Raw genomic sequence first — 57671 nt, 5'->3', positions numbered from 1 at the left:
GCTCACGCGCTCACCCGGTTCTCCACCTGGTCGTTCACCGGGTCTGCGTGACCTTGCGCAGGCCGCGGGGGGCGTCGGGGTCCAGGCCGCGGGCCAGCGCCATCTCCAGCGCCAGGCGCTGCAGGGGCACGACCTGCACGATCGGGGCGAGGTCCTCGCGGATCCCGGTGGGCACGGCCAGGCGCACGGTGGCGTCGGGTGCGAGGCCGTCGGGGGCGACGGCGCACACGTCGGCGCCGCGTTCGCGCAGCGCGTCCAGCACGGGGGTCATCGCCCGCCCGCCGGGGCCGTCGGGGACGACGGCGATGACGGGCCGGTCGGCGTCGACCATGGCCAGCGGCCCGTGCATGAGGTCGGCGGCGGAGAACGCCTGCGCGGACAGGTAGGAGGTCTCCATGAGCTTCAGCGCCGCCTCGCGGGCGGTGGGGTACGAGTAGCCGCGCGCGGTGAGGACGAGGCGGTCGACGAACCGGTAGCGGGTGGCGACCGCGGGGACGTCGTCGGCGCCGACGGCGTGCTCCAGGAACCCGGGCACGTCGTGCGCGGGGGCGGTGTCGGCACCGCGCCAGGTGGTGACCAGCAGCCACAGGGTCAGCAGCTGGGCGGTGTAGCTCTTGGTGGCGGCCACGGCCAGCTCGGGTCCGGCGTGCACGTCGAGGTGCAGCTCGGCGGCGCCGGCCAGGGGCGAGGCGGGGTCGTTGGTGACGGCGAGGGTGGTGGCGCCGGCGCGGCGGGCGGCGGCGGTGGACTCCACGAGGTCCGGGGAGCCGCCGGACTGGCTGACGGCGATCCACAGCACGCCGGTGAGGTCGGGCCTGGCGCCGTAGACGGTGAGGGTGGAGGTGGAGGTCAGTCCGGCGGGCAGGCCGAGGCCGACCTCGATCAGGTACTTGGCGTAGAGGGCGGCGTGGTCGCTGGTGCCGCGGGCGGTGAGCAGGACGGTGCGGGGGGCGGCCTCGCGCAGGCGGGCGGCGACGCGGGCGAGCTCGCCGCCGGCGGTGGTGGCGGCGGAGAGGACGCGCTCGGCGACGGCGGGCTGCTCGGCGATCTCGGAGCGGACCAGGTGGCCGCGGGTCGGGGTGCTCACGGCGCCTCCACGGGATCGGCGGGTGAAAGAAGTTGACACGACGGTACACGCGGGTGAAAGTCCGTGCCAGAGCCTCGCCACCCCGTCCCGGAGACCGCCCGTGCCACCACCCGACGCCCCGCCCGACGCGCCCCCCGCCCCCGGGGCCCTGCGCGCCCACCTGCTGGCCGCGGTGCCCGCTGCCACCGCCTCCGCCGCCCGGGTGCTGCGGGTGCTGCTGGACGACCCGGGTGCCGCGCACCTGACCGTCACCGACGTCGCCGGCCGGGCCGGCACGAGCGAGGCCAGCGTGGTGCGCACCGCGCGGTCCCTGGGGTTCGCCGGCTACCCGCAGCTGCGGCTGGCGCTGGCGGCCGCCGGCGGCGCGGACGCCGCGGGGGCCGGCGAACCGGTCGCCCTGCTGACCGGCGACCTCACCGAGGGCGGTGACCTGGCGGCGGTGGTGGCCACCCTCGCCGCGCTGGAGCGCGAGGCCGTCACCGCCACCGCCGCCGCGCTGGACGTGCAGGTGCTCGCCGCCGCCGCGGAGGCGGTCGCCGGCGCGCGGGTCGTGGACTGCTACGGCGTGGGGGTCTCGGCCCTCGCGGCCCGGCACGCCGACCTGGGGGCGGCGCGCCTGGGCCTGGTCAGCCGGCTGCGCACCGAACCGCACGCCGCCCTCGTCAGCAGCGCCCTGCTGCGCCCGGGCGACGTGGCGCTGGTGGTCAGCCACTCCGGCCGCACCCGCGAGGTGCTGGCCGCGGCGCGGCGGGCCGGCGAGCGCGGGGCGGTCGTGGTGGCGATCACCGGGTCCGCCGCGAACCCGCTGGCCCGCTGCGCCGACCACGTCCTGGTGGCGGCCGGGCGGGAGACCGCGTACCGGGCCGGGGCGACGGCGGCCCGGGCCAGCGCGCTGCTCCTCGTCGACTGCCTGCACGCCGCCGTCGCGCAACGGCTGGGCGGCGAGGCCGTGGCGGCGCTGCGCGAGACCCACCGGGCGGTCGGCGGGCAGGAGCGGGTCCGGTGAGCGGGGAGGGGCTGGACGCCCTGGTCACCGAGGCGGTCGACGGGCCGGGCCCGGACCTGGACGCGATGAGCACCCTCGACCTCGTGCGGCTGGTCAACGACGCCGACGCGCAGGTCGCCGCCGCGGTGCGCGCCGAGCTGCCGCGCATCGCCGCCGTCGTGGACGCCGCCGCGGAGCGGATGGCCCGCGGGGGCCGCCTCGTCCACGTCGGCGCCGGCACCTCCGGGCGGCTGGGGGTCCTGGACGCCTCCGAGGTGCCGCCCACGTTCGGCACGGGACCGGACGTGGTGGTGGGCCTCATCGCCGGCGGCCCGGCCGCGCTCACCGGCGCCGTCGAGGCGGCGGAGGACGACGCCGGGGCCGGCGCGCGCGACGTGGAGGAGCTGGGCGTCGGCCCGCTGGACACCGTGGTGGGCATCGCCGCCAGCGGCCGCACCCCCTACGTGCTGGGGGCGGTGCGGCGCGCCCGGGAGCTGGGGGCCCTCACCGCGGGGTTGTCGTGCAACGCCGCGACGCCGCTGTCGGCGGCGTGCGACCTGGCGGTCGAGGTGGTCGTCGGCCCGGAGGTGGTGCGCGGCTCGACCCGGATGCGCGCCGGGACGGCCACGAAGATGGTGCTGAACACCCTCTCGACGCTGGTGATGGTGCGCCTGGGCAAGACCCACGGGAACCTCATGGTGGACGTGCGCGCCACCAACGCCAAGCTGCGCCGGCGCGCGGTGCGGATCGTCGTGGCCGCCACCGGGGCCGGCGAGGCGGCGGCCGAGGAGGCGCTGCGCGCGGCGGACTGGCACGCGAAGACGGCGATCGCCGCGCTCGCGCTGGGCTGCGACGCCGAGGCCGCGCGTCGTGCGCTGCGGGCGGCGGACGGCCGGCTCTCCCGGGCCCTGGAGAGCCGCTGATGCGCGTGCTGGGGATGATCTCGGGAACCTCCCACGACGGCGTCGACACCGCCGTGGTGGAGTTCCGCGCCGACGGCCCGCGCCTGACCGGGCGCGTCGAGCGCACCGGGAGCGTGCCGTACTCGCCGAGCCTGCGCGAGGACCTGGTGGCGGCGCTGCCGCCGAACCCCGCGAGCGCCGGGGCGCTGTGCGCGCTGGACACGCGCATCGGGCAGGAGTTCGCCGCGGCCGCGGTGGCGGCGCTGGCCGCGCTGCCGCCCGGCGCGGTCGTGGACGCGGTGTGCAGCCACGGGCAGACCGTCCACCACGACGTGCGCGGCGGCCGGACGCTGGGGACGCTGCAGCTGGGGCAACCGGCGTGGATCGCGGAGGCCACCGGGCTGCCCGTGGTCTCGGACCTGCGTGCCGCGGACGTCGCCGCGGGCGGGCAGGGCGCGCCGCTCGTGCCGCTGCTGGACCGGCTGCTACTGGCGCCCGCGGTGGCGCGGGGCCGGCGCGCGGGGGCGCTGAACCTCGGCGGCATCGCGAACGTCACCGTCTGCGTGCCCGGTTCCGTGCCGCGCGCGTGGGACACGGGACCGGCGAACGCGCTGATCGACGCGGTCGTGTCCGCCGACCCGGGGAACCCGGACGGTTTCGACCGCGACGGCCGGCTGGCCGCCGCGGGCCGGGTCGACGAGGCGCTGCTGCGGGAGTTCCTGGCGGAGCCGTACTACGCGCTGCCGGCGCCGAAGAGCACCGGCAAGGAGCTGTTCCACGCCGGGTACGTGGCGCGGGTGCTGGACCGTGCGGGCGCGGAACCACCGCTGCCGGACCTGGTGGCCACGCTGACGGCGCTGACCGCGCGGACGGTCGCCGACGCGGTGAGCCCGCACCGGCTGGACGAGCTGCTCGTCTCCGGCGGCGGGGTGCGCAACCCGGTGCTGCTGGCGGCGATCGCGGAGCGGGTGCCCGGCGTGGCGGTGCGGCCCAGCGACGACCTGGGGTGCCCGTCGGACGCGAAGGAGGCGATCGCGTTCGCGCTGCTGGGGTGGGCGGCGCTGCACGGGCTGCCCGGCAGCGAACCGTCCTGCACGGGGGCGCGCGGCCCGCGGGTGCTGGGGCGGGTGAGCCCGGCCCCGGACGGGCGGACGCCCCGCCCGGGGCCGGTGGAACCCCCCGCGCAGCTCGTGCTGGAGCTGCGGGAGGAGTTCACGCCAGGGTGAGGACCACCGGCCCGTCCTCGGTGACCGCCACGGTGTGCTCCTCGTGGGCGCCGGGCCGGCCGTCGGCGCTGCGCAGCGTCCAGCCGTCGGCGTCGACCGCGTGCTCCCCGCGCCCGCCGGCGAAGAACCACGGTTCGATCGCCACGACGAGACCGGGCCGCAGGACGGGTCCGTGCCCGGGCCGGCCGTCGCCGCGCTCGCCGCGGCGCTGGAGGTTCCGCTCGACGAGATCGCCGACGCCTGCCGCGCCGCACCGGACGCCGCACCGGACGCCGCACCGAGCACCGCACCGGCGAGAGCGGCCACCGGCTGCCCCCCTCCCCCTTCCGCGATCCCGCACGGTCGAGCGCTCGCAGGTGCAAGATCACGGAGGGGTGAGGGGAGGGTCGGGGCGTGGCAGGGTGGTGCGGTGCGCCGCCTCGTGGAACTGCTCGTGCCCGCCCGCCTGGGGACGGGGTTCCGGTGGCTGCTGGGATCGAGCTGGTCCAGCAACCTCGGCGACGGCATCGCCCTGGCCGCCGGCCCCCTGCTGGTGGCCTCCACCACCGACGACGCGTTCCTCGTCGCGCTCGCGGCGACGGTGCAGTGGCTGCCGCCGCTGCTGTTCGGCCTGTACGCCGGGGTCCTCTCCGACCGCCTGGACCGCCGCCTGCTCGTCGTCGCGGTCGACGCCGTGCGCGCCGGGGTGCTGGTGCTGCTGGCGCTGGCGGTGCTCACCGGCAGCGCCCCGATCGCGGTGGTGCTGGTGGCGCTGTTCCTCGTCGCCACCGCCGAGGTGTTCGCCGACAACACCACGAGCACGCTGCTGCCGGTCCTCGTGGCCCGCGACGACCTGGCCGCCGCGAACGCGCGCCTGCAGACCGGTTTCATCACCGTGAACCAGCTCGCCGGCCCGCCCCTGGGGGCGGCGCTGTTCACGGCCGGGACGTTCCTGCCGTTCGCCACCCAGGCGGCGCTGGTGGGGCTGGGGGCGGTCCTGGTCAGCCGGCTGCGGCTGGGCTCGCGCGCCCGGGTCCGCGAACGGGCGCGGGTGCGCCACGACGTCGCCGAGGGGGTGCGCTGGACCGTCCACCACGCCGCCGTGCGGACCCTCGTCCTCACCATCTTCGTCTTCAACATCACGTTCGGGGCGGCGTGGTCGGTGCTCGTGCTCTACGCCACCGCACACCTCGGTCTCGGCGAGGTCGGCTACGGGCTGGTGACGACCGTCGGCGCCGTCGGCGGCCTGCTCGGCACCCTGGCGTACGGGGCGATCACCCGGCGCGTCAGCCTGGGCGACCTCATGCGGATCGGCCTGGTCGTGGAGACCCTCACGCACGCCGCGCTGGCCTCCACCACCTCCCCGTGGGTGGCGCTGCCGGTGTTCTTCGTCTTCGGCGCCCACGCGTTCGTCTGGGGGACGACGTCGATCACCGTGCGGCAGCGCGCGGTGCCCGCGGACCTGCAGGGACGGGTGGGGTCGGTCAACGCCGTGGGCACGTTCGGCGGCCTGGTGGCGGGTTCCGGGATCGGCGGGGTGCTGGCCCAGCACCTGGGGGTCACGGCCCCGTTCTGGTTCGCGTTCGCCGGGTCGGCGGTGTTCCTGGTGCTGATCTGGGGGCAGTTGCGGCACGTCGCGCACACCGACGGAACCACCGACCGGTCCACGGGCGGGGTTCCCGCCTGACGGGCCGGCGGGCGGGAAGCCGGGCGCTCAGCGGCGCGGCCCGCAGGAACCGCCCGGCCCCGCACCGCGCCGCAGCGCCCGTCCCGGCAGCGCGTCCGTGCGCGCCCCGTCGGCGATGACGGGGACCCCGGCGACCAGGACGTGCGGGATCCCCACAGGAGTGCGGCGCGGCTCCTCGAACGTCGCCCCTGCGGCCACGGTGGCCGGGTCGAACAGCACCAGGTCGGCCACCGCGCCCGGGCGCAGCACCCCGCGGTCGACCAGGCCCAGGCGCCGGGCGGGGCGCGAGGTCATGCGCGCCACGCACTCCTCCAGGCCGAGGACCCCCTCCTCGCGCACGTAGCGGCCCAGGTAGTGCGGGAACGTCCCCCAGGCGCGCGGGTGCGGGCGCTCCCCCACCAGCAGCCCGTCGCTGCCGACCGCGTGCCGGGAGTGCCGCATGATCTGCCGCACGTTCTCCTCGTGACCGACGTGCTGCAGCACCGTGGTGCCGAGCCGGTCGCGCAGCAGCAGGTCGCGGAACACCTCGAACGCCTCCCGCCCCGACCGCTGCGCCAGAGCGGCGACGGTGGCGCCGACCGCGTCGCCCAGCGCCGGGTCCCGCACGCCCGCGACCTGCAGGGTGTCCCACTCGACGGGCACGCCGTGGCAGCCGTCGGAACCGGTCACCTCCAGCTCGTGCCGCAACCGCGGCAGCACCGCCGGGTCCGCCAGCCGCCGCAGCACCGCCGCCGGGCCGCCCGCGCTCGCCCACCCGGGCAGCACCGCGGCGAGGGTCGTGGAACCCGGCAGGTACGGGTAGGTGTCCAGGGTGACGTCCACGCCGCCGGCGAGCGCGGCGTCCACCAGGGCCAGCAGTTCCGCCGCCCGCCCGGCGTTCACGCCGAAGTTCATCGTGGCGTGCGTCAGGTGCAGCGCCGCGCCGGAGGAGCGCGCCACCTGCACCGCCTCCGCGTACGCCTCCAGCGCGCCGCGGCCGTAGGAGCGGGTGTGCGGCGCCCAGAAACCCCCGAAACCGGCGACGACCCGCGCCAGCTCCACCAGCTCGGCGGTGCCCGCGTACATGCCGGGCGCGTACGTCAGCCCGCTGGACATCCCCACGGCACCCTCGCGCATCCCGGTGCGCACCAGGTCCCGCATCCGGTCCAGCTCCGCGTCCGTGGCGGGGCGGTCCTCGGCGCCGACGGCGAGCAGGCGCACCGTGCCCTGCGGGACGAGGTAGCAGACGTTGACGGCGGCGCCGGCGTCGACGCGGTCCAGGTACTCCCCCACACCGCGCCAGTCCCACACCAGGTCGTGCGGCACGCCGTTCCACCCGGCCAGCTGCTCGCGCAGCACGTCCAGGGCCGCGTCGTCCACGGGCGCGCAGCTGAGCCCGTCCTGGCCGAGGAGTTCCGTGGTCACCCCCTGCGCGGTCTTCGCCAGGTGCTGCGGGTCGGTGAGGACGGCCAGGTCGGAGTGGGCGTGCAGGTCGATGAAACCCGGCGCCAGGACGAGGCCGTCCGCGTCGAGCACGCGCGCCCCGGCGGTGGTTCCGACGTCGCCCAGGGCCGCGATCCGGCCGCCGGCCACGAGGGCGTCGCCGCGCCGGGCGGGGGCGCCGGTGCCGTCGACGAGGAGCGCACCGCGCACCAGCAGGTCGCTCACCGCGAACCCACCGGGAACCCACCGGGACTCCGCCGGAACCTCACCCGAACACCGTGCGCACCCAGTCGACGAGGACCGGCTGGGCGGCACCGGCGTCGTCGAGCACGGGCAGCAGGCCCCACTTGTCGAACGCCGTGCACGGGTGCGACAACCCCAGCCGCAGCACGTCGCCCACCCGCAGCGACTCCGCCGCACCCGTCAGCCGCACGAACGCGTGCTGGTCGTTCAGGGCGGTCACCTGCGCCCCGGTGAGGGTCTCGGTGGCCCCGGAACCGCTGCGCCGCACCGCCTGCACCTGCGGCAGGCCCTCGTCGAACGGCAGGTCCCGCTTGCCCGCGTCGGCCAGCGCCAGACCGGGTTCGGGGCGCGAGACCACGCGGACCCACCCGTGCAGGGCGGCGCGGAGGCCCTCCCCGGCGGCACCGGCGGCACCGCGCCCCAGCGGTGAGATGCCGCGGTAGAAACCGTCGTCGTGGGCGACGTACGCCCCGGCGCGCACCACCGTCCGGGTCGCCGGCCCGCGCTGGCCGGCCGGGTCGTGCAGCGGGGCGAGGGCCTCGGCGACCAGGTCGAAGTAGGCGCTGCCGCCGGCGCTGACGACGACACCGCCGGGCACGTCGCCGTACGCGCCGGAGGCGGCCAGCCGCTCGTGGAGGTCGCGCAGCTCCCCCAGCCAGGACCGCACGCGCTGCAGGCCGGCCGCCCCGGCGTCGTGGGCGAGGGCCCCCTCGTACCCGGCGACGCCCGCCAGCCGCAGCCCGGGGGCGGCGGCCACGGCGCGCGCCACCTCCAGGGCCGCCTCCACCGAGCGGGCGCCGGTGCGCCCGCCCGGTGCCCCCAGCTCCACGAGCACGTCGAGCGGTTGGGCGGGTTCCCCGCCGGCGGTCAGGCCGCGGGAGGTGGCCTCCACCACGTCGGCGCCGTCGGCCCACACCAGCACCCGCGCGCTGCGCGGGCGCGCCAGCAGGGCCAGCACCCCCGGGTCCAGGACGGGGTAGGCGGCCAGCACCCACGGCACCTGCGCGTCCAGGGCCACCGCCAGCTGCCACGGCGTCGCCACGGTGAGGCCGCACGCGCCGGCGTCGAGCTGACGGCGCCAGATCGACGGCGCCATCGTCGTCTTGCCGTGCGGGGCGAGGTCCACCCCGGCCGCGCGCGCCCACGCCGCCATCGTGGCGAGGTTGTGCTCCAGGGCGGCGGCGTCCAGCGTCACCAGCGGGGTCGGCAGCCGCGCCAGGCCGGGGCGCTCCGCGGCGACGGCCGCGGCGTCGCGCCCCCACGCCGCGACGGGCGCGGCCTTGTGCTGCGGGCCCAGCGGCCCCACCCGTCCCGCGTCGTACGCCACCGTGGACCGCCTCTCCCCGTCGTGCGCGTCCCGGCGGTTCTAGCATCGTGGCGGCGCCGGGTCGAGGCCCCGGGCCGTCCCCGACGAGGAGGAGTCCCCGTGTCCCCGCGCACCGCCGTCAGCACCGACCAGGCCCCCGCCCCCGCGCACACGTTCTCCCAGGGGGTGCGCAAGGGGCCGCTGCTGCAGGTCTCCGGGCAGGGCCCGGTGGACCCCGCCACCGGCGAGTACGTGCACGCCGGCGACGTGCGGGCGCAGACCGAGCGCACCCTGCGCAACGTGGAGGCCGTGCTGCGCGCCGGGGGCGCCACGTTCGACGACGTGCTGGCGCTGCGGGTGTACCTGACCACCCGGGACGACTTCGCGGCGATGAACGAGGCGTACGGGCAGTTCGTCGGTGCCCGCACCACCGACGGGGTGCTGCCCGCGCGCACCACCGTGTTCACCGGCCTGCCCCGTGCGGAGATGCTCGTGGAGATCGACGCGTTCGCCGTGGTGGAGTGAGGCCGGCGGCCGCGGGGGTTCAGCCCACCAGCGGCAGCACGCACGTGGGTGAGGCGACCTCGGCGCACGAGCGGTCCACCACGGCCAGGTCCGCGTCCAGGGCCAGGTGGACCACGGCGTCGGAGTCCTGCGCGCTGACGTAGAGGTGCGTGCGGCCGCCGGAGCCGGCGACCACGCGCACGTGGCGGGGGTTGCGCGCGCCGAGCGGCACGTCGAGCACGGGGCGGGCGACGCCGCCGGCGACCTCGTGGACGGTGAGGACGTCGGCGCCGCGGTTGGTGACGACGAGCCGCCCGGGCGCCAGGACGGCCACCTCGCCGGGGTGCACGGGCGGTGCCGCGCTCCCCGACAGGGCCGGGTGCGCCACCGGTGCGCCCAGGCGCGCGCCGGCGGGGCCGTCCAGCAGCGGCAGGGACAGGACCGTCGCGTCCAGCTCGCCGGTCACGTGGACGGCGCGGGAACCGGGGGTGCCGGTGACGGCGGCGTGCCGGGGTCCGCAACCGGGCGGGGTGCGCACCACCTGCACCGGCCGGGTGCCCACCCGGCGGGCCGCCGGGTCGACGCGGTGCACCCGCAGCTCGTCGGTGCCCAGGTCCGCCACGAGCAGCGTGACCGGGTCCGGGAACGTCGCCGAGTGCGGGTGGGAGGACTCCTGCCGGTCGGCGCGCGGGCCGGAACCCGGCGCGGTGAGGACCTGCACCAGCTCCCGGGCGATGCCGCCGGGGGCGGCGACGATCCCCACGGCGCCGCCGTAGTCGGCCACCGCGAGCAGTTCCCCGCCCGGGTGCACCGCGACGTGGCAGGGGGCGGGGCCCCCGCTCGGCGCCCGCCCCAGCACCTCCCGCGCGCCGGGACGCCGGGTGGAGACGGCGCCGTCGTCGACCTCGTGGGCGGCGTGCAGCACCCCCGGCGCGCCGGCCGCGGCGAGGAACGACGGGGAGTCGCACGGGTCCTCCGCCACCTGCTCGCCCAGCCGGCCGGTGACCGGGTCGCGCGCCAGCAGCACCACACCGCTGCCGCGGCCGCCGGTGGCGGCGGTCCAGCACCCGACGGCCAGGAGTTCGCGCACCGGCCCATCCTGCCGCGCAGCGCTGGGGCAGGATGGGCGCCGTGCCGACGGGAACCCCGCACGACCCCGCTCCCGGCCCGCGGCGCGGCCCGGGAGCGCGGCTGCGCCCGTTCGACCCGGCCGCCCCGGCCGACCTGAGCGGGCTGTACGAGGTGTGCCTGCGCACCGGGTTCCACGGGGAGGACGCCACCGGCCGCTACGCCGACCCGCTGCTGCTGGGCGACGTGTACGCCGGGCCGTACGCCGCGCACGACCCCGCGCTGGTGACCGTCGTCGACGACGGCGACGGCGGAAGCGGCGGCAGGGTGGCCGGGTACGTCATCGGCTGCGCCGACACCCTCGCCTTCGAGCAGTGGGCCCGTGAGCACTGGTGGGCCGGGGTGCGGCGGCGCCACCGGGGGTTCGTCGCGGCCGGTCACGAGCCGACGGCGATGGACACCGCCCTGCTGCGCTCCCTGGACACCCCGCCCGGCCCGCGCCCGCACCTGCTCGGGCGCTCGGGGTTCCCCGCGCACCTGCACATCGACCTGCTGCCGCGCGTGCAGGGCCGCGGGCTGGGGCGCCGCCTGGTGGAGCACCTGCTGGTGCAGCTGGCGGGGCGCGGCGTGCCCGGTGTGCACCTGGGGGTCTCCACCCGCAACCCCGGCGCCGTCGCGTTCTACCGCCGGCTGGGGTTCTCCGAGCTGGACGGCGCGGAGCCCGGCAGCGGCGGGCTCACGATGGGGCTGCGCCTGCGCTGACCCGCGGCGGCCGCGTCAGGGGACGACGGTGACCGGTTCGGCGCCGCACACGCGCAGCAGTTCCGCGAAGGTCGTCGGGAACACCGCGTGCGGCGTCCCCGCGGCAGCCCACACCACGTCGAAACCGGCGAGCGCGCTGTCCACGACGGTGCGCAGCGGCGCGGGGTGGCCGACGGGGGCGACGCCGCCGATGGGCTGGCCGGTGGCGGCCCGGACCTCGGCCGCACCGGGCCGGGTGAGCTCCGCGGCACCCAACTGCGCCGCCGTGTGGACGGGGTCGACGCGGTGGGCGCCGCTGGTCAGCACGAGCACCGGCTCACCGTCGGCGAGGAACACCAGGCTGTTGGCGATCGCTCCCACCGGGCAGCCCAGCGCGGCGGCGGCCTCCGCGGCGGTGCGAGCGGGGACGGGCAGCTCGCGGACCTCACCGGCGCACCCGGCGGTGCGCAGGTGCTCGGCCACGGCGGTCGCGTTGCGGTGCACGGAGGCTCCCGGGGCGTGCGGACGGACGGCGGGCACAGCCTGGCACAGGCACCGCCGGCCCCGGCGGGAAGCGCACGCACCACCCCTCGCGGTCACCTTGTGCAGCCGATACTCACTCCACGTGTTTCCGGGTCGGCCGGGCCGGTCGTCTCGACGCGCACCGGCGGGCGGAACGGCGCCGACGGGTCCACCATCGACGGGTGGCCGTCTGGACGTCGTTCATGGACCTCGTGCACCTCGTCGGCGCCGCCGGGTCGGCGGCGCTCGCGGCGGGGTTCACCGCCGGTGGGGAGACCGCCCGCGCGCTCTTCTACGCGGCCGTGACGGTCGCGTTCGCCGTGGCGCTGGTGCGCCGGCGCGCCCAGCGGCGGGCGCCGGCCCCCACCGCACCGGCCGTGGTGGACCTGCGGCCGGCACCGGCGGCGACGCGGCCGACGGCGGCCGGGTTCGGCGGCGGCGCCGCCGAACCCGGCCCCGAGCGACCGGCCGCCTGAGCGGTTCAGACGCCCACGCGCTCCTGGTGCGCGCCCTGGTGCGGCACCGGTGCCGGCTGGGCCGCCGGCTCGGGCGCCGCACCCCACAGGTCCGGGCCGAACACCTCGTAGCGGATCGCCTCGGCGGGCACGCCGCGGGACAGCAGCGTGGCCCGCACCTGCCGCATGAACGGCAGCGGCCCGCAGGTGAACACCTGCACGCCCTCCGGCAGCGGCACCTCGGACAGGTCCATGAACCCGTGGTGCGACGTGGTGTCGTCCGGTTCGGGCTGCTCGTACCAGGCCAGCGCCGTGAAGTCGTCCAGATCGGCGCCCGTGCGCAGCACCGCCTCGCGCAGCGCGTGGTCGGAGGCGGTGCGGTCGGCGTGCGCGACGACCACCGCCCGGTGCGGCTGGGTGCGGGCGACGTGCTCGACGATCGACAGCACCGGGGTGATGCCGGCACCGGCGCTGGCGAGCAGCAGCGGGGCGTCGGTGTCCTCGAGGACGACATCACCGGCGGGGGTGCTGACGTCCAGCAGGTCGCCGACGGCGACGTGGTCGTGGAGGAACGAGGAGACCTGCCCGTCGGGGGCTCCGTCGCGACCGCGCACGCGCCGCACGGTGATCTGCAGGCGGGTGCCGCTGCGCGAGGAGGAGACGGTGTACTGCCGCGGCTGGCGGGAGCCGTCCGGCAGGTCGGCGAACACCGACACGTACTGGCCGGGCAGGACGGCCGGGAGGGGCTCGCCGTCCGCGGGCTCCAGCACGAGGGAGACGACCTCCGCGGTCTCCTGCACGCGGCGCACCACGCGGTACGGACGCACCGGCACGGCCGGGTCCACACCGGCCAGGTGGTACAGGCGGGCCTCCTCGGCGATGAGCTGGGTGGCGAACAGCCAGTACACCTCGTCCCAGGCCGCAGCCACCTCGGGCGTGACGGCGTCGCCGAGGACCTCGCCGACGGCGGCCAGCAGGTGCCGGCCGACGATCGTGTACTGGTCGGGGCGGATGCCGAGGGAGATGTGCTTGTGGGCGATGCGCCGCAGGACGTGGTCGAACGGCGGTGCGTCGGGGTCGATGAGCTGCACGGCGTAGGCCACCACCGAGGCCGCCAGGGCCTTGCTCTGCTCCCCCGTCGCCTGGTTGCCCATGTTGAACACCCGGCGCAGCTCCGGGTGGGCGCCGAGCATGCTCGGGTAGAACACGCCCGTGATCTCCTCGGCGTGCGCGGCGACGACGGCGGCCGTCGCGCGCACCACCGCCTCCGAGCTCTCCGACAGCAGCGGCGTGCGGGACGGCGCGGTGGTGGACACGGGACCTCCAGGGGCGTGCGGGTGCGAGACGCGGCGCCGCACCACGGGGGCACGGCGGTTGCCCCAGCGTAAGAAGCTTCGGCGCCCGGTCCCGGGGACCTTGGTCCCGGGACCGGGGACGGTGGTCCCGGGGCGGTGCTCCCGCCCGGTCAGCCCCGGCCGGCGCCGGCGGTCACCGCGCGCATCGCGAAGGCCGTGTACAGGGCCGCGGCGAGGGCGACGACGGCGAGCAGCGCGAGCCCGGGCTTGTAGTTGCCCACGTAGCCGTAGATCGCGCCCATCACCAGGGGCGGGGCGAAACCGCCCAGCCCGCCCGCGGCACCGACGATCCCGGTGACCGAGCCGACCGTCCCGGGCGGGGCGACGACCGCGAGCAGGGCGAACACGGCACCGGAGGACGCCCCCAGGGCCGCGGCCATGGTGAGGAACGCGATCGTGCCGATCGGCTCCAGCGGGGGTTCCAGCGCGCAGACGGTCGCGAAGACGGCCACCACGGCGAAGCAGGCGACGAGCACGGGCACCGGTCCCACCCGGTCGGAGAGCAGACCGCCCACCGGGCGCATCGCCACGGCCAGCACCACGAAACCCGCCGTGCGGATCGCCGCGTCGCCGGGCTCCAGGCCGAACGCATCGCGCAGGTAGGTGGGCAGGTAGACGCTGAAGGCGACGAACCCACCGAACCCGACGGCGTAGAGGAAGGACAGTTGCAGCGTCACCGGCATCCGGAACGTCGTCCACGCGCGGCGCAGCGCGCTGCCGGTCGGCACCTGCCGGCCGGGCGCGTCGCGCAGCACCACGGCCGCGACGACGGCGTAGACGGCCAGCAGCACGGCGACCAGCGCGAACGGGAACGTCAGCCCCAACCGGTCCTTCAGCGCCACCGTCGTGAACGAGGACACGGCCGTGCCGCCCATGCCGATGCCGAAGATCCCCAGCGCCGCACCGCGACGCGCCGGCGGGAACCACGCGTTGACCAGCGGAACGCCCACGGCGAAGGTCGTGCCGCCCAGGCCCAGGAACGTGCCACCGAGGAGCATCAGCCCCAGCGAACCGGTCGCCACGAACCCGACGAACAGCACGGGCAGGATGGTCAGGGCGGACATCACCGGGAACATCACCCGGGCACCGAACCGGTCGGTGAGCGCGCCCACGGGGATGCGCCCCAACGAGCCGACCACGACGGGTACGGCGACCAGGAGCGACTTCTCCAGCGCCGACAGCTCCAGCTCGCCGGCGAAGTAGCTGCCCAGCGGGCTGATGAGCGCCCACGCCCAGAAGTTGACGACGAACCCGGCGGTGGCGGTGGCCAGGACGATCCACGCCTGGCGGGGCACGGCCGGGGACTCAGCCCCCGGCACGGGATTCGCAGCGGATCCGGTGACCACGGTGGGGTGCCCTCCTCGGGGTGCGCCGACGGCAGCGGGTTCCGCTCAGCGCCGCGCCTTCTGGTCCGTCCGGTCCCAGCCCCGGGCGGTGGCGCGGTTGCCGAGCTGCGGCGTGCGGCTGCGGTAGACGATGTAGGGGCGGGTGAAGTACCCGATCGGCGCGCTGAAGACGTGCACGAGGCGCGTGAAGGGCCAGATCGCGAAGAGCAGGAACGCGGACAGGGCGTGCAGCTGGTACCCGATGCCCGCCTCGGCCATCAGCTCCGGCTTCGGCTGGAAGTAGAAGATGCTGCGGAACCACGGCGAGACGGTGGTGCGGTAGTCCGACGCCTGGCCGATGACGTTGCCGAGCACGGTGTTGCTGATGCCGAACAGGATGGTCGCCGTGAGGACGACGTACATGAACTTGTCGTTGCGGGTGGTCGCGGAGAACACCGGGCCGACGGTGCGGCGCCGGTAGATGAGGATCGCCAGCCCCGTCAGGGTGCAGAACCCCGCGACGGCACCGATGGAGACCGCGACGAAGTGGTAGGCGTGCTCGGTGATGCCGACGGCCTCGGTCCACGACGCGGGGATGCCCAGGCCGATGACGTGCCCGCCGAGCGCGGCGAGGATGCCGAAGTGGAACAGCGGGCTGCCCCAGCGCAGCAGCCGGCGCTCGTACAGCTGCGAGGAACGGGTGGTCCACCCGAACTTGTCGTACCGGTAGCGCCAGTAGTGCCCGACGACGAAGACGGCCAGGCACAGGTACGGCACGACGAGCCAGAGGACCAGGTCGGTGGCGCTGACGTTCACGGGGTCGCTCCTGAGGTGACGGGCAGGGTCTTCGCGCCGGGTGGAGGGCTGAGCGGGGGCATGAACTCCGGCGGCGCGAAGGAGGTTTCCCCGTACGGGTCCAGCCCGACGTCCTCGCTCGGCGGGCCCTGCGCCGCCAGGCGCAGCACGGCCTCGCGGTCCTCCGCCCGCACGGCGGGCAGCGTCGCGCACACCGCCCGCAGGACGTGCGCGTACGGCGAGCGGCGTTCCTGAAGGGACAGGCGGATGAGCTCCAGCCCCGCCCGGTGCTCGCCGAGCAGCCGCTCCCCGCGCCGGGCGTCGCCCAGCGCGGTGAACTCCAGGACCACCGCGAGGTGGTCGGGCAGCTCACCGTCGTCGAGCACCATCCCGGCCCGGGAGTACAGGTGCTTGAACTTCAGCAGGGCCATGCCCCGCTTCCTCGTGTCGCCGTGGGCGTAGTACGTCAGGTACAGGCAGCAGCGGCGGCGCAGGTCGAAGACCTCGACGTACTCGGCCTGCTGCTGCTCCAGCGGCGTCGTCTCGACGTGGTCGAGGAAGCGGCCCAGGGGTCCCGCCAGCGCCACCGGCAGCGGGGCGACGACCGCGCGCAGCAGGGGCAACCGGTCCAGCAGGTCCTGCTCCGGGTACGCCAGCAGCAGCGAGGCGGCCTGCCGGGCGGTGGCCGCCTCGGCCGGCTGCACCGGTGCGGGGCCGGTCTGACGGCGCCTCACGGCTTCGGCTCCGTCACGCCCGGGTCCCCCGGCTCCTGCCCCGTCCCGGCCTCGGAGGGAGCACCGCGCGAGCCGTCCCGGGACGGGAACAGTCCCGAGGGCCGTCCCTTGCCGTCCCAGTTCAGCAGGTTGACCCGCCCCGACTCCGACGGCCTGGTCATGGAGTCGGCGTTCTGCCGCTCCTTGAGCATGTGGAAGTTCTCCACGGCGATGGGAGTGGTCCCGCCGGAGCTCTCCCCGAAGGGCCCCCACCCGCCCATGCCCGGGCCGCCGTCGTAGTCGAGGCTGCACTCGGTGGCGAGCTCCTCGAGCTTGTGGGCCTGCTCGGCGTGCGCGGTGGGGATGACGTAGCGCTCGTCGTACTTGGCGATCGCCAGCAGCCGGTACATCTCCTGCACCTCGCCGCCCGTCATGCCGACCTTCTCGGCGATCCCCTCGTCCGCCGCGCGGCCCAGGTTGATGTCGCGCATGTAGGCGCGCATCGCCGCCAGCCGGTGCAGCACGGCGTTGACCGGACCGACGTCCCCGGCGGTGAACAGCTCGGCGAGGTACTCCACGGGGATCCGCAGCGCCTCGATGGCCGCGAAGAGGTTCCCCCCGTCCTCCGCGTCGTGACCGGTGTCGCGCACGACGTCCACCACCGGCGAGAGCGGCGGGATGTACCAGACCATGGGCATGGTGCGGTACTCCGGGTGCAGGGGCAGCGCCACCTTGAACTCGTTGATGAGCCGGTAGACGGGCGAGCGCTGCGCCGCGGTGATCCAGTCCCGCGGGATGCCGGCGCGTTCCGCCTCGCGGATCACCTCGGGGTCGTTCGGGTCGAGGAAGACCTGCCGCTGCGCCTCGTAGAGGTCCTGGTCACCGGGTGTGGAGGCGGCCTCGAGGACCCGGTCGGCGTCGTAGAGCACCAGGCCGATGTAGCGCAGCCGGCCGACGCACGTCTCGGAGCAGACGGTCGGGATTCCCACCTCCACCCGGGGGAAGCAGAACGTGCACTTCTCGGCCTTGCCGGTGCGGTGGTTGAAGTAGACCTTCTTGTACGGGCAGCCCGTCACGCACATGCGCCAGCCGCGGCAGCGGTCCTGGTCGACGAGGACGATGCCGTCCTCGGACCGCTTGTAGATGGCTCCCGACGGGCAGGACGCGGCGCACGAGGGGTTCAGGCAGTGCTCGCAGATGCGCGGCAGGTAGAACATGAACGTCTTCTCGAAGTCGAGCTTCACCTTGTCGGCGATCTGCTGGAGCATGACGTCCTTGTCCCCGTGCTGCGGGGAGCCGCCGAGGTTGTCGTCCCAGTTGGACGACCACTCGATCTTCATGTCCTCGCCGGTCAGCATGGACTTCGGCCGCGCGACGGGGGTGTGCTCCTGGACGGGGGCGCTGGTCAGCGTCTCGTAGTCGTACGTCCACGGCTCGTAGTAGTCGTCGATGGACGGCTGCACCGGGTTGGAGAAGATGGTCAGCAGCTTCTTCGCCCGCCCGCCGGCCTTGAGCTTCAGGCGTCCGCGGCGGTTGAGCTCCCAGCCGCCCTTCCACTTCTCCTGGTCCTCGTAGCGGCGGGGGTAGCCCTGCCCGGGACGGGTCTCGACGTTGTTGAACCAGACGTACTCGACCCCGGTACGGTTGGTCCACGCCTGCTTGCACGTGACCGAGCAGGTGTGGCACCCGATGCACTTGTCGAGGTTCATCACCATGGACATCTGCGCCATGACACGCATCAGTACTGCACCTCCTGGCTCCGGCGACGGATGACGGTCACTTCGTCCCGCTGGTTCCCCGTGGGCCCGAGGTAGTTGAAGGCGAAGGTGAGCTGGGCGTACCCGCCGACGAGGTGGCTGGGCTTCATGAGCAGCCGCGTCAGCGAGTTGTGCATGCCGCCGCGCTTCCCGGACGTCTCCGCGACCGGGACGTCGATGAGCCGGTCCTGCGCGTGGTACATGTACACCGTCCCCTCGGGCATGCGGTGGGAGACGATGGCGCGGGCCACGACGACGCCGTTGCGGTTGACCGCCTCGATCCAGTCGTTGTCGCTCACACCGATCTTCGCGGCGTCGACGTCGCTGATCCAGATGGTCTGCCCACCGCGGGACAGGCTGAGCATCAGCAGGTTGTCCTGGTACTCCGAGTGGATGGACCACTTGTTGTGCGGGGTGAGGTACCGCAGGGTGATGCCCAGCTCCCCCTGTGCCCCGAGCGCGGGCTCACCGAACAGGGCCTGCATGTTCAGCGGCGGGCGGAAGACGGGCAGGTTCTCCCCCAGCTCCGTCATCCAGTCGTGGTCGAGGTAGAAGTGCTGGCGCCCCGTCAGGGTGTGCCACGGCTTGAGCCGCTCGACGTTGATGGTGAACGGCGAGTAGCGCCGGCCACCGTGCTCGCTGCCGGACCACTCCGGGGACGTGATGACCGGGACGGGGCGGGACTGGGTGTCGGCGAAGGTGATGAGCTTGCCCTCGTGCTCGGCGGACAGGTCCGCCAGGCGGACCCCGGTGCGCTCCTCCACCTTCTCGAAGCCGCGGGTGGCCAGCCGCCCGTTCGTGGTGCCGGACAGCGCGAGGATGGTCTCGCACATGTCCACGTCGCGGGCCAGCGAGGGGCGCCCCTCTCCCGCGCCGCTGCGGACGGTGCCGTTCTTGTGCCGCAGGTACTCCACCTCCTGGTCGGGGATGGAGGACAGGCCCTTCACCGGCATCCCGAGCGTGTCCACCAGCGGGCCCAGGGATGCCATCTTCTCGGCGACCGCACCGTAGTCGCGCTCCACCACGACCAGCTTGGGCATCGTCTTGCCCGGGACCGGCTCGCACTCCCCGAGCTTCCAGTCGCGCACCACCCCGTGCGGGTTGGCCATCTCGTCGGGGGAGTCGTGCAGCAGGGGTGCGGCCACCAGGTCCTTGCGCACCCCGAGGTGCTTGGCCGCCATGCGGCTGAAATCCTTCGCGATGGTGTTGAAGGCGTCGAAGTCCGTGCGGCTCTGCCACGGCGGCGCGATCGCCGGGTTGAAGGAGTGGACGTAGGGGTGCATGTCCGTGGTGTTGAGGTCGTACTTCTCGTACCACGTGGCCGCCGGCAGCACCACGTCGGAGAACAGCGTGGTGCTGGTCATGCGGAAGTCCAGGGTCAGGAGGAGGTCGAGCTTCCCGGTGGGCGCCTCCTCGTGCCACTCGACGTCGCGGGGCCGGTCCTGCGGCTCGGCCTCGGTGGCCCGCACCGATGCGTCCGTACCGAGCAGGTGCTTGAGGAAGTACTCGTTGCCCTTCCCCGAGGACCCCAGGAGGTTGGCGCGCCAGATCGTCAGGACGCGGGGGAAGTTCTCCGGGGAGTCGGGGTCCTCGGCCGCGAACCGCATGCGCCCGGACTTCAGCTCCTCCACGACGTGGTCCTGCACCGGGACCCCGGCCCGTTCGGCGTCGTCGCAGATGTCCAGCGGGTTGCGGTCGAACGTGGGGTACGACGGCATCCAGCCCATGCGCGCCGACTTGGCGACGACGTCGGCGGTGGTCATCCCCGACAGCAGGCCTCCGGTCGTGGCGGAGGACAGGGTGTCGGCCTTGAAGTGGTCGTAGCGGAACTGGTCGGTGTGCAGGTACCAGTACGCCGTCTGGATCATCTGCCGGGGCGGGCGGTGCCAGTCCAGGGCGTTCGCCACCGTGGACCAGCCGGTCGCCGGCCGGCACTTCTCCTGCCCGACGTAGTGCGCCCAGCCGCCGCCGTTGACGCCCTGGCAGCCGGTGAGCGTGGTGAGGACCAGGAACGCCCGGTAGATGGTGTCGGAGTGGAACCAGTGGTTGGTCCCGGCCCCCATGATGATCATGGAGCGGCCGCCGGAGTCCTCGGCGTTCTGCGCGAACTCCCGGCCGATCTTCGCGGCGGCCGCGGCCGGGACGCCGGTGAACTGCTCCTGCCAGGCGGGCGTGCACGGCGAGGATGCGTCGTCGTAGGAGTCCGGCCACTCACCGGGCAGGCCGGCCCGCCCGACGCCGTACTGCGCCAGCAGCAGGTCGTAGACGGTGGTGACGAGCTTGCCGCCGGCCTCCCGAACGGGGATGCCGCGGCGCACGACGCCGCCCTCGCCGCCAGCGGTGTCGAAGCGCGGCAGTTCGACCACCCTCGTCGCACCCGCGGGCTCGTGCAGGGTGAGCAACGGATCGATCCCGCCGAGGTCGAGGTTCCAGCGGCCCTTGCCCGCCTCGCTGAAGCGGTCGCCGAGCGTGCCGTTGGGCACGGTGGCGCGTCCGGTGGCGGCGTCGACGAGGACGGTCTTGAAGTGCCCCTCCTCGGACTCGTCGCCGAGGTCGGCGGCGGTGAGGAACTTCCCCGGCACCACCGTGTCGCCCCGCTGCTCCAGGGTCACCAGGAACGGCAGGTCGGAGTACCGCTTGACGTAGTCGGTGAACCGCGGGACCTGCCGGTCGACGAAGAACTCCTTCAGGGTGACGTGCCCCATCGCCATCGCCAGCGCACCGTCGGTGCCGGGGTGCGGGGCCAGCCAGTCGTCGGCGAACTTCGAGGCGTCGGAGTAGTCCGGGCTCATGACGACGACCTTCTGGCCGCGGTAGCGGGCCTCGGTCATCCAGTGCGCGTCCGGGGTGCGGGTCACGGGGACGTTGGAGCCCCACAGGATCAGGTAGGAGGCGTCCCACCAGTCCCCCGACTCCGGCACGTCCGTCTGGTCACCGAACACCTGCGGCGAGGCGACCGGCAGGTCGGCGTACCAGTCGTAGAAGGACAGCATCGGCGCACCGATGAGCGACATGAACCGCGACCCCACCGCGTGCGAGACCATCGACATCGCCGGGATGGGCGAGAACCCGGCGACCCGGTCGGGACCGTGCTCCTTGATGGTGTGGACGTGGGCGGCGGCGACCATCTCGGTCGCCTCCTCCCAGCTGGCGCGCACCAGGCCGCCCTTGCCGCGCTGCGCCTTGTAGGCGCGAGAACGCTCCGGGTCGGAGACGACGTCGGCCCACGCCAGGACGGGGTCGCCCAGCCGCTTCTTGGCCTCGCGGTACATCTGCAGCAGGGAGCCGCGCACGTACGGGTAGCGCACGCGCGTGGGCGAGTAGGTGTACCAGGAGAACGCGGCGCCGCGGGGGCATCCTCGCGGCTCGTACTCGGGGCGGTCCGGGCCGACCGAGGGGTAGTCGGTCTGCTGCGCCTCCCAGGTGATGATGCCGTCCTTGACGTACACCTTCCACGAGCACGAGCCCGTGCAGTTCACGCCGTGGGTGGATCGGACGACCTTGTCGTGGGACCAGCGGTCCCGGTAGAACGCGTCGGCGTCGCGCCCGCCCACCTGGTGCAGGGAGCGCAGGTCGGCGCTGACCTCACCCTTGCGGAAGAAGCGCGAGGTCCCCACGAGGGCCTCGGAGAGGCCGCTGTCGAACCCGGCACCGGTGCTGCGGTCGTTCGTGGCGGTCACGGTGGAACTCCTCGCCCCGCGGTCGGTGGACTTCGGGCGGCCGTTGTTGGACCACCGGGCGCACCAGCAGCACACACCCCGTCTCGGAGAGTGAACTCCTGACACTGTGAGCAACATATTGGTTCGCCGATGGGATGTCACCACCGGGCGCGCCGCGTTCCTCGAACCACATCAGACACGCCCGCCCACCCCGGGAGCAGGGGACTTCCGTCCCTGGTCGAGGCCCTGTCGTCCCGTGCAGAGTGGTTGCTCGGAGCGCCGATCTCCGCGGGGAGACCGATCCGCACCAACCAGGGGGGTTCTTCGTGTGCAGCTACTGCGGATGCCGCGACATCACGCTCATCGGTCAGCTCAACGCCGAGCACGACGCCATCGTCAACGCCAGCGGCCCGCTGCAGCGCGCCGTCGACGCCGGCGACACCGCCGCCGCCCTGGAACTGCTGGACGTCCTGGAGGGCCTGCTGCACCCGCACACGGCCCTGGAGGAGCGCGGCCTGTTCACCGAGCTGCGCCGGGACCCGGACTTCACCGACCACGTCGACGCCCTGTGCCGGGAGCACGACGACCTCGACGCCGGGTTCGCCGCCTGCCGCGGCGGGGACTGGTCCGGGCTGACCGACCTGCTGTTCCTGCTGCGCGAGCACATCGAGAAGGAGGAGAACGGCCTGTTCCCCGCAGCGCTGACCTCTCTGGACGGCGAGCAGTGGGAGCGCCTGCACACCGACCCTGCGGTCGGCGCGCACGACCACGACCACAGCCACTCGCACGACCACAGCCACCACCACGCGCACGCGCACGGGTGACCTCGCCCGGCCGCGCGGGCGGGAGGCGACCGGCTCAGGTCAGCGGCACCCGCCAGCGCAGCTCGGCGCCACCGCGCTCGCGCGGGCGCAGGACGCACTCCCCGCCCAGGCGCTCGGCGCGGGCGGACATGTTGCGGGTGCCGTGACCCGGCGAGGCGTCCGGGTCCGGGCCCACGCCGTCGTCGGACACGCGCAGCAGCAGCTCGCGGCCGGTGGCGTCCACGGCCACGTGCACGTCCACGCGGGAGGCGCGGGCGTGGCGGGCGACGTTCGCCAGCGCCTCCCCCAGCACCGCCAGCAGGTCCGCGCGCACGTCGTCGGGGACCGCGGAGTCCAGCGGTCCCTCCAGCGCCAGGTGCGGCTCGAAACCCAGCGGGTCGGTGGCGCCCGAGGCGACCCGCAGCAGTTCACCGCGCAGCCCCGTGGGGCCCTCGTCCGGCTCCTGCAGGGAGAAGATGGTGCGCCGCACCTCCCGGATCGTCTCGTCCAGGTCGTCGACGAACGCCGCCAGGCGGTCCTCCGCGCCGGTCCCGCGCAGCCGCGGCCCCAGGGACTGCAGGCCCAGGCCCACCGCGAACAGCCGCTGGATGACGAGGTCGTGCAGGTCGCGGGCGATGCGGTCGCGGTCCTCGTAGACGGCCAGGCGCTGCCGGTCGGACTGCGCCCGCTCGAACTCCACCGCGAGCGCGGCGTGGCCGGCGAAGGAGCCGACCATGCCGACCTCCGCCCCGGTGAACTCCAGCGCACCGCGGCGCCGGGCGACCGCCAGCACGCCCAGCGCGTCGCGCTCGGGCACCGACAGCGGCGCCAGCGCGGTCGGCCCGCCCGCCGCGTCCAGCCCGGGCAGGTGCTCCCCCGCCTGCGCCAGCAGGCGCGCTCCCGCCCCGGACAGGACCTCCAGGGCGGGCCCGGCGTCCACGCGCCGGCCCACCAGGTGCTCGGCGCCGCGCCCGGCGACCGCGGCCACCCGCAGCCCCGGCGAGGCGTCGGCGAGCAGCAGCACGCCGGCGTCGGCGTCGGCCGCCACGCACGCCTGCGCCACCACCCGGTGCAGGGCCTGCGCGCCGCCGGACCCGCCGAGCAGCGCCGCGGTCACCTCGGTGGACGCCTCCAGCCACCGCTCGCGGCTGCGCGTCTGCTCGAACAGGTCGGCGTTCTTGATCGCGATGCCGGCGGCCGCGGCGAGCGCCACGACGACGTCCTCGTCCTCCTGCGTGAAGTCGCCCCCGCCGGCCTTCTCGGTCAGGTAGAGGTTCCCGAAGACCTCCTCGCCGACCCGGATGGGGACCCCCAGGAACGAGGACATGGGGGGGTGGTTCGCCGGCACCCCGTACGACTTGGCGTGCTCGGCGATGTCGTGCAGGCGGATGGGGCGCGGGTCCTCGATGAGGACGCCGAGGACGCCGTGCCCGCGCGGCGGTGGCCCGATGCGCTGCCTCGTCTCCTCGTCCACCCCGACGGTGACGAACTGCGACAGCCCCCGGTCCGGCCCGACGACCCCCAGCGCCCCGTAGCGGGCGCCGGACAGCTCGGTGGCGACCTCGGTGATGCGACGCAGGGTGTCCGGCAGGCTGAGGTCGCTGGCGATGGACACCACCCCCTCCAGGAGGCGGTGCAGGCGGTCCTCGGCGGCGATCACCTCCTCGGCGCGCTCGACGAGCTCTCGCAGGAGCACGTCCAGGCGCGACCGGGACAGGGACGCGGCGCCGTCGGGGCCCGTGACCGGTGCGGGGGTCTGCCTGCTCACCACGTCCGCGAGGCTAGGTCATCCGCCGCCGTCGGGTCGCGGGCCGCACGGGGTCGCGGGGTCGGTCGCGGGGCCGCGGGTCAGGCGACGGCCTCCGGCAGCACGGGCACCTGCGCGAGGCGGCGGCCGGTGACCTGCTCCAGCCCGATGCGCACGACGAGGTCGCGCTCGCCACCGGCCCAGGGGGCCAGGGCGGTCAGCGCCCGCCGGCGCAGCACGTCGCCGACGACGTCGGCACGGCCCACCACGGTCACGCTCCAGCCCGTGCGGGTGGCGTCGTCGATGTCGTCGACCTGGAAGGCGACGACCGCGCCGCCGGCCGCGGTGGACAGCGCCGAGCCGGGCCGCACGCGCAGCAGGACGGCGCCGTCGTCGAGGAGGAAGTTCACCGGCAGCACGACGGGCAGGGCGCGGTGGGTGAGGACCAGGCGCCCGAAGGGGCGGGTGGCGAGCAGCTCCAGGCACTCCGCGGGGGTCAGCGGCAGCAGGACGCCCGTCTCGGCGGGCGCGGTCGGAGGGGGCGTCATGCTTCCAGGATCGGTGCACCGGTGGGCCCGGGACAGGGCCGAAGGTCCCGCCGCAGGGCTACGGTGTCCGCGTGACGGTGCGCGTCTTCCTCCTCGACGACCACGAGATCGTCCGCCGCGGCCTGCGGGAGCTGCTGGAGTCCGAGGGCGACCTGGAGGTGGTCGGCGAGGCGTCGACGGCCGCCGAGGCGCTGCGGCGCATCCCGGCGGTGCGGCCCGACGTGGCGGTCCTGGACGCCCGGCTGCCGGACGGCTCCGGCATCGACGTGTGCCGGCAGGTGCGCTCGGACGACCCGGGGATCAAGGCCCTGGTGCTGACGTCGTTCGACGACGACGAGGCCCTCTTCGCGGCGATCATGGCGGGGGCGGCGGGGTACCTGCTGAAGCAGGTGCGCTCGTCCGACCTGCTGCAGGCGGTGCGGGCCGTGGCGGCGGGCCAGTCGCTGCTGGACCCGGCGGTGACGGCGCGGGTGCTGGACCGGATGCGCGCCGGGGAGCGCACGGACCCGCGGATCGCGGCGCTGACGCCCACCGAGCGGACCGTGCTGGAGCACATCGCCGAGGGGCTGACGAACCGGCAGATCGGCGAGCGGATGTTCCTGGCCGAGAAGACCATCAAGAACCACGTGACGAGCCTGCTGGCGAAGCTCGGCATGGAGCGGCGCACGCAGGCCGCCGTGTTCGCCAGCAAGCTGGGCGAGGACCGCTAGGGCGCGTCCCCGGGTCCCGCGGGGCGCCTCCGGCGGGACGGCCGAGGGGCGGCCCACCCCCGCCGGGTGGGCCGCCCCTCGGTGCCGGCGCGCGGCCGGTGCTGCGCTCAGGCGAGCGCGGTGCCCCGACCCCGCTCGGAGCGCTCCCGGCGCCCCGGGCGTCCGGTGCCGCCGGAGCGGCGGGCGATCGTCGCGTCCAGCACCAGCGCACCGACGGCCACACCGGCCAGCAGCAGCAGCGCCAGCGTGTACGAGCCGTAGATCCCGTACAGGGAGCCCATGAGCAGCGGCGGGACGAACCCGCCCAGGCCGCCGGCCGCGCCGACGACACCGGTGACGGAACCCACCTTGTCCGCGGGGGCGAGCAGGGCGACGAGGGCGAACGTGGCGCCGCTGGCGGCGCCGAGGGCGGCGGCCATCGACAGGAAGGCGATGGTGCCGACCGGGGCGAGGCTCGGGGTGGCGGACTGCACGGTCGCGGCGACGGCGACGACGGCGAACGCGGCGAGCATGACCTTGGTGGGGTGCAGGCGGTCCGAGAGCCAGCCGCCGACCGGGCGCATGACGACCGCGAGGACGACGAAGCCGGCCATGCGGTTGGCGGCGTCGGTCTGGCCCAGGTCGTACCCGGTCTTCAGGTAGGCGGGCAGGTAGACGCTGAAGGCGACGTAGGCGCCGAAGCCGACGGCGTACAGGGCGGCGGCCTGCCAGGTGATCGGCAGGGCGGCGGTGGCGCGCAGGCGGCGGGTGAAGCTGCCGGTGGGCGCCTGGCGGCCGGGGGCGTCGCGCAGCACCACGGCGGACAGCACGCCGAAGGCGGCCAGGGCGATCGCGGTGATGACGAACGGGGCGGCGATGCCGGCGGCGTCGACCAGCTTCACGGTGGTCAGGGCGCTGATCGCGGTGCCGCCCATGCCGGCGCCGAAGACGCCGATCGCGAAGCCGCGACGGCTCGGGGCGAACCAGGAGTTGACGAGCGGGACGCCCACGGCGAAGGCGGTGCCGCCGATGCCGAGGAAGAAGCCCCCCACGAGCAGGCCCACCAGGGAGGTGGTGCCCCACAGGCCGAGGTAGAGGACGGGCACGATCGTGGCGAAGGACACGACGGGGAACATGACGCGGGCGCCGTAGCGGTCCGTCAGGGCGCCCACCGGGATGCGGCCCAGCGAGCCGACGACGACCGGGACCGCGACCAGCAGCGCCTGCTGGAACGCGCTCAGGCCCAGGGCCTCCTTGAACCGGGGCGCGAGCGGGCTCAGCAGGGCCCACGCCCAGAAGTTCAGGGCGAAACCGACGGTCGCCAGGGCGAGCACGGCGCCCGGCCGGCCGGCCGGGACGGTGGGCTCGGGGCTGGGGGCTTTCTCAGCGGTCACGGGAGTTCCTCGCGTCGGGCGGGTGCGCACCGCGTCGGTGCGCCGGGTCGCGCCGGGGTTCTCAGCGCTCACCCGAAGCTACGGCCGGGCACGGTCCCGCCGGGACGGGCGGAGGGTCCCCCTCGCCGGGACCATGGTCCCGGGCCCGCGGGTGCTGCGGTCGGGGTGGGGACCTTGGTCCCGCCGGGTGGGGACGTTCCGCCGCGATCACGGCGCCGCCGGGCACCGATGGTGGAGGGGAACGAGCGGGGCGCCACGGCGGCCCACCCACCCGGCAGTCCCCCACCCCAGGAGCAGCAGCGTGCGCACCGCGGACCGTCCCGAGCACTCCCCCGCCGGCGTCGTCGACACCGTGCCGGGCACCGCCCCGCTGCTGGCGGCGCGGCGCTTCCTCAAGCACGAGACGGTCGGCGACTCCGGCCGGACGCTGCACCAGATCAGCTCCTCCTCGTGGGACTCCTTCTACCGGGACCGCTGGAGCTACGACAAGGTCGTGCGCTCGACCCACGGCGTGAACTGCACCGGTTCGTGCTCCTGGAACGTCTTCGTCAAGGACGACCTCATCACCTGGGAGCACCAGGCCACCGACTACCCCACCACGGGTGAGGAGTCGCCGGACTACGAGCCGCGCGGCTGCCCCCGCGGCGCGTCGTTCTCCTGGTACGAGTACTCCCCCTCCCGGGTGCGCCACCCCTACGTGCGCGGCGTCCTGGCCGAGATGTTCCGCGAGAACCTGGCCCGGCTGGGCGACCCGGTGCTGGCCTGGGCGGACATCGTCGAGACCCCGCTGAAGGCGCTGTCCTACAAGAGCGCCCGCGGCCGCGGCGGTTTCGTGCGCGCCACCTGGGACGAGGTGACCACCATGGTGGCCGCCGCCCACGTGCACACCACCAAGACGTACGGCCCCGACCGCGTCGTCGGCTTCTCGCCCATCCCCGCGATGTCGATGGCCTCCTTCGCCGCCGGCACCCGCTACCACGCCCTGATGGGCGGCACGCTGCTGAGCTTCTACGACTGGTACGCGGACCTGCCCGTGGCCTCCCCGCAGATCTGGGGCGACCAGACCGACGTGCCCGAGGCCGGGGACTGGTGGAACTCCACCTACCTGGTGATGTGGGGCTCGAACATCCCCGTCACCCGGACCCCGGACGCGCACTTCATGGCCGAGGCGCGCTACCGCGGCACGAAGGTCGTGGCGGTCAGCCCCGACTACGCGGACAACGTGAAGTTCGCCGACGACTGGCTGGCCCCGCACCCGGGCACCGACGGCGCGCTGGCGTTCGCGATGGGCCACGTCGTGCTCAAGGAGTTCTTCGTCGACCGGCAGGTCCCCTACTTCACCGACTACGTCCGCCGGTTCACCGACCTGCCCTTCCTGGTGACCCTGCGCGAGCGCGACGGCGCGTACGCCGCCGACCGGTTCCTCACCGCCGCCGACCTGGGTGACGACGCCCCCGGCGCGCAGCACAAGACCGTCCTCGTCGACGAGCTCACCGACGACCTCGTGGTGCCCAACGGCTCCCTCGGCTTCCGCTGGCACGAGACCGGCGCCGGCCGCTGGAACCTCGACCTGGGTGAGGTCGTCCCCGCGCTCGGCCTGCTCGGCCGCGAGGAGGACACCGTCGAGGTGGACCTCGCCCGCTTCGACGAGGGCCCCACCGAGGGCGGCACCACCGTGCGCCGCGGCGTGCCGGTGCGCCGCGTCGGCGGCCGGCTCGTCACCACCGTGTTCGACCTCCTGCTGGCCCAGTACGGGGTGGGCCGCGACGGCCTGCCGGGTGCGTGGCCGACCGGGTACGACGACGCCACCCAGCCGGGCACCCCCGCCTGGCAGGAGGCGATCACGTCCGTGCCGGCGGCGCTGGCCGCGCGCATCGGGCGCGAGTTCGCCCGCAACGCCGAGCGCAGCCGCGGCCGCTCCCTCATCGCCCTGGGCGCGGGCGCCAACCAGTGGTTCCACTCGGACATGACGTACCGGGCGTTCATCGCGCTGGTCACCCTCACCGGCTGCCAGGGCGTCAACGGCGGTGGCTGGGCGCACTACGTCGGCCAGGAGAAGGCCCGGCCCCTGACCGGCCAGCAGCACATGTCCTTCGCGTTCGACTGGCACCGCCCCATGCGGCACCAGGCCGCCACCCCGTTCTGGTACCTGCACACCGACCAGTGGCGCTACGAGCGCGTCCCCGCCGACGAGCTGGCCTCCCCGCTGGGCACCGGCCGCCTGGCGGGCATGTCCTTCGCCGACACCGTCGCCGCCGCCCAGCGCATGGGGTGGAGCCCGGGGCACCCGGCGTTCGACCGCAACCCGCTGGACCTGACCGACGAGGCCCGCGCCGCCGGCAAGTCCGTGCAGCAGCACGTCGTGGACGAGCTGGCCGCCGGCCGGCTGCGCGGGGCGGCGGAGGACCCGGACGACCCGGCGAACTTCCCGCGCTGCCTGACGCTGTGGCGGGCGAACCTGCTGGGTTCCTCCGGCAAGGGCAACGAGTACTTCATGCGCCACCTGCTGGGTGTCCCGTCGCTGGCCAGCGCCGAGGAGTGCGGGCCGGGTGAGCGTCCGCGGGACGTGACCTGGCGGGAGGAGGCGCCCGTGGGCAAGCTCGACCTGCTGACCACGATCGACTTCCGCATGACGAACACGGGCCTGCACTCCGACGTGGTGCTGCCGGCGGCCACCTGGTACGAGAAGCACGACATCTCCACGACGGACATGCACCCGTTCGTGCACTCCTTCTCCCCCGCCGTGGCGCCGCCCGCCGACGCGCACACCGACTACGACGCGTTCCTGGACATCGCCGACAAGGTCAGCGAGCTGTCCCGCACGCACCTGGGCACCCGCCGGGACGTGCTGGCGGCTCCGCTGCAGCACGACACCGCCGACGAGCTGGCCACCCCCGGCGGCCGGGTGCGCGACTGGAAGCGCGGCGAGTGCCCGCCCGTGCCGGGCCTGACGATGCCGAAGCTCATCGAGGTCGAGCGCGACTACACGCTCATCGGGGCGAAGATGCGCGCCGTCGGCCCGCTGCTGGACACCCTGGGCACGACGACGAAGGGCTTCACCGTCGACGTCACCCCGGAGGTCGAGCGGTTGCGGAAGACCAACGGCGTCGTCGCGGACGGCCCGTTCGCCGGGCGCCCCTCGCTGGCGACCGCCGACCGCATGTGCGAGGCGATCCTCACCCTGTCGGGCACCACGAACGGGCGGGTGGCGGCCGAGGGGTTCCGCCGCCTGGAGGAGCAGACCGGGCACCGCCTGACCGACCTGGTCGCCGGCCACGAGGACCACGTCGTCACCTTCGCCGACACGCAGCGCGCTCCGCAGCCGGTGCTGACCAGCCCCGAGTGGTCGGGGTCGGAGAAGGACGGGCGCCGGTACTCCCCGTTCACCATCAACGTCGAGCGCTCCAAGCCGTGGCACACCCTGACCGGCCGGCAGCACTTCTTCGTGGAGCACGACTGGGTCGCCGAGCTCGGTGAGCAGCTGCCGGCGTTCCGCCCGCCGCTGAACATGGCCCGCCACTTCGGCCCGCCCGGTGAACTGGCCGACGGCGGTGTGACGGTGCGCTTCCTCACCCCGCACGCGAAGTGGTCGATCCACTCGATGTACCACGACAACGAGCTGATGCTCGCCCTCTCGCGCGGCGGGCCGGTGATCTGGATGAGCGTCGAGGACGCCGCGAAGATCGGCGTGGCCGACAACGACTGGGTCGAGGCGCACAACCGCAACGGCGTCGTCGTGGCCCGCGCGGTGGTCAGCCACCGCATGCCCGAGGGCACGGTGTTCCAGTACCACTCCCCCGAGCGCACGGTGAACGTGCCGAAGGCGGAGGGCAGCGGCCGTCGCGGCGGCTACCACAACTCGATGGTGCGGCTGCTCGTCAAGCCCACCCACCTGGCGGGAGGTCACGCCCAGCTGACCTACGCCTTCAACTACTACGGCCCGATCGGCAGCCAGCGCGACGAGATCACCGTGATCCGCCGCCGCTCGCAGGAGGTGCAGTACTGATGCGGATCCGCGCGCAGGTCGCCATGGTGATGAACCTGGACAAGTGCATCGGGTGCCACACGTGCTCGGTGACGTGCAAGCAGACGTGGACGAACCGCGAGGGCACCGAGTACGTCTGGTTCAACAACGTCGAGACGAAGCCGGGCATCGGCTACCCGAAGCACTACGAGGACCAGGACCGCTGGAAGGGCGGCTGGGTGCTCGACGGCAAGGGCCGGCTGAAGCTGCGCTCCGGCGGGCGCGTCAAGCGCCTGACGGGCATCTTCTCCAACCCGGACCTGCCCTCCCTCGACGACTACTACGAGCCCGCGACGTTCGACAAGGACGTGCTGGTGTCGGCCCCCGCCGGCCTGACCGACACCCCGGTGAAGCAGCCGCGCTCGGCGCTGACGGGTGAGCCGATGGCGATCGAGTGGGGCGCGAACTGGGAGGACGGTCTCGGCGGGGCGCACGAGCGCGCCGGCGGCGACCCGAACATCGCCCGGATGCCCCCCGAGGCGGCGGCGAAGGTGAAGTTCGAGTTCGAGAAGACGTTCATGTTCCACCTGCCGCGCATCTGCGAGCACTGCCTGAACCCCGCGTGCGTCTCGGCGTGCCCCTCGGGCGCGATGTACAAGCGCGAGGAGGACGGCATCGTCCTGGTGGACCAGGACAAGTGCCGCGGCTGGCGCATGTGCGTCTCGGCGTGCCCGTACAAGAAGGTGTACGTCAACCACGCCACCGGCAAGGCGGAGAAGTGCACGTTCTGCTTCCCGCGCATCGAGGCCGGCCTGCCGACCATCTGCTCGGAGACCTGCGTGGGACGGCTGCGCTACCTGGGCATCGTGCTCTACGACGAGGACGCGGTGCTGGCCGCGGCCTCCGTGCCGGACGAGCGCGACCTGCTGGACGCCCAGCGCGACGCGTTCTGCGACCCGCACGACCCGCTGGTGCAGCAGGCGGCCCGGGAGGCCGGCATGCCGGAGGAGTGGATCACCGCGGCGGCGAACTCCCCCGTGCACCGGCTCATCAGCGAGTACCGCATCGCGCTGCCGCTGCACCCGGAGTACCGCACGATGCCGATGGTCTGGTACGTCCCGCCGCTCTCGCCCGTGCTGGACGCGGTCGGGCAGGCCGGGCGCGACGACACCGACGCCGACGACGTGTTCCACACCATCCGCGACCTGCGGATCCCGGTGGAGTACCTCGCCGAGCTGTTCAGCGCCGGCGACACCGAGGTGGTCGCGGGCGTGCTGATGAAGCTGGCCGCGATGCGGGCGTACATGCGCGCCCGCACCCTCGACGGCACGGTCGCCGCCGAACTGCTGGAGGGGATCGGGATGAGCGCTGAGCAGGTGGAGGCCATGTACCGGCTGCTGGCCGTGGCCAAGTACGACGACCGCTACGTCGTCCCGCCGGCGCACGCCGCGGACGCCGCCGCTCTGGAGGCGCAGGCGAGCGCCGCGCAGGAGACGAGCTGCAGCCTGGACTGCGCCGGCGGCCCCGGCATGGGCGGCGACCCCGTCGGCGCCGCCTCCGCCACCTCGGCCACCGTCGAGCGGTTCCACCTCGTCGGCGAGGGTGAGCAGGTGCGGCCGGGCCGCACCGGCCTGCTGCGCCGGCGCGCCGACGGCCGCCGCGGCCTGAACGTCACCCCGCGCACCCCCGGGAGCGGGTCGTGACCGCCGTGACGGTTCCCGCCACCACGCCCGCCGCGGCCGGCGAGCCGGTCGCACCCGCCGAGCGCGCCCGCCTGTTCGAGCTGGTGTCCGTGCTGCTGACCTACCCCGACGCGGACCTGCTCGCCGCGGGCGACGAGCTCACCGCGGCGGCCGCTCACCTGGAGCACCCGCAGGCCGGGGCGGCGGTGCGCGGGTTCCTGGCCTGGTTCACCGCCACGCCCGGCACCGAGGTCCAGCAGCACTACGTGCAGACGTTCGACCTGCGCCGGCGCTCGGGCCTGTACCTCACCTACTACCTGCACGGCGACACCCGCAAGCGCGGCATCGCCCTGCTGACGCTGAAGCAGCGGTACCGCGCCCACGGCCTGCGGCTGGACGGCGGGGAGCTGCCGGACCTGCTGCCGGTGGTGCTGGAGTTCGCCGCCGTCGCCGGCCCCGGCGACGGGGAGGCACCGCTGCGCCAGCACCGGCGCGGCGTGGAGCTGCTGCGCGAGGCGCTGGTGGCCTCGGGCACCCCGTACCGGCACCTGCTGGACGCGGTCTGCCTGGCGCTGCCGCCGCTGACCGACGCCGACCGCGAGGCCGTGGCCGCGCTCGCCGCGGACGGCCCCCCGGTGGAGTCCGTCGGGATGACCACCCCCGGCGCGCTCGAGACCACCGACGAGCTCGCCGCGATCGGCCTGGACCCCTACGGGGAGGCCCCCGCCCACCACCACCCCTGCAGCACCCCGGAGGCCCGGCCGTGAACGCGCTCGATGTCGCCCTGTGGATCGTCGTCCCCTACGCGTGCCTGGTGGTGTTCGCCGTCGGCCACGCGTGGCGCTGGCGGCACGACCAGTTCGGGTGGACCACGCACACCAGCCAACTGCTGGAGAACCGGCTGCTGCGGCTGGGCTCCCCGCTGTTCCACCTCGGCGCGTTCGGCGTCATCGCCGGGCACGCGATGGGCCTGCTGATCCCGGCCTCGGTCACCGAGGCGCTGCACGTGCCCGAGCACGCGTACCACCTCGTGGCCGTCTGGGGCGGCACCGTCACCGGTGTCGCGATGGTGGTGGGGTTGCTGCTGCTGATCGCCCGCCGCTTCGTCGTCGGTGGCCGGGTGCGGCGCACCACCACGGCGATGGACCGGGTGCTGTACCTGGCGCTGGCCGCGATGGTGGTGCTCGGCATGAGCGCGACCGTCGGCGAGAACCTGATCGGGCCGGGTTACGACTACCGCGAGACGATCGCGGTGTGGTTCCGCGGGGTGTTCCTGCTGTCCCCCGACACCTCGCTGATGGCCGGTGCGCCGCTGGTGTACCAGGCGCACGCCCTGGGCGGGTTCCTGTTCCTGGCGCTGTGGCCGTTCACCCGGCTGGTGCACGTGTGGTCCGCGCCGATGGCGTACCTGTGGCGCCCGTACGTCGTCTACCGCCGCCGGCCCGGTGCGGCGCCCGTGCCGCAGCCGCGCCCGGACGTGGTCCGCGACCGCGCCCTGCCTCCTCGGTAGGGTCGTCGGCGAGACCAGCCCAGCGCACCGGAGGACGCCGTGAGCGACTACCTGCCCTCGATCTACCGCGAGTTCACCGAGCGGTACCCGGACGTGGCCGCCGCGCAGGGCGCGCTGGCGGAGGCGGTGCGGGCGCACACCGGGTTCGACGCCCGCACGGACCGGCTGCTGAAGTTCGCCCTCGCCCTGGGGGCCGAGGCCGACGGCGCCGTGCGCTCCAACGTCCGCAAGGCGCTGGCGGAGGGGTCCTCGCCCGACGAGCTGCGCGCGGTGGCGCTGGCGGCCATCACCACGTGCGGCTTCCCCACCGCGATCGCCGGGCTGCGCTGGATCGAGGAGGTCCTGGCGGCGGAGGACGACGCGGAGGGGCGGTAGCAGGTGGCGGACGTGGAGCGCACCACCGGCGCCGAGGTGCGCTCGGTGCACGTGGGACCCATGGACAACGCGGCGTACCTGGTGACGTGCCGGCGCACCCGCGAGCAGGTGCTCGTGGACGCCGCCGCGGAGCCCGGCACCCTGCTGGAGCTGGCGCGGGCCGGTTCGCCCGGCGGCCGGCTGGGGCTGGTCGTGACCACGCACCGGCACCACGACCACGTCGGCGCCCTCGCCGAGGTGGTGGCCGCCACGGGGGCGGCGACCGCGGCCGGTGAGGACGACGCCGACCACCTGCCCGTCCCGGTGGAGCACCGGCTGCGCCACGGGGACGTCGTGAGCGCCGGTGACGTGCGGCTGGAGGTGGTGCACCTGCGCGGGCACACCCCCGGCTCGGTGGCGCTGGTGCTGCGCGGCGGTGGCTCGGGGCCCGATCACGTGTTCACCGGGGACTCGCTGTTCCCCGGCGGGGTGGGGAACACCCGCGGCGACGCCGCCGCGTTCACCTCGCTGCTCACCGACGTCACCGAGCGGTTGTTCGCCGTCCTGGACGACACGACGGTGGTGCACCCCGGGCACGGGGCGCCCACGACGATCGGGGCGGAGCGCCCGCACCTGGGTGAGTGGCGCGAACGGGGCTGGTGACCCCGGCCGCCGCGATCAGTCCTCCAGTGCCCGGTTCCTCGTCTCCGGCAGCAGCCAGCTCGCGGCCGCCGCGATCGCGAACGCCGCACCGAACACCACGAACACCACCGCGGTCCCGCCCGCACCCAGCAGCGGCGGCACGCTGAGCGGGGCGAGGATCGAGGCGATGCGGCCGAACCCCGCGGCCGACCCGGCCCCGCGCCCGCGCACGAGCGTCGGGTACACCTCCGGCGTCAGCGCGTACAGGGCGCCCCAGGCGCCCAGGTTGAAGAACGACAGCAGGATCCCCGCGGTGAGGATCGCCGGGTCGCTCTCCGCGGCGGAGTACAGCAGCGCCGAGGCGGCAGAGCCCACGAGGAACACCGACAGGGTGCGACGGCGCCCCCACGCCTCGACCAGCCAGGCGGACACCGCGTACCCCGGCAGCTGACCGAGGGTGATGATGAGCGTGAACTCCAGCGAGCGCACGACGGTGAAGCCGTCCTTGAACAGCAGGCTGGGGATCCAGGTGAACGCCCCGTAGTAGCTGAAGTTCACGAAGAACCACACCAGCCACAGGCCGGTGGTGCGCCGGCGCAGGCCCCGGCTCCACACCCCCGGTGCGCTCGCCGCGACGGCACCGGCCGGTGCCTCCTGCGCGAGCGGCCCCGGCGAGTACCGGACGCCCGCGGACTCCTCGAACTGCCGGACCACCTGCTCGGCCTCGGCGTGCCGGCCCTTCGACATGAGGAACCGCACCGACTCCGGCAGCCCGCGGCGCACCACGATCGCGTAGAGGGCGGGCACCGCCCCCAGCACCAGCGCCCAGCGCCACCCGTCGTCGGAGGCGGGCACGAACAGGAAACCCACGAGGGCGGCCAACGTCCAGCCGACCGCCCAGAACGCCTCCAGCAGCACCACGGCCCGACCGCGGATCCGGCGCGGTGCGAACTCGCTGACGAGGGTGGACGCCACCGGCAGCTCCGCCCCCAGCCCCAGGCCCACCAGGAACCGGAAGACCAGCAGCGCCCCCAGCGACCACGACAGCGCGGAGGCGCCGCTGGCGATCCCGTACACCAGGAGGGTCAGCGCGAACACCTGCCGGCGCCCGATCCGGTCGGCGAGCAGGCCGCCGAGGCTGGCGCCGACCGCCATGCCGGCGAAACCGATGGAGGCGATCCAGGAGCGCTCGCCGTCGGTGAGCCCCCACTGGACGTTCAGCGCGAGCAGCACGTACGCGACCAGCCCCACGTCGAAGGCGTCCAGCGCCCAGCCGATCCCGGAACCGACCAGCAGCCGCCGGTGGCGTCGGGTGAACGGCAGGTCGTCGAGGCGTTCGGCGGCCGTCAGGGTCGCGCCCTGCGGGGCCGGCTGCGGTGCTGCGTCGGGCATGCGCCCCACGCTAGTGCCCGCGGGCGCGACCCTCAGATCGTCGCGACGGAGCCGGAGTCCACCCGGTAGTTGCTGCCGTTGACGAAGCTGGCCCGCTCGGAGACGAGGAACGCGATGACGGAGGCGACCTCCTCCGGCCGCCCGCGGCGCTTCAGCTCCATGAACGGGCGGTCCTCGTCGAGGAAGCTGCTGATGGCCTCCTCGACGCTGGTGCCCTCCTGCCGGGCCTTCTTCTCCATCATCGCGTCGGTCATGGGGGTGGCGATGAACGCCGGGGAGACGGCGTTGACGAGGACGCCCTCGCTCGCGTACGTCTTCGACAGCCCCTTGGCCAGGCTCAGCACGGCGGCCTTGGCGGCGCAGTACGGCAGCTCGTCGGTGTAGGGCTGCACGGCGTCCTCCGAGGCCAGCAGCACCACCCGCCCCCAGCCCTTCGCGCGCATCGGCTCCAGGAACGCCCGCACGACGCGCACGGCGGCGAAGAAGTCCGTCTCCAGCGTGGAGCGCCAGCCGTCCTCGTCGATCTCGTGGAACAACCCCTGCGCACCGGTCACCCCCGCGCAGTGCACGAGGACGTCGGGGTCGCCCAGGCGCTGCGACACCTCCCGCTGCAGGCGCTGCACGGCGTCGGGGTCGGTGAGGTCCGCGGCGACGGCGAGCAGGCGGTCCTCGCCCGCGCCGAGCCGGTCGGCGGCCTCCCGCAGCCGGGTGGGGTCGATGTCGGTGAGGGCGACGCGCGCCCCCTCGGCGAGCAGCAGCTGCGCGGTGTGCCAGCCGATGCCGGAGTCGCCACCGGTGATCAGGGCGGTGTGCCCGGTGAGTTCCAGGTCCATGCGCGCCACGGTAGGCAGCGCCGGTGCGCTCCGCGCGGTGAGCGTCAGCGGGGTGCGCGCCGCCAGACGGTGCGCGGGGTGGCGCGCATCGCGGCGGCCAGCGCGCGCAGCGCCCCCGGCACCCACACCTCGACGCGCCCGGCGGCGAGCGCCGCGACGGCGGCGTCGGCGACCTGCGGCGGGGTGCTCGACAGCGGTGCGGGGCGCATCCCGGCGCTCATGCGGCCGACGACGAACCCCGGGCGCACGAGCAGCAGGTGCACCCCGCTGCCGGCCAGCGCGTCGGCCAGGCCGGAGGCGAACGCGTCCAGGCCCGCCTTGGCGGAGCCGTACACGTAGTTCGGCCGCCGGGCGCGGACCCCGGCGATCGAGGAGAACGCCACGATCCTGCCCGCGCGCAGGGGGCGCAGCAGCAGCGCCAGGTGGGACAGCACGCTGACCTGGGCGGTGTAGTCGGTGTGCACCACGGCCAGGGCGTGCGCGACGTCCGTCTCGGCGCGGGCCTGGTCGCCGAGGACGCCGAACGCCACGACGGCGTCGACCGCGCCGTGGCGGTCGACGACGCCCGTCAGCAGCGGCCCGTGGGACGCGAGGTCGTCGGCGTCGAACTCCACGGTCTCCACGTGCTGAGCCCCCACCGCCCGCAGCCGCGCGGACTCCGCCTGGAGCTGCCCGGCGCGGCGGGCGGCGAGGACGACGGTGCGGGCGCCGGCCCGCACGAGCCGCTCGGCGACCTCCAGGCCGATCTCGCTGCGCCCGCCGAGCAGCAGCACGGTGGGGCTGGGCGGGACGGCGCGCTGCGGGGAGGCGTTCACGCCCCCACCCCACCACACCCTCCCCCGTTCCCCCCGTCCCCTCCCACCCCCGGTGATCAAGGAAGTTGCCACTTCCTTGATCACCGGGGGTGGGAGTCGGGAGCCGGCAGCCTCAGAGGGGGGTGACGGCCGTGAGCAGGTGGGTGCGGGAGCCGTCGCGGCTGCGCACGGCGGTGCGCCAGCCGCCGCCCTCGCGCTCCGGCACGCGCTCGTGCAGGTGCTCCACCGTCGCCGGCAGCAGCAGCGGCGCCTTGAACCGCACGTCGGCGCGCACCGCGTCCGGCAGCCGGCCGTCCAGGACCGCCAGGCTGCGCGAGGCCGTCCACAGCCCGTGCGCGAGGGCGCGGCGGAAGCCCAGCAGCCGGGCGGCCGGGGCGGCCAGGTGGATCGGGTTCACGTCCCCGCTGACCTGCGCGTAGCGGCGCCCGGCCGAGGCCCCCACCCGCCAGCGCCCGACCGCGGCGCCGGGGCCGGGGGCGGGCGGGTCCTCCCGCGCGGGCGGGACCGCGCCCGGCAGTCGCGCCCCCGGGGCGAGGTAGCGGCTCACCCCCCGCCAGGCGGGTTCGCCGTCCTGCGCCGTGCGCACCTCGGTGACGAGGTCGACGACGGCGCCGCGCCGGTGCGGGGCCATCGCCACGGCGCGCACCGACACCTCCAGCTCGGCCTCCACCGGCAGCGACCGGTGCTGGGTGAACTCCTGCGCGACGTGCACGAGGCCCAGCAGCCGGAAGGGGAACGGCTCGGTGACCAGCAGCTGCACCTGCGCGGCGAAACCCAGCAGGTGCGGGTACGGCAGCGGCAGCCGCGAGCGCAGCGGGTAGCCGCACAGGCGCGACCACGCCGCCAGGCGCTCGGGGTCGACGCGCACGCCGCGCTGCTCGACGCGCCGGCGCGGCAGGTCGACCGCGCCGTGCGGGCGCGGCACCACGAGCGAACGCAGGTAGTTCGCGGCCAGGGGCCTGGGGGTGGTGCCCACGGCGCTCACGCCCCCGTCAGGTGCTGGCCGTCGACGCGCAGCACCTGCCCGTTGACGCCGGCGGCACCCGGCGAGGCCAGCCAGGCGACGGCCTCGGCGACGTCCACGGGCAGCCCGCCCTGCTGCAGGCTGCTGGCGCGCCGGCCGACCTCGCGCGGCACCGCGGGCATCGACGCCGTCATGGGCGTCTCGATGAACCCCGGGGCGACGGCGTTGGCGGCCATGCCGCGCCGCGCCAGCGGTTCCGCCAGCGCCTGCACGAGACCGACGAGACCGGCCTTGCTGGCCGCGTAGTTCGCCTGCCCCTTCGCCCCGGCGAGACCGTTGATGGACGACAGGCACACGAGGCGCGCGCCCGGCGCGAGGGCGCCGTCGGTGCGCAGCAGGCCCTCGGTCAGCCGCAGCGGCGCGGCGAGGTTCACGCCGAGCACGGCGTCCCAGGCCGCCGCGTCGAGGTTCACGAACGAGCGGTCGCGGGTGACGCCGGCGTTGTGGACGACGACGTCGGCGCCGCCGAAGCGGCGCCGCAGGTGGCCGGCGAGGACGTCGGGGGCGTCGGCGGCGGTGACGTCCAGGGTGAGCGCGGACCCGTGGACGCGGTTGGCGACGCGGGCGAGCTGCTCGCCCGCGGCGGCGACGTCGGCGCACACCACGTGCGCGCCGTCGCGGGCGAGGACCTCGGCGATCGCCGCGCCGATGCCGCGCGCGGCGCCGGTGACGACGGCCACCCGCCGCCGGCGGCCGGGCACCGCGGTGGCAGGGGCGGGGGCGGGGCCGACGAGCAGGGGCTGCCCGGAGACGAACGCCGCCCGCGCCGAGCAGAGGAACTCCAGCGGCGAGCGCAGCGCCTCGCCCGCGCCGGCGGCGACGCGCAGCAGGTTCACGGTGGTGCCGCCGCGCGCCTCCTTGCCGAGGCTGCGCACCAGGCCGTCCAGGCCCTGCTGCACGGCACGGGCCTCCACACCGCCGAACCCGTCCCCGAACCCCTCGCCGGGCTCGGCGCCGGCCGCCCCCGCCTCGGCGGGCACCGCGCCCAGGACGACGACGCGCCCACCGGCCGCGCTGCGCCGGAACGCCGGCGCCAGCAGTTCCCGCAGCGCACCCAGGTCACCGACGCGGCGGGCCGCGGTGGCGTCGACGACGACGGCCCCGAGCCGTTCGTCCCCCGCGGCGGCGAGGTCGCCGACCACCCGGGCACCGGCGGCGGCCAGCCACACCGCGACGTCGTCGGCCAGCGGTGCCGCGCCCACGCGCAGCACGAGCGCCGGACCGGTGAGGAACTCCTGCCCGGGTTCGTACCGCCGCAGCCGCGGCGGTACCGGCAGGCCCAGACGCCGCGCGGCCGCGGCCCCCGGGCCGCGGCCGACGAGGCCGCCGTACGGGTCGTCCGGGAGGTGGACGGGCAGCTTCGCCATCACGCCTCCACCAGCGCCGCGATGCCCTGACCGCCGGCCGCGCAGATCGAGATGAGGGCCCGCCCGCCGCCGCGCTCGGCGAGCAGCTTCGCCGTCGTGGCGAGGATGCGCGCCCCGGTGGCGGCGAAGGGGTGGCCGGTGGCCAGGGAGGAACCGGTGACGTTGAGCTTCGCGCGGTCGACGCGGCCCAGCGCCCCGTCGAGGCCGAGCCGCTCGCGGCAGAACTCCTCGTCCTCCCAGGCCGCCAGCGTCGCCAGGACGGTGGAGGCGAACGCCTCGTGGATCTCCACGACGTCCAGGTCCTCCAGCGTCCACCCGTTGCGGTGCAGCAGGACCGGGACCGCGTGGACGGGTGCGGTGAGCAGCCCCTCGCCGCGGTGGACGTGGTCCACGGCGGCGGTCTGCGCGTCGACCAGGTGGGCCAGGACGTCCAGGCGGTGCTCGGCAGCCCACTCGTCGGTGGCGAGCAGGACCGCGGCGGCGCCGTCGGTGAGCGGGGTGGAGTTCCCGGCCGTCATGGTGGCGGGGGCGTCCAGGTCGCGGCCGAACACGGGTTCCAGCGCCGCGAGCTTGTCCAGCGTGGTGTCCGGGCGCAGCAGGCCGTCGCGGCGCACCCCCAGGTACGGGGTGACCAGGTCGTCGAAGAACCCGCGCTCGTAGGCGGCGGCGAGGTTGCGGTGGCTGGCCAGCGCCAGCTCGTCCTGGGCCTGCCGGCTCACCCCCCAGCGCGCGGCGGTGCGGGCGGCGTGCTCGCCCATCGACAGGCCGGTGCGGGCCTCGGCGTTGCGCGGGAACTCCGGCACGACCTGCCCGGGACGCAGGCCCGCCAGCGCCTTCAGCCGCGCTCCCGGGGTGCGGGCGCGGTTCAGGGCCAGCAGGACGCGGCGCAGGCCCTCGTCCACGGCGATCGGCGCGTCGCTGGCGCTGTCGGCACCGCCGGCGATGCCGGCGTCCACCTGGCCCAGGGCGATCTTCCCGGCGAGCAGCACGGCGGTCTCCAGACCGGTGGCGCACGCCTGGGAGACGTCGAAGGCGGGGGTGGCCGGGTCCAGCGCCGTGGACAGCACGGCCTCGCGGGTGAGGTTGAGGTCGCGGCTGTGCTTGAGCACGGCGCCGGCGACGACCTCGCCGAGGCGCTCGCCGGCCAGGCCGGTGCGGGCCACCAGTCCGTCGATCGCGGCGACGAGCAGGTCCTTCGCGGAGGCCTGCGCGTAGCGGCCGCCGGCCTTGGCGAAGGGCGTGCGGTTGCCGGCGACGACCGCGACCGGGCGGACGGCCCGGGGGGTGCGCGCGGGGGGCGGGGCTGTGGTCACGGGTCCTCCTCGTCGAGCCTGGACCGGGAAAACGTAACAGGTACCGGGGGTACCAGGTACCCGTCGTCCGGGGTACCGTCGAGACGTGGACCCCGTCACCGCCGACGCCCCCGAGGCGCCCGCCGCCCCCGCGCCCCGCCCGGACGGGCGCCGCACGCGCTGGGCCGAGCACCGCCGCGCGCGCCGCGAGGAACTGGTGACCGCCGCCCTGCGGGCCATCACCACGCACGGGGCCGGCCTGGGCATGGACGAGCTGGCCGCGGCCGCCGGCACCAGCAAGACGGTGCTGTACCGGCACTTCGCCGACAAGGAGGACCTGTACCTCGCGGTCGCGCGCCGCGTGAACCGGCTGATCGTGCGCGAGCTGCGCAGCGCCGTGGAACGCGCGAGCAGCCCCCGCGAGGCGCTGGCCGGGATCGTGAGCACCTACCTGGGTCTCGTCGAGGCCGACCCGGAGGTGTACCGGTTCGTCGTCTCCCACCCGTTCGGCGCCGGCGCCCGCGACCCCGAGCGCGACCCCGTGCAGCGCCTGACGCGCGCGCTGGCCGACGAGACCGCCCGCACGCTCACCGCCCACCTGCGCGCCGCCGGTGCCGCCGACACCTCCGCCGACGCCCTCGCGCACGGCCTCGTCGCGCTCATCCGCTCCGCGGCCGACCGGTGGATCTCCACCCCGGACCGCCTGGGCGCCGCCGAGATGGGCGCCGCCCTCACCGACCTCGCCTGGGGCGGCCTCAGTGCCGTCCTGGCGGCGCCCGGAGACCGCACCACCCACCCCGAGACCGAGGAGCTCCCGTGACCGCCACCGAGTTCGACACCGCCGTCGACGCCCCGGCCACCGCCGGGCGGGGCACCGCGGAACCCGCACCCGCCGACACCTCCGCGCCCCCCGCCGGCCCCGTGGACACCGACGTCCTGCGCACGCTCCTGGACGGCCGCTTCGCCGCGCTGCGCGAGAAGGCCCGCCGCGAGTTCCCCGCCGACCTGTTCGGCCCGATCGACCACCTGAGCACCGCCGAGCAGCGCGACCTCACGCTCGCCCGGCTGCGCGTGCTCGCCGGCCTGGGCGGCCACGAGCTCGGTTTCTCCTCCCGCCACGGCGGGGGCGACTCCCCCGGTGGGCAGGTCAGCCAGTTCGAGGTCCTGGGTTTCGGCGACGCCTCCCTGATGATCAAGTCGGGGGTGCAGTGGGGGTTGTTCGGCGGTGCCGTGCAGGCCCTGGGCACCGAACGGCACCACGCGGAACTGCTGCCGCGCCTGCTGCGCCTGGACCTCGTCGGCTGCTTCGCCATGACGGAGACGGGGCACGGTTCCGACGTCGCCTCCCTGGGCACCACCGCCACCTACGACCCCGCGACGCGGGAGTTCGTGGTGCACACCCCGGACGAGTCCTGCCGCAAGGACTACATCGGCGGCGCCGCGCGCGACGCCGAGGTCGCGGTGGTGTTCGCGCAACTGGTCACCGGCGGGGAGCGGCAGGGGGTGCACGCGTTCGTCGTGCCGCTGCGCGGGCCGGACGGGAACGACCTGCCGGGGATCCGCCGCGGCGACGACGGCCGCAAGGCCGGCCTGAACGGCGTGGACAACGGCCGGCTGTGGTTCGACTCGGTGCGCGTGCCGCGCACCGCCCTGCTGGACCGCTACGCGCAGGTCGCCGAGGACGGCACGTACTCCAGCCCCATCGCCAGCAAGAACGCCCGGTTCTTCACGATGCTCGGCGCCCTGGTCAAGGGCCGCGTCAGCATCTCCGGCGGCGCGATCAGCCAGACGAAGGTCGCCCTGGAGATCGCCCTGCGCTACGCGCTGCGCCGCACGCAGTTCGCCCGCCCCGGCACGCGGGACGGCGAGCGCGGCGAGGAGGTCGTCCTGCTGGACTACCTGGCGCACCAGCGCCGCCTGCTCATCCCGCTGGCCACCACGTACGCCCTGAGCTTCGCGCAGGACGAGCTGATGGGCGAGATGGACGACCTGCTGAAGGTGCAGCTCGCCGGCGGCGACCCCGAACCCGCCCGCCAGCGCGCGTTCGAGGCGCACGCAGCGGGGATGAAGGTCGCCTCCACCTGGCACGCCACCCGCACCATCCAGACCTGCCGGGAGGCGTGCGGCGGCAACGGCTACCTCTCCGAGAGCCGGCTGCCGCAGCTGAAGGCCGACACGGACGTGTTCACCACGTTCGAGGGCGACAACACCGTCCTGCTGCAACTGGTGGCCAAGAGCCAGCTGACCGCCTACGCCCAGCAGTTCTCCGACCTCGACACCCTGGGCACGGCGAGGTTCGCCACCCGCGACTTCGTCACCACCCTCGCCGGGCGCAGCCCCGCCCGCTCCCTGGTGGCGGACGTCGTGGAGGCCGGGCGCGTGCCCGAGGAGCTGCACGACCGCGCCTGGCAGCTGCGGATGATCGCCGACCGCGAGCGCCACGTCGTGGAGTCGCTGGCCAAGCGGATGCGCAGGGCCCGCGCGCGCTCCGACGCCGACGCGTTCGAGGCCGTCGACGGCCTGCAGGACCACCTGCTGCTGGCCGGGCGCGCGCACGTGGACCGCGTGGTCGCCGAGGCGTTCGCCGCCGCCATCGCCCGCACCGAGGACCCCGCGGTCGCGGACCTGCTGGGCGAGGTGTTCGACCTGCACGCCCTGGCGCTGCTGGAGGCGGAGAAGGGCTGGTACCTGGAGCACCGGCGGATGACGACGCTGCGGGCCAAGGCCGTCACCCACGCGGTGAACGATCTGTGCCGCCGGCTGCGCCCGCGCACGGAGGAGCTGCTCGCCGGGTTCGGGATCCCGCGGCACTGGCTGGCCTCCTCGCTGGTGCCCGGGTCCCCGGTCGCCCCCGAGGACGCGGGGGCGCTCTCGTAGGGTCGTGGCGTGCACGGTGAGTACAAGGTCCCCGGTGGCAAGCTCGTCGTCGCCGACGTGGAGGTGACCGGCGGGGCGCTCAGCTCCGTCCGGCTCTCCGGCGACTTCTTCCTCGAGCCCGACGACGCCCTCGAGGCCGTCGACGCGGCGCTGACGGGCCTGCCGGCCGACGCGGACGCCGCGACGATCGCCGGGCGGGTCCGCTCCGCCCTGCCGCCGGGGGCGGTGCTGCTGGGCTTCTCCCCCGAGTCGGTCGCCACCGCGGTGCGCCGGGCGGTCGGCGGAGCCACCGGCTGGCTGGACCACGACTGGCAGCTGGTGCACACCGGCCCGCAGCCGCCGCAGGCGCACATGGCCCTGGACGAGGTGCTGGCCCGCGAGGTCGCGGCGGGCCGGCGCCCGCCGACGCTGCGGGTGTGGGAGTGGGCGAGCTCGGCCGTGGTCATCGGCAGCTTCCAGTCGCTGGCCAACGAGGTCGACGGCGAGGCCGCGCAGCGCCTGGGGGTCCAGGTGGTGCGGCGGATCTCCGGCGGCGGGGCGATGTTCGTCGAGCCCGGCAACACCATCACGTACTCGCTGTACGCGCCGGCCTCCCTGGTGGAGGGCCTGTCGTTCACGGAGTCGTACGCGTTCCTCGACGACTGGGTGCTCGTCGCGCTCGGCGAGCTGGGCGTGAAGGCGTGGTACCAGCCGATCAACGACATCACCACCGATCAGGGCAAGATCGCCGGCGCCGCCCAGAAGCGCCTGGCCGACGGCACCGTCCTGCACCACGTGACGATGTCGTACGACATCGACGCCGCGAAGATGCTGCAGGTGCTGCGCATCGGCCGCGAGAAGCTCAAGGGCAAGGGCCTGGCCAGCGCCGCCAAGCGGGTGGACCCGCTGCGCCGGCAGACCGGCCTGCCGCGCGAGGAGGTCATCGAGCGGATGGTCGCCACGTTCCGCGACCAGTACGGCCTGGCGGACTCCTCCCTCACCGACGCGGAACTGGCGGCCGCCGACGAGCTCGTGGCCTCGAAGTTCGCCACCGGCGACTGGATCGCCCGCGTCCCCTGATCCCCCGCCCGGCGCAGCGGGCCTCGACAGCGGCGCCACCGGGGCGCACCATCGGCGGATGGAGGACGCAGCGGTCCGGGCCAGGCGCGGCACCCCCACCGGCGTGCTGCGCGACGCCGACCGCCCGGGGCGGGCGCTGCGGGTGAGCGCCCACCCGAAGGAGGACCGCGTCGTGCTGTCCACCTGGCAGGGCGCCTCCTGCGTGTCCACGGTGCGGCTGGACCGCGCCGAGGTCGTCGAGCTGCTCGCGGCGCTGGGGGCGGCGCTGCTCCCGCCACCCGCCGCTGCGTGAGGACGGCCTCCGGGGTGCGTCCGGCGCGCGCGGTGCGCACCATCGGTGGGTGCCTCGCCTGCGCCGCGTCTCCAGCTCCTCGCCCGGTTTCACGCGCCGGCGGTGCGGGAAGGGCTGGACGTACTTCGACACCGCCGGCGAGCGCATCACCGAGCCCGCGGTGCTGGAGCGGATCGCGAAGCTGGCGATCCCGCCCGCCTACACCGACGTGTGGATCTGCCCGCACCCCAACGGGCACCTGCAGGCGGTGGGCACCGACGAGCGCGGCCGGCGGCAGTACCGCTACCACGAGCAGTGGCGCCTCGAGCGCGACCGCGCCAAGCACGACCGCGTCCTGGAGGTGGCCGCGCAGCTGCCGCGCGCCCGCGAGGTCGTCGCCGAGCACCTGCGGCTGCCGGGGGTGCCGCGCGAGCGGGTGCTGGCGGCGGCGTTCCGCCTGCTGGACCTGGGGTTCTTCCGCGTGGGCGGGGACACCTACGCGGAGGAGAACGGCTCGTACGGCCTGGCCACCCTGAAGCGCGAGCACGTGGTCCAGCACGGCGGTGAACTGGTGTTCCGCTACGTGGCGAAGTCCGGCAAGGACCGCACCACCGTCATCGCCGACCCGGACGTGGTGGAGGTGGTGCGCACCCTCAAGCGCCGCCGCGGCGGCGGCGACGACCTGCTCGCGTGGCGGGACGGCTCGCGCTGGCACGACGTCACCAGCGACGACGTCAACGCCTACCTGCACGAGACGATCGGCCCGGACGTGTCGGCGAAGGACTTCCGCACCTGGCACGCCACCGTCCTGGCCGCGGTCGCCCTCGCGGTCTCGCTGCCCGCCTGCACCACCCCGACGGCGCGCAAGCGGGCGGTGGCGCGGGCGGTGGCGGAGGTGGCGGAGTACCTGGGCAACACCCCGGCGGTGTGCCGCAGCAGCTACGTCGACCCGCGCGTGGTGGACCTGTTCGAGGACGGCGTGACGATCGCGCCCGCGCTGGAGGAGCTCGGCGAGGACGCCGCGTTCGGGCACCCGGCCACGCACGGGGCGGTGGAGCGCGCCGTGCTGGACCTGCTGCACACCGACCCGGTCGCCGTCTCCCGCGCGGCCGCGCGGGGGCGCCGGCTGCCGGTGCGCTCGCGGCGGCTGTCCACCCCGGGTGGACCGGGCGCGCCCGGGGCGCCGGTGGCGGCCTGAGCGGCGCGCGGGGACGCACCGCCGGCCCGCCACCCCCTATGCTGGTCGGGCTCCCGCCGCAGGGAGTCTCGCCCTCATCGTCTAGTGGCCTAGGACGCCGCCCTTTCAAGGCGGTAGCACGGGTTCGAATCCCGTTGGGGGTACGCGAGCGGGCACCCGCCGGCCGGCTTCCGGATCCGTGTCACGAGCACGGCCCGGGATCGGGTACTGTTGGTCCCGCAAGCGAGCAAGGCAGCAAGTCCAAGCAAGGCCTCTTGAGGCCCCGTAGCGCAGTTGGTTAGCGCGCCGCCCTGTCACGGCGGAGGTCGCGGGTTCGAGTCCCGTCGGGGTCGCTCGTCGTGCCGGTTGATCCGGCCCGGCACGGCCAGGTAGCTCAGTTGGTAGAGCGTCCGACTGAAAATCGGAAGGTCAGCGGTTCGACCCCGCTCCTGGCCACCTGACTCCTCTCTGATCGAAGGCCGTCGCGTTCCGCGGCGGCCTTTCGCGTTCCCCGGCCCACCCCTCGGGCAGGACGTGCGGGGCCGGGCACCGGCGGATAGCGTCCTGCGGCCGTGGGAATCTTCAACCCGGGCAACCCGAACCGGAGCGACGAGGCGCGCAAGCTGTACGCCGCCTTCGAGATCTGGCACACCGTCGTCGACTTCACCGCGGCCGCGTGCTTCGTCGTGGGCAGCGTGCTGTTCCTGTGGGAGTCGACCAAGACCGGGGGCACCTGGTTGTTCATCGTCGGCTCGCTGGGCTTCGCGCTCAAGCCGACCCTGCGCCTGGTGCGCGAACTGCGGATGGCCAAGCTCGGGGACACCGGGGACCTGGCGCGCCGCGACGAGTGAGCCGCCGGCCCGCACAGGCACCGCGACCCGGCACCCGGGCGCGCCGGGCACGCCGGGCACGCCGGGCACGCCGGGCGCGCCGGGCACGCCCTGGGTAGCCTGATCACGTGGCCCGCACCCCCACCTCCCCCGTCGTCGCCGCGGCCGTCCTGGGCGGCTACGCGATCGGCCGTTCCACCGGGGACCGCCGCCTCGCCGGGCTCGCGCTGCTGGCCGGGCTGGGCTGGTCGGCACCGCGCTGGGCCGCCGCCTCCACCCCCCTGGCCGTCGCCCTGAGCCTCGGCACCGTGGCCCTCGTGGGCGCCTCCCACCCGCTCTCGAAGCGCGTGGGGCCCTGGCCCGCCGTGCTGGCCTCCACGGCGGGCGCCGGCGCTCTGGCCGCCGTGGGCGACGGGGCCGCGAGACACCGGTGACCACCACCGGGGGCGGCACCGGCTGGCGCGCCCTCGCCGAGGGCGGTGCGGTCGCGGTGCTGTCCGGGACCGTCGTGCTGTGGGCCTCCCGGGCCGCCCACGAGCTCGCGGCAGCCGCACCCGGCACCCTGGCCGGCCGCGACGCCCTGGAGCTCCTCGTGGACGCCGACCGCCCCCGCGCCTGTCGCGCCCTGGAGCGCACCGGGGAGTGCTCCGGCCAGACGCACCACCCGCTGCGGGTGCGCCTCGCCCCACCCGCCGGCCGCCGCCTGGAGGTGGCCGCCCGGCCCCTCGGCGGCGACCGGGTCGTCGTCGCCGCATGGGACGTCACCGACCGCCTGCGCCGCGAGCGCGAGCTGCGGCACCGCGCCGGTCACGACGCGCTCACCGGGCTGCCCAACCGGGCGCTGCTGGCCGACCGGTGGGAGGTCTCGCGGGCGCGGGCGGTCAGCACCCCCGGTCGCGGCACGTTCGTCCTCGTCTGCGACGTGGACGGCCTCAAGCGGGTCAACGACGAGCAGGGCCACGCCGCCGGCGACCGGCTCCTGGTGGACGTGGCGCGGGCGCTGAGCGCGCACGTGCGCCCGGGCGACACCGTGGCGCGCACCGGCGGCGACGAGTTCGTCGTGCTGGTGGAGCAGGTGGCCGCCGAGCACGTCGAGGAGCTGGCCGTGCGGCTGCGCGGGGACGCCCCGGCGGGAGCGGACCGGGGCGTGCGGGTCTCGGTGGGCTGGGCCGCCGACGCCCCGGGCCGCTCCCCGGAGTCCGTGCTGGCCGAGGCCGACGCGCGCATGTACGCCGACAAGCGCGCCGCCCGCCGGCGCGCCGTGCCCGCGCCGCGCGGCGGCGAGGACGAACCCGCCGGCCCGGTCAGGAGCGCGGGGCCGTGAGGTCGCGCACCGCGGCGTAGCGCTCCCGGACGTGCGCCAGGGGGGCGGCCTCGAAGGTCCGGGCCTCGCCCAGCTCCCAGCGCGGCGGTGCGTCCGCCCCGGAGAGCACCCACGCCGCCTGCAGCGCGGCGCCGTCGGCGACGTACTCCCCCGGCGGGGGCACCAGGACGGGGCGCCCCAGCACCGCCGGCGCCAGGCGGCGCACCGCCTCCGAGCGCGCCCCGCCGCCGACGAGCAGGACGCGGCGCACCGGCACGCCCTGGGCGACGAGGGCGTCGAGGCCGTCGGCGAGCCCGCACAGCAGGCCCTCCACGGCGGCGCGCGCCAGGTGGGCGGGGGTGGACGTCTGCGGGGTCAGCCCGTGCAGGGCGCCGGTGGCGTCCGGGCGCACGGGCGTGCGCTCGCCCTCCAGGTAGGGCACGAGGACGAGACCGCCGGCACCGGCGGGGGCGCTGAGCGCCAGGCGGGACAGCTCGGCGTGGTCCACCCCCAGCAGGCGGGCGGCGGCGTCGAGGACGCGGGCGGCGTTGAGGGTGCACACCAGCGGCAGGTGCCGGCCGGTGGCGTCGGCGAAGCCGGCGACGGCGCCGGAGGGGTCGCGGGTGGCCACGTCGGTGACGGCGCTGACGACGCCGGAGGTGCCGATGGAGACCACCACGTCGCCGGGCACGGCCCCCACCCCCAGGGCGGCGGCCATGTTGTCGCCGGTGCCGGCGCCGAGCAGGGCCCCGCGGCTGAGCGAGCAGGCGCTCTCACCGGCGGCCGCGTCCGGCGCCAGCACCTGCGGCAGCTGCGGGCGGGTGCCGAAGGCGCGCTCCAGCAGGTCAGGGCGGTACTCGCCCGTCGCGGCCGAGAAGTAGCCGGTGCCGCTGGCGTCGCCGCGGTCGGTGACCAGCCGGGCGCCCGCGGCGGCACCCCCGGCGAGCCGGTGGGTCAGCCAGTCGTGGGGCAGGCACACGGCGCTCGTGCGGGCGGCCGCGCCGGGCTCGTGCTCGGCCACCCAGCGCAGCTTCGTGACGGTGAAGGAGGCGACCAGGACGCTGCCGACCTGCTCGGCCCAGGCGGCGGGGCCGCCGAGCTCGTCGGTGAGGTCCTGCGCCGCGCCCGCCGAGCGGCCGTCGTTCCACAGCAGCGCGTCGCGCACCACGCCGCCGTCGCCGTCCAGCAGGACCGAGCCGTGCTGCTGGGCGCCCACGGCCAGGGCGTCGACGTCGTCGAGGCCGCCGGCGTCGGCGGCGGCCCGCTCCAGCGCCTCCCACCAGCGCTCGGGGTCCACCTCGGTGCCCTCGGGGTGCGCGGCCCGCCCGGAGCGCAGCAGGCGCCCCGTGGCCGCGTCGCGCACGACCACCTTGCAGGACTGCGTGGAGGAGTCGATCCCGGCCACCGTGGGCGAGCTGCGCGGCATGGGGGTCATGCAACACCACGTTCGCGTGGTGGCGCGCCGGCCCGCGCTCCCCCGTCCGGGCGCGCCTCGTGCCGACCGGGATGCCGGAAGCTCTCGCGAACCTGTACGGTTGGCACCACGGAGAGATGACAGCTACTCCGGGGCCCACTCACCGGCCCCGGCCGACGCGCGAGGGGGTCGACGCCATGGGGCGCGGCCGTCAGAAGGCCAAGCAGACGAAGGTCGCTCGGCAGCTGAAGTACTTCAGCCCGCAGACTGACTACAACGCGTTGCAACGCGAGCTGCACGGTCCTGACCCGTTCCGTCCGACCACCGGGCGTTCCGACGCCCAGGAGGCACCGGAGACGGACGAGGACGAGGTGGACGAGGACACCGACTGGTCTCGGTACTCCGCCACGGACGACTACGAGGACTGGGCGACCAAGCGTCGCGCCTGACCCTCCCGTCCGACGGTCTCCCGGGGACGAGCAGTCCCGGGGAGGCCAGGCTCCCGGTCGCACAGCGCACCGGGGGTGGGCACAGCGCACCAGCAGGACGGATCAGCAGGGGGCGTGGCGCCGCTCCGGAAGAGCCTCACCAACCCTGGTGAGATCCCCGGAGCAGCGCCACGCCCCCTGCCACGCCCTTGCCGTTGCTGTCGCCGTCGGCGTCCTGCCGCTCGCGCACCCGGCCGCACACCCACGCCGGCACCCCCGCGGTCTCCAGGGACGCCACCACGGCGTCCGCGGTCTCGGGGCTGACGACGGCGAGCATCCCGACCCCCAGGTTCAGGGTGCGCTCCAGGTCGTCGGCGGGCACCCGGCCCAGGTCCCGCACCAGGGAGAACACCGCACCCGGGGTCCAGGTGGAGCGGTCGACCTCGGCGGTGACCGTCTCGGGCAGGCAGCGGGCCAGGTTGGCGGCCAGTCCCCCGCCGGTGACGTGGCTCATGGCGTGCACGCCACCGGTGGCGAGGGTGGCCAGGGCCGGCGCGGCGTAGATGCGGGTCGGTTCCAGCAGCTCCTCGCCGAGGGTGCGGCCGAACTCGTCCACGTGGCGCTCGTAGGACCACCCGGCGTCGGCGAACACCCGCCGCACCAGCGAGTAGCCGTTGGAGTGCAGGCCCGAGGACGCCATCGCGACCAGGACGTCCCCGGCGCGCACGCGCTCGGCACCCAGCAGCTCGTCGGCCTCGACCACCCCGGTCACCGCGCCGGCCACGTCGTACTCGTCGGGGCCGAGCAGCCCGGGGTGCTCGGCGGTCTCCCCGCCGACGAGGGCGGTGCCGGCCTCCTCGCAGGCGCGGGCGATGCCGGCCACGATGCCCGCCGTCCGCTCGGGGACCACCCGCCCGCAGGCGATGTAGTCGGTCATGAAGAGCGGCTTCGCGCCGCAGACGACGACGTCGTCGACGACCATGCCGACGAGGTCGAAGCCGATGGTGTCGTGCTTGTCGACGGCCTGGGCGACGGCCACCTTGGTGCCCACGCCGTCGGTGCTGGTGGCCAGCAGGGGACGGCGGTAGCCCTTCAGCGCGCTGACGTCGTACAGGCCGGCGAAGCCGCCGAAGCCGCCGACGACGTCGGGGCCGTGGGTGCGGGCCACGGAGGCCTTCATGAGCTCGACGGCGCGGTCGCCGGCGACGACGTCGACGCCGGCGGAGGCGTAGGTGGTGCCGGTCACCGGCGGCCTCCCGAGTGGTGCGCGTGCGAGGGCACGGGGGTGATGGGCAGGAGCGCCTTGTCCAGGGCGTGGTCGCCCAGGCGCTGCAGGTCGGGCACCGGCACGGGGTAGGTGCCGCTGAAGCACGCCGTGCACAGCCGCTCGGCGGGCTGGTCGGTGGCGGCGATCATGCCCTCGGGGGAGATGTACCCCAGGGAGTCGGCGCCGATGCTGGCACGCACGTCGTCCACGGCGAGGCCGGTGGCGATGAGCTCGGCGCGGGTGGCGAAGTCGATGCCGTAGAAGCACGGCCACGTCACCGGCGGGGACGAGATCCGCACGTGGATCTCGGCGGCGCCCGCTTCGCGCAGCATCCGGATGAGGGCGCGCTGGGTGTTGCCGCGCACGATGGAGTCGTCGACGACGATGAGGCGCTTGCCGTGCACGACGTGCTTGAGCGGGTTCAGCTTCAGGCGGATGCCGAGCTGGCGGATCGTCTGGCTGGGCTGGATGAAGGTGCGCCCGACGTAGGCGTTCTTCACCAGCCCCTGCCCGTAGGGGATGCCGGACTCCTCGGCGTAGCCGATGGCGGCGGGCGTGCCCGACTCCGGGGTGGGGATCACCAGGTCGGCCTCGACGGGGTGCTCGCGGGCCAGGGTGCGGCCCATCTCGACGCGGGCCTCCTGCACGACCTTGCCGCTGATGCTGGTGTCGGGGCGGGCGAGGTAGACGTACTCGAAGACGCAGCCCTTGGGGTTGGCCTCGGCGAAGCGGCTGGAGCGCAGCCCGTCGGCGTCGATCGCGATGAGCTCGCCCGGTTCGATCTCGCGCACGACGCTGGCGCCGACGATGTCGAGGGCGGCGGTCTCGGAGGCGACGACCCAGCCGCGGTCGAGGCGGCCGAGCACCAGCGGGCGGATGCCCTGCGGGTCGCGCGCGGCGTAGAGGGTGCGCTCGTCCATGAAGACGAGGCTGAAGGCGCCCTCGACGTGCGGGAGCACCTCCAGGGCCGTGGCCTCCAGCGTGCGGTCCGGGTCGCCGGCGAACAGGGCGGTGATGAGGGCCGTGTCGGTGGTGTTGCCCCGGGCGATCTCCCCACCGGAACCGGGCCGGGCACCGGCGCGGCCGGGGTAGCGCTCGGCGATCAGCTCGCGCAGCCGGAAGGCGTTGGTGAGGTTGCCGTTGTGGGCCAGCGCGACCGTGCCGCCGGAGGTGGCGCCCAGGGTGGGCTGGGCGTTCTGCCAGCCGGCGCCGCCGGCGGTGGAGTAGCGGGCGTGCCCGACCGCGATGTGCCCCTGCAGGGACTCCAGGGCGGACTCGTCGAAGACCTGCGAGACGAGGCCGGTGTCCTTGAACACGAGGATCTGCTCGCCGTTGCTGACGGCGATGCCGGCGGCCTCCTGGCCCCGGTGCTGGAGGGCGTACAGGCCGTAGAAGGTGAGCTTGGAGACTTCCTCGCCGGGAGCCCAGACCCCGAAGACGCCGCAAGCGTCCTGGGGGCCCTTCTCGCCGGGCATCAGATCGTGGTTCAGACGTCCGTCACCGCGGGCCACGCCACGAGTGTGGCACAGCCCGCAGGGCCCCGACGCATCCGTGCCCGGCGGCGGCACCCGGCCGGGCGGTGGTTCGTCAGCGGCGCCGGGCGGCGCCGCCGCGGGCGCGGGTGCGGTCGGCCAGGACCGCGACCAGCCCGCCGAGCAGCGCACCGACGAGGCCGAAGGCGACGAACAGGTAGCCGAGCAGGTCCTGCTGCGTGTACCCGGCGGCGGGCGGGGTGAGGACCGCGACGACCGCGGCGGCGAGGAAGGCGACGACCACGCCGGTGAGCACGAACGCCCGGAACCGGGGGGCGCGCCGGCGCGTGACCTGCACCAGCCGGGTGCCCTCCTGCTGCGCCTCGGGCTGCGGCCCCTCGGGCTGCGCAGCTTCCTCCTGCTGCGCACCGGTGTCGCGCTGCACGGGCGGCTGCGGCTCCCGGTGGCCGTCGTCGTCGGGCGCCCGGCGCTCCTGCTCGCTCACCCGCGCCACGGTACGCGCTGCGTTCACGCGCCCGGCCCGGTGACCGGCAGCAGCCGCCCGAGGTCGGCGCGCTCACCGCTGGCCCGCACCCGCCCGCTGCCGCGCGCGGCGTCGAAGGCGAGGCGCCCGGTGGCCAGCTCCAGCCAGGTCACGGCGTCGGTCTCCACCACCGCGGGCGGGGTGCCGCGGGTGTGCTTCGGGCCGGCGACGACCTGCACGGCGGCGAACGGCGGCACCCGCACCTCCACGCTGCCGCCGGGGTGGCGGGCGGCGAGCTCCTCGAGGGTGAACCGCACGGCGGCGGCCAGGTCGGGCCGCGGCGGGGTCGTCCCGGAGTCGAGGGCGTCCAGCGCGGTGCGCAGCGCGGCGCGCCCCTGCGCGGGGTCGGTGCGGCGGCGGGGTGGCACCGGGCCACTGTGCCACCCCGGCCGCTCAGCACTCCGGGAGGTTGACGCCCACCGCGGTGGGCGCGCCGACGACGGTGAGGGCGAGGCCGCCGCGGGAGGTCTCCTTGTACTCCGAGCGCATGTGCGCCCCCGTGGCGCGCATCGTGGCGATGGCGGTGTCGAGGCTGACGACGTGGGTGCCGTCGCCGCGCAGCGCGGTGCGGGCGGCGTGGACGGCGGTGGTGGCGCCCACCGCGTTGCGCTCGATGCACGGGATCTGCACGAGCCCGCCGACGGGGTCGCAGGTCAGCCCCAGGTGGTGCTCGATCGCGATCTCGGCGGCGTTCTCCACCTGCTCGGGGGTGCCGCCGAGCACGGCGGTCAGGCCGGCGGCCGCCATGGCGCTGGCGGAACCCACCTCCCCCTGGCAGCCGACCTCGGCGCCGGAGATGGAACCGGTCTCCTTCAGCACGATCCCGACGCCGCCGGCGGCGAGCAGGAAGTCGACCGTGCTGGCGTCGTCGGCGCCTGGGGTGAAGCGGCGGTGGAAGTGCAGCACGGCGGGCACGATGCCGGCGGCGCCGTTGGTGGGGGCGGTGACGACGCGGCCGCCGGCGGCGTTCTCCTCGTTGACCGCCAGCGCCCACAGGCTCAGCCAGTCCAGCGCACGCAGCGGGTCACCTCCAGGCCCCGTGCCCTGCGCCTCCTCCTCGGCGAGGAGCTGGCGGTGCAGGGCGGGCGCGCGGCGGCGCACGCCGAGCCCGCCGGGCAGGGTGCCGTCGATCGACAGGCCGCGCTCGACGCAGGCGGCCATCGCGGCGAACACCTCCAGCAGGGCGGTGTCGAGGTCCTCGCGGCTGCGGCGGTGCTCCTCGTCGCGTCGCACCAGGTCCGCCACGCCCAGACCGGTTCGCCGGCACTGCTCCAGCAGTTCGGCGCCGGTGCGGAAGGGGTGCGGCACGTCGTCGCCGCCGTCCAGGACGGGTTCGGCGGCCTCCAGCGGGTCGTCGCGCACGAAGCCCCCGCCGACGGAGTACGAGGTGCGCTCGGCGAGCACGCGCCCGTCGTCGTCGAGGGCGGTGAACACCATCCCGTTGGGGTGGGCGGGCAGGGCCTGGCGCAGCAGGCGCACGTCGGCGCCGGGGTCGAAGCGCACCGGGTGCCGGTCCAGCAGTCGCAGCTCGCCGCGCTCGCGCACGGCGTCCAGCAGCGCGGGGACCGCGTCGGGGTCGACGGCTTCGGGCCGCTGACCCAGCAGACCCAGGACGACGGCGCGGTCGGAACCGTGGCCGCGGCCGGTGGCCCCCAGCGAGCCGTGCAGGTCCACCCGCACCGCGGCGACCCGTTCCAGCAGCCCGTCGCCGGCCAGGCCCTGCGCGAACCGCAGGGCGGCGCGCATCGGGCCCACGGTGTGGGAGCTGGAGGGGCCGATGCCGATGGAGAACAGGTCGAGGACGCCGACGGGCACGGCGCTCACCGGGCCCGGCGGTAGAAGGGCAGCTCGACCACCTCGACGGGCTCGGGGCGCCCGCGCACGTCCACGGCCAGCGCGGTGCCGACGGGGGCGAACGCCGGCTCGACGTACGCCATGGCGACGGGGTGGCCGAGGGTGGGCGAGAGGGCGCCGCTGGTGACGACGCCGACCGGTCGGCCCTCGTGGAGCACGGGGTGGCCCTGACGGCCGGCGCGGCGGCCGGTGCCGCGCAGACCGACGAGGACGCGCTCGGGGGTGCGCTGCGCGAGGCGCTCCAGCGCGTCCCGGCCGGGGAACCCGGTGGGCTTGTCGAGCTTGACGACGCGACCGAGCCCGGCGGTGTAGGGGTCGACGTCGCGGGACAGCTCGTGCCCGTACAGCGGCATCCCGGCCTCCAGGCGCAGGGTGTCGCGGCAGGCGAGCCCGCACGGCACGGCGTCGCGGCCGCGGCCGGCGGCCAGCAGCGCCTCCCACACGGGGACCGCGCGCTCGGCCGCGGTGAACACCTCGAAACCGTCCTCGCCGGTGTAGCCGGTGCGGGCGAGCAGCACGTCGACCGCGCCGTCCGCCGTGCGCAGCGAGGCGGGGGTGCAGCGGTAGTACCCCAGGGCGTCGAGGTCGGCGTCGACGAGGTCACCGACGATCAGTGCGGCGGTGGGGCCCTGCACGGCCACCAGGGCGGTGCCGGTGGACTCGTCGGTGACGGTGGCGTCGAACCCGGGGGCGCGGGCGGTGAGCTCCGCTGCGACGAGGCCGGCGTTGGAGGCGTTGGCGACGACGAGGAAGTCGTCCTCGCCGAGGCGGTAGGTGACGAGGTCGTCGAGGACGCCGCCCTCCTCGCCCACGAGCAGGCCGTACCCGGCGCGCCCGACGGGCATGGCGGACGGGCGGCCGACGAGGGCGGCGTCCAGGGCCTCGCCGGCCCGCGGCCCGCGCACGCGCACCTCCCCCATGTGGGACAGGTCGAACACGCCGGCGGTGGCGCGCACGGCGCGGTGCTCGGCGAGGTCGGAGGCGTAGCGCACGGGCATGGACCAGCCGGCGAAGTCGGTGAACGCGGCCCCGAGGGCGGCGTGGGCCTCGTGCAGCGGGGAGGTGCGGGACACGGCGGGGCTCCTTCCGGGCGCGGCCGCCGGGCGCGGCTGCGCGGACCCCCTCTGTCGCGGCACCTGAGAGCTTCGCGCCCTGCGGCGCTTTCCCCGTCGGTGAGGGCCGTGCGGACCCTGCTCTCCAGAGCGGCCTGCCCGTGGCGGTCCTGGTACCTGAGAGGTTCCGGGGCGGTTGCTCCTTCGGTGCCCGGCGCTGGTGCGCGCCGGGGCTCTCCCGCCGGGGTGCGTGGCCGTGTGTTCGGTTGTCGTGCGTTCGGTCGTGGCGTGCTGCCCCAGCGTCGCACGCGCGGCGGTCCGGCGGCCAGTGGCCGC

53 protein-coding genes, 3 tRNA genes and 2 riboswitches (1 of these 58 running past the window's edge) are annotated in these 57671 nt (G+C 75.4%); of the genes, 27 read left to right on the top strand and 29 right to left on the bottom strand.

The window, feature by feature from the left end:
- Both V9U69_RS09715 and V9U69_RS09710 read right to left on the bottom strand, forming a co-directional pair.
- Window positions 1–6, bottom strand: the start of a protein-coding gene (locus tag V9U69_RS09715; protein ID WP_337061506.1) for an N-acetylglucosamine-6-phosphate deacetylase. 1107 nt of this gene lie to the left of the window's left edge; 6 of the gene's 1113 nt are visible here — the first part of the coding sequence; the start codon lies at window positions 4–6; its stop codon lies off the left edge, out of view.
- 28 nt (window positions 7–34) lie between these two features.
- On the bottom strand, window positions 35–1087 hold the full coding sequence (locus tag V9U69_RS09710; protein WP_337061504.1) for an SIS domain-containing protein: 1053 nt from the start codon (window positions 1085–1087) through the stop codon (window positions 35–37).
- Between the two features lie 100 nt (window positions 1088–1187).
- Here V9U69_RS09710 and V9U69_RS09705 point away from each other — a divergent pair, with 100 nt between their 5' ends.
- The 3 genes from V9U69_RS09705 to V9U69_RS09695 are packed head-to-tail and all read left to right on the top strand — an operon-like array spanning window position 1188 to window position 4200.
- The gene (locus tag V9U69_RS09705; protein ID WP_337061503.1) at window positions 1188–2093 is read left to right on the top strand and encodes a MurR/RpiR family transcriptional regulator; all 906 of its coding nucleotides are present in this window, start codon (window positions 1188–1190) and stop codon (window positions 2091–2093) included.
- Complete coding sequence (gene murQ / locus V9U69_RS09700; protein ID WP_337061501.1) at window positions 2090–2995, top strand: N-acetylmuramic acid 6-phosphate etherase; 906 nt, start codon at window positions 2090–2092, stop codon at window positions 2993–2995. Before V9U69_RS09705 ends, murQ begins: the two co-directional genes overlap by 4 nt.
- Window positions 2995–4200 carry an anhydro-N-acetylmuramic acid kinase gene (locus tag V9U69_RS09695; RefSeq protein WP_337061500.1) on the top strand — a complete coding sequence of 402 codons (1206 nt, stop codon included), beginning with the start codon at window positions 2995–2997 and terminating at the stop codon, window positions 4198–4200. Before murQ ends, V9U69_RS09695 begins: the two co-directional genes overlap by 1 nt.
- On the opposite strand, the gene V9U69_RS09690 is transcribed toward V9U69_RS09695, so the two are convergent.
- Window positions 4187–4345 carry a hypothetical protein gene (locus V9U69_RS09690; RefSeq protein WP_337061499.1) on the bottom strand — a complete coding sequence of 53 codons (159 nt, stop codon included), beginning with the start codon at window positions 4343–4345 and terminating at the stop codon, window positions 4187–4189. The genes V9U69_RS09695 and V9U69_RS09690 overlap by 14 nt on opposite strands.
- 264 nt (window positions 4346–4609) lie before the next feature.
- On the opposite strand from V9U69_RS09690, the gene V9U69_RS09685 reads away from it, so the two are divergent.
- Window positions 4610–5866, top strand: a complete 1257-nt coding sequence (locus V9U69_RS09685; RefSeq protein ID WP_337061498.1) for an MFS transporter — start codon at window positions 4610–4612, stop codon at window positions 5864–5866.
- A 27-nt stretch (window positions 5867–5893) separates the two neighbouring features.
- On the opposite strand, the gene V9U69_RS09680 is transcribed toward V9U69_RS09685, so the two are convergent.
- Entirely contained in the window at window positions 5894–7513 is a 1620-nt protein-coding gene (locus V9U69_RS09680; protein ID WP_337061497.1) for an N-acyl-D-amino-acid deacylase family protein, read from the bottom strand.
- Window positions 7514–7553: 40 nt separating this feature from the next.
- Complete coding sequence (locus V9U69_RS09675) at window positions 7554–8858, bottom strand: alanine racemase (RefSeq protein WP_337061496.1); 1305 nt, start codon at window positions 8856–8858, stop codon at window positions 7554–7556.
- A 99-nt stretch (window positions 8859–8957) separates the two neighbouring features.
- Between V9U69_RS09675 and V9U69_RS09670 the strand changes: the two genes are divergently transcribed.
- On the top strand, window positions 8958–9362 hold the full coding sequence (locus V9U69_RS09670; protein ID WP_337061495.1) for a RidA family protein: 405 nt from the start codon (window positions 8958–8960) through the stop codon (window positions 9360–9362).
- A gap of 19 nt (window positions 9363–9381) precedes the next feature.
- Here the strand turns inward: V9U69_RS09670 and V9U69_RS09665 are convergent, their stop codons facing one another.
- Entirely contained in the window at window positions 9382–10431 is a 1050-nt protein-coding gene (locus tag V9U69_RS09665; protein ID WP_337061494.1) for a lactonase family protein, read from the bottom strand.
- A gap of 41 nt (window positions 10432–10472) precedes the next feature.
- Between V9U69_RS09665 and V9U69_RS09660 the strand changes: the two genes are divergently transcribed.
- Window positions 10473–11171 carry a GNAT family N-acetyltransferase gene (locus V9U69_RS09660; protein WP_337061493.1) on the top strand — a complete coding sequence of 233 codons (699 nt, stop codon included), beginning with the start codon at window positions 10473–10475 and terminating at the stop codon, window positions 11169–11171.
- Between the two features lie 15 nt (window positions 11172–11186).
- Here the strand turns inward: V9U69_RS09660 and V9U69_RS09655 are convergent, their stop codons facing one another.
- Complete coding sequence (locus tag V9U69_RS09655; RefSeq protein ID WP_337061491.1) at window positions 11187–11654, bottom strand: YbaK/EbsC family protein; 468 nt, start codon at window positions 11652–11654, stop codon at window positions 11187–11189.
- Window positions 11655–11854: 200 nt separating this feature from the next.
- Between V9U69_RS09655 and V9U69_RS09650 the strand changes: the two genes are divergently transcribed.
- A complete protein-coding gene (locus tag V9U69_RS09650; RefSeq protein ID WP_337061490.1) occupies window positions 11855–12148 on the top strand; it encodes a hypothetical protein in 294 nt (97 codons plus the stop codon).
- Between the two features lie 5 nt (window positions 12149–12153).
- On the opposite strand, the gene V9U69_RS09645 is transcribed toward V9U69_RS09650, so the two are convergent.
- The 6 genes from V9U69_RS09645 to V9U69_RS09620 form a co-directional block, all read right to left on the bottom strand.
- On the bottom strand, window positions 12154–13443 hold the full coding sequence (locus tag V9U69_RS09645; protein ID WP_337061489.1) for a globin domain-containing protein: 1290 nt from the start codon (window positions 13441–13443) through the stop codon (window positions 12154–12156).
- A 149-nt stretch (window positions 13444–13592) separates the two neighbouring features.
- Window positions 13593–14777 carry an MFS transporter gene (locus V9U69_RS09640; RefSeq protein ID WP_337061487.1) on the bottom strand — a complete coding sequence of 395 codons (1185 nt, stop codon included), beginning with the start codon at window positions 14775–14777 and terminating at the stop codon, window positions 13593–13595.
- Window positions 14778–14873: 96 nt separating this feature from the next.
- Window positions 14874–15623: a respiratory nitrate reductase subunit gamma gene (narI, locus tag V9U69_RS09635; RefSeq protein ID WP_337061485.1), complete on the bottom strand. Its 750-nt coding sequence runs from the start codon at window positions 15621–15623 to the stop codon at window positions 14874–14876.
- Window positions 15620–16336 carry a nitrate reductase molybdenum cofactor assembly chaperone gene (gene narJ / locus V9U69_RS09630; protein WP_337061484.1) on the bottom strand — a complete coding sequence of 239 codons (717 nt, stop codon included), beginning with the start codon at window positions 16334–16336 and terminating at the stop codon, window positions 15620–15622. The genes narI (V9U69_RS09635) and narJ (V9U69_RS09630) overlap by 4 nt, the downstream gene beginning before the upstream one ends.
- On the bottom strand, window positions 16333–18054 hold the full coding sequence (narH, locus tag V9U69_RS09625; protein ID WP_337061482.1) for a nitrate reductase subunit beta: 1722 nt from the start codon (window positions 18052–18054) through the stop codon (window positions 16333–16335). Before narH (V9U69_RS09625) ends, narJ (V9U69_RS09630) begins: the two co-directional genes overlap by 4 nt.
- Window positions 18054–21752, bottom strand: coding sequence for a nitrate reductase subunit alpha (locus V9U69_RS09620; protein WP_337061480.1), 3699 nt, complete (start codon window positions 21750–21752; stop codon window positions 18054–18056). Before V9U69_RS09620 ends, narH (V9U69_RS09625) begins: the two co-directional genes overlap by 1 nt.
- Window positions 21753–22057: 305 nt before the next feature.
- Between V9U69_RS09620 and V9U69_RS09615 the strand changes: the two genes are divergently transcribed.
- Window positions 22058–22555 carry a hemerythrin domain-containing protein gene (locus V9U69_RS09615; protein WP_337061479.1) on the top strand — a complete coding sequence of 166 codons (498 nt, stop codon included), beginning with the start codon at window positions 22058–22060 and terminating at the stop codon, window positions 22553–22555.
- A gap of 34 nt (window positions 22556–22589) precedes the next feature.
- On the opposite strand, the gene V9U69_RS09610 is transcribed toward V9U69_RS09615, so the two are convergent.
- Window positions 22590–24302, bottom strand: a complete 1713-nt coding sequence (locus V9U69_RS09610) for a sensor histidine kinase (RefSeq protein WP_337061477.1) — start codon at window positions 24300–24302, stop codon at window positions 22590–22592.
- 80 nt (window positions 24303–24382) lie between these two features.
- Window positions 24383–24829: a pyridoxamine 5'-phosphate oxidase family protein gene (locus V9U69_RS09605; protein WP_337061476.1), complete on the bottom strand. Its 447-nt coding sequence runs from the start codon at window positions 24827–24829 to the stop codon at window positions 24383–24385.
- Between the two features lie 71 nt (window positions 24830–24900).
- Here V9U69_RS09605 and V9U69_RS09600 point away from each other — a divergent pair, with 71 nt between their 5' ends.
- Window positions 24901–25539 carry a response regulator transcription factor gene (locus V9U69_RS09600; RefSeq protein ID WP_337061474.1) on the top strand — a complete coding sequence of 213 codons (639 nt, stop codon included), beginning with the start codon at window positions 24901–24903 and terminating at the stop codon, window positions 25537–25539.
- A 107-nt stretch (window positions 25540–25646) separates the two neighbouring features.
- Here V9U69_RS09600 and V9U69_RS09595 read toward each other — a convergent pair whose 3' ends face one another.
- Window positions 25647–26912: an MFS transporter gene (locus V9U69_RS09595; protein ID WP_337061472.1), complete on the bottom strand. Its 1266-nt coding sequence runs from the start codon at window positions 26910–26912 to the stop codon at window positions 25647–25649.
- A gap of 352 nt (window positions 26913–27264) precedes the next feature.
- On the opposite strand from V9U69_RS09595, the gene V9U69_RS09590 reads away from it, so the two are divergent.
- The 6 genes from V9U69_RS09590 to V9U69_RS09565 are packed head-to-tail and all read left to right on the top strand — an operon-like array spanning window position 27265 to window position 35085.
- Window positions 27265–30918 carry a nitrate reductase subunit alpha gene (locus tag V9U69_RS09590; protein ID WP_442907704.1) on the top strand — a complete coding sequence of 1218 codons (3654 nt, stop codon included), beginning with the start codon at window positions 27265–27267 and terminating at the stop codon, window positions 30916–30918.
- A complete protein-coding gene (narH, locus tag V9U69_RS09585; RefSeq protein ID WP_337061470.1) occupies window positions 30918–32579 on the top strand; it encodes a nitrate reductase subunit beta in 1662 nt (553 codons plus the stop codon). Before V9U69_RS09590 ends, narH (V9U69_RS09585) begins: the two co-directional genes overlap by 1 nt.
- Window positions 32580–32584: 5 nt before the next feature.
- Window positions 32585–33325 (top strand): nitrate reductase molybdenum cofactor assembly chaperone, encoded by a 741-nt coding sequence (narJ, locus tag V9U69_RS09580; protein WP_442907703.1) that lies wholly within the window; start codon window positions 32585–32587, stop codon window positions 33323–33325.
- Window positions 33322–34068 (top strand): respiratory nitrate reductase subunit gamma, encoded by a 747-nt coding sequence (gene narI, locus V9U69_RS09575; RefSeq protein WP_337061466.1) that lies wholly within the window; start codon window positions 33322–33324, stop codon window positions 34066–34068. Before narJ (V9U69_RS09580) ends, narI (V9U69_RS09575) begins: the two co-directional genes overlap by 4 nt.
- A gap of 39 nt (window positions 34069–34107) precedes the next feature.
- Entirely contained in the window at window positions 34108–34443 is a 336-nt protein-coding gene (locus tag V9U69_RS09570) for a carboxymuconolactone decarboxylase family protein (protein WP_337061465.1), read from the top strand.
- Between the two features lie 60 nt (window positions 34444–34503).
- Entirely contained in the window at window positions 34504–35085 is a 582-nt protein-coding gene (locus V9U69_RS09565; protein WP_442907702.1) for an MBL fold metallo-hydrolase, read from the top strand.
- Between the two features lie 15 nt (window positions 35086–35100).
- Here the strand turns inward: V9U69_RS09565 and V9U69_RS09560 are convergent, their stop codons facing one another.
- From V9U69_RS09560 to V9U69_RS09535, 6 genes are all read right to left on the bottom strand, one after another.
- Entirely contained in the window at window positions 35101–36456 is a 1356-nt protein-coding gene (locus V9U69_RS09560) for an MFS transporter (protein ID WP_337061462.1), read from the bottom strand.
- A 32-nt stretch (window positions 36457–36488) separates the two neighbouring features.
- Window positions 36489–37289: an SDR family NAD(P)-dependent oxidoreductase gene (locus V9U69_RS09555; protein WP_337061460.1), complete on the bottom strand. Its 801-nt coding sequence runs from the start codon at window positions 37287–37289 to the stop codon at window positions 36489–36491.
- Window positions 37290–37333: 44 nt separating this feature from the next.
- Entirely contained in the window at window positions 37334–38104 is a 771-nt protein-coding gene (locus V9U69_RS09550; RefSeq protein WP_337061458.1) for an SDR family NAD(P)-dependent oxidoreductase, read from the bottom strand.
- A gap of 112 nt (window positions 38105–38216) precedes the next feature.
- On the bottom strand, window positions 38217–39089 hold the full coding sequence (locus V9U69_RS09545; RefSeq protein ID WP_337061456.1) for a MaoC/PaaZ C-terminal domain-containing protein: 873 nt from the start codon (window positions 39087–39089) through the stop codon (window positions 38217–38219).
- Entirely contained in the window at window positions 39086–40495 is a 1410-nt protein-coding gene (locus V9U69_RS09540; protein WP_337061454.1) for a 3-oxoacyl-ACP reductase, read from the bottom strand. The genes V9U69_RS09545 and V9U69_RS09540 overlap by 4 nt, the downstream gene beginning before the upstream one ends.
- Window positions 40495–41808, bottom strand: a complete 1314-nt coding sequence (locus tag V9U69_RS09535; RefSeq protein WP_337061452.1) for an acetyl-CoA C-acetyltransferase — start codon at window positions 41806–41808, stop codon at window positions 40495–40497. Before V9U69_RS09535 ends, V9U69_RS09540 begins: the two co-directional genes overlap by 1 nt.
- An 85-nt stretch (window positions 41809–41893) precedes the next feature.
- On the opposite strand from V9U69_RS09535, the gene V9U69_RS09530 reads away from it, so the two are divergent.
- From V9U69_RS09530 to V9U69_RS09480, 11 genes are all read left to right on the top strand, one after another.
- A complete protein-coding gene (locus V9U69_RS09530) occupies window positions 41894–42607 on the top strand; it encodes a TetR/AcrR family transcriptional regulator (protein ID WP_337061450.1) in 714 nt (237 codons plus the stop codon).
- On the top strand, window positions 42604–44664 hold the full coding sequence (locus V9U69_RS09525; RefSeq protein WP_337061448.1) for an acyl-CoA dehydrogenase family protein: 2061 nt from the start codon (window positions 42604–42606) through the stop codon (window positions 44662–44664). Before V9U69_RS09530 ends, V9U69_RS09525 begins: the two co-directional genes overlap by 4 nt.
- Before the next feature lie 9 nt (window positions 44665–44673).
- Window positions 44674–45723, top strand: a complete 1050-nt coding sequence (locus V9U69_RS09520; protein WP_337061447.1) for a lipoate--protein ligase family protein — start codon at window positions 44674–44676, stop codon at window positions 45721–45723.
- Window positions 45724–45781: 58 nt separating this feature from the next.
- Complete coding sequence (locus V9U69_RS09515) at window positions 45782–46015, top strand: hypothetical protein (protein WP_337061446.1); 234 nt, start codon at window positions 45782–45784, stop codon at window positions 46013–46015.
- A 49-nt stretch (window positions 46016–46064) separates the two neighbouring features.
- The gene (locus V9U69_RS09510) at window positions 46065–47192 is read left to right on the top strand and encodes a DNA topoisomerase IB (protein ID WP_337061445.1); all 1128 of its coding nucleotides are present in this window, start codon (window positions 46065–46067) and stop codon (window positions 47190–47192) included.
- 70 nt (window positions 47193–47262) lie between these two features.
- Window positions 47263–47335 (top strand) — tRNA-Glu (locus V9U69_RS09505).
- A gap of 115 nt (window positions 47336–47450) precedes the next feature.
- A tRNA-Asp gene (locus V9U69_RS09500) sits at window positions 47451–47524 on the top strand.
- Between the two features lie 30 nt (window positions 47525–47554).
- A tRNA-Phe gene (locus V9U69_RS09495) sits at window positions 47555–47627 on the top strand.
- A 116-nt stretch (window positions 47628–47743) separates the two neighbouring features.
- Entirely contained in the window at window positions 47744–48022 is a 279-nt protein-coding gene (locus tag V9U69_RS09490) for a YrhK family protein (protein WP_337061443.1), read from the top strand.
- A 107-nt stretch (window positions 48023–48129) separates the two neighbouring features.
- Window positions 48130–48435 carry a hypothetical protein gene (locus V9U69_RS09485; protein WP_337061442.1) on the top strand — a complete coding sequence of 102 codons (306 nt, stop codon included), beginning with the start codon at window positions 48130–48132 and terminating at the stop codon, window positions 48433–48435.
- Window positions 48432–49325 carry a GGDEF domain-containing protein gene (locus tag V9U69_RS09480; protein WP_337061441.1) on the top strand — a complete coding sequence of 298 codons (894 nt, stop codon included), beginning with the start codon at window positions 48432–48434 and terminating at the stop codon, window positions 49323–49325. The genes V9U69_RS09485 and V9U69_RS09480 overlap by 4 nt, the downstream gene beginning before the upstream one ends.
- Here the strand turns inward: V9U69_RS09480 and xylB are convergent.
- On the bottom strand, window positions 49306–50739 hold the full coding sequence (xylB, locus tag V9U69_RS09475; protein WP_337061440.1) for a xylulokinase: 1434 nt from the start codon (window positions 50737–50739) through the stop codon (window positions 49306–49308). The two genes, V9U69_RS09480 and xylB, sit on opposite strands and share 20 nt — an antisense overlap.
- Before the next feature lie 176 nt (window positions 50740–50915).
- Here xylB and V9U69_RS09470 point away from each other — a divergent pair, with 176 nt between their 5' ends.
- The gene (locus V9U69_RS09470) at window positions 50916–51167 is read left to right on the top strand and encodes a DUF3073 domain-containing protein (protein ID WP_337061439.1); all 252 of its coding nucleotides are present in this window, start codon (window positions 50916–50918) and stop codon (window positions 51165–51167) included.
- A 136-nt stretch (window positions 51168–51303) separates the two neighbouring features.
- Here the strand turns inward: V9U69_RS09470 and purM are convergent, their stop codons facing one another.
- The 6 genes from purM to gcvT form a co-directional block, all read right to left on the bottom strand.
- Entirely contained in the window at window positions 51304–52392 is a 1089-nt protein-coding gene (purM, locus tag V9U69_RS09465; RefSeq protein WP_337061438.1) for a phosphoribosylformylglycinamidine cyclo-ligase, read from the bottom strand.
- Window positions 52389–53888 (bottom strand): amidophosphoribosyltransferase, encoded by a 1500-nt coding sequence (purF, locus tag V9U69_RS09460; RefSeq protein WP_337061437.1) that lies wholly within the window; start codon window positions 53886–53888, stop codon window positions 52389–52391. The genes purM and purF overlap by 4 nt, the downstream gene beginning before the upstream one ends.
- Window positions 53889–54000: 112 nt before the next feature.
- Complete coding sequence (locus tag V9U69_RS09455) at window positions 54001–54390, bottom strand: hypothetical protein (RefSeq protein ID WP_337061436.1); 390 nt, start codon at window positions 54388–54390, stop codon at window positions 54001–54003.
- Window positions 54391–54413: 23 nt separating this feature from the next.
- On the bottom strand, window positions 54414–54797 hold the full coding sequence (locus V9U69_RS09450; protein WP_337061435.1) for a sterol carrier family protein: 384 nt from the start codon (window positions 54795–54797) through the stop codon (window positions 54414–54416).
- A gap of 25 nt (window positions 54798–54822) precedes the next feature.
- Entirely contained in the window at window positions 54823–56244 is a 1422-nt protein-coding gene (locus V9U69_RS09445) for an L-serine ammonia-lyase (RefSeq protein ID WP_442907701.1), read from the bottom strand.
- 5 nt (window positions 56245–56249) lie between these two features.
- Entirely contained in the window at window positions 56250–57356 is a 1107-nt protein-coding gene (gcvT, locus tag V9U69_RS09440; protein WP_337061432.1) for a glycine cleavage system aminomethyltransferase GcvT, read from the bottom strand.
- 44 nt (window positions 57357–57400) lie between these two features.
- A riboswitch (glycine riboswitch) is annotated at window positions 57401–57489 on the bottom strand.
- A 10-nt stretch (window positions 57490–57499) separates the two neighbouring features.
- Window positions 57500–57577, bottom strand: a riboswitch (glycine riboswitch).
- Between the last annotated feature and the right edge of the window lie 94 nt (window positions 57578–57671).

The sequence above is a fragment of the Kineococcus sp. G2 genome, from assembly GCF_037154035.1.
Lineage (GTDB): Bacteria > Actinomycetota > Actinomycetes > Actinomycetales > Kineococcaceae > Kineococcus.
The sequence above is the reverse complement of the archived record's forward strand: the minus strand, read 5'-3'. Positions and strand labels throughout refer to the sequence as shown.

Coding starts and splice junctions, on each gene's coding strand:
- V9U69_RS09695 (WP_337061500.1), top strand. CDS start 2,995: ATGCGCGTGCTGGGGATGATCTCGGGAACCTCCCACGACGGCGTCGAC.
- narH (WP_337061482.1), bottom strand. CDS start 18,054: ATGCGTGTCATGGCGCAGATGTCCATGGTGATGAACCTCGACAAGTGC.
- V9U69_RS09605 (WP_337061476.1), bottom strand. CDS start 24,829: ATGACGCCCCCTCCGACCGCGCCCGCCGAGACGGGCGTCCTGCTGCCG.
- narH (WP_337061470.1), top strand. CDS start 30,918: ATGCGGATCCGCGCGCAGGTCGCCATGGTGATGAACCTGGACAAGTGC.
- V9U69_RS09565 (WP_442907702.1), top strand. CDS start 34,504: ATGGACAACGCGGCGTACCTGGTGACGTGCCGGCGCACCCGCGAGCAG.
- V9U69_RS09560 (WP_337061462.1), bottom strand. CDS start 36,456: ATGCCCGACGCAGCACCGCAGCCGGCCCCGCAGGGCGCGACCCTGACG.
- V9U69_RS09555 (WP_337061460.1), bottom strand. CDS start 37,289: ATGGACCTGGAACTCACCGGGCACACCGCCCTGATCACCGGTGGCGAC.
- V9U69_RS09540 (WP_337061454.1), bottom strand. CDS start 40,495: ATGGCGAAGCTGCCCGTCCACCTCCCGGACGACCCGTACGGCGGCCTC.
- V9U69_RS09515 (WP_337061446.1), top strand. CDS start 45,782: ATGGAGGACGCAGCGGTCCGGGCCAGGCGCGGCACCCCCACCGGCGTG.
- xylB (WP_337061440.1), bottom strand. CDS start 50,739: ATGACCCCCATGCCGCGCAGCTCGCCCACGGTGGCCGGGATCGACTCC.
- V9U69_RS09470 (WP_337061439.1), top strand. CDS start 50,916: ATGGGGCGCGGCCGTCAGAAGGCCAAGCAGACGAAGGTCGCTCGGCAG.
- purF (WP_337061437.1), bottom strand. CDS start 53,888: ATGCCCGGCGAGAAGGGCCCCCAGGACGCTTGCGGCGTCTTCGGGGTC.